Origin of the sequence: Selenomonas sp. KH1T6 (genome assembly GCF_900108415.1) — a bacterium.
Taxonomy (GTDB): Bacteria; Bacillota; Negativicutes; order Selenomonadales; family Selenomonadaceae; genus Selenomonas_B; species Selenomonas_B ruminantium_A.
Genome location: NZ_FNWN01000007.1, coordinates 1 through 57,671, shown reverse-complemented (window position 1 = coordinate 57,671; position 57,671 = coordinate 1). Strand labels below are relative to the sequence as shown.

Below are 57,671 nucleotides of genomic sequence, written 5' to 3'. Positions count from 1 at the left end.
CTTGCAGAGTTCTGCGTTCACCTCTGGTTTGCCGGAAGAATGCTGCTCCATCTTTCCTGCTCTGCTGCCAGAGCCCATACCGATGTTCTTGATGGCACCACCGAAACCAGTCATCTCATGGCCCTTGAAATGGGCCAGGCTGATGAAAACATCCGCATCCATGATGGCCCGGCCAATCTTGGCCTCCTTGACATACTCACCATTCTTGACAGGCACCTCAGCCTCATCCGTACCCCTGAGACCATCGGCGATGATGATCTGGCAGCCCGCCGTGAGAGGATTGAAGCCATTGATATTGGCGCAGTCCAAATGCTCCAGAGCATGCTTGCGGCTGCCGGGATAGAGGGTGTTGCAGTCCGTCAGGAAGGGGATTCCCCCTGCTTCCTTCACCATCTCTGCCACAGCCCTGGCATACTGTGGACGCAGATAAGCCATATTCCCCAGCTCACCGAAATGCATCTTGATGGCGGTGAACTTGCCCTGGAAGTCAATCTCCTTGGTCATGCCCGCCACCTTGCAGAGACGTTGCAGCTTCTGCATCAGGTTGGTCTGCAGGTCAGTGCGGAAATCCGTGAAATAAACCTTTGCCTTTGACATTTGGGACTCTCCTTTTACTATAAGCATACACTACACATTTAATTCAATTATAACACAAATGTTCTTATTTTTCCAAAGATAATATTTATTTCTCAAGGTTTATTTGCCTATCAAAATAGTAGATAAAAGAGTAGACATTTATCCCGTTTATATATATAATAGCAAGCAAGTCATTTATTTTTCATTTTCAACTCAATTATGCAATTATCCGTACACGTGAAAGGAGCATTCTTATGTCTGAAAAGAACAACCTGCGCGAACAGGCCCAAAACATCATTCAGACCAGCCGAAAGCAAGGCAATGGCAAAACCTTCCTGCTGTGGCTGGGAGCTTTGATCCTGGGTGCCATCCTGGGCTGGGTAGGCCCCGCCCCCTTGATTTCCTTCTTCGATTTCATCGCCACGGTGTTCACACGGCTCTTCCAGTTCATCGCCGTGCCCACCATCGCCCTGGCTGTCATCACCACCCTCTCCAGCCTGGGAGCACAGAAGGAGACCCGCAAGATCTTTGCCCGGGCCCTCTCCTACACCCTGCTGACTACGTTCGCGGCGGCAGCAGTGGGCCTGCTGCTCTACCTCTGGATTGAGCCTGGCAATCTGCCCGCCGAGGCCATCGGCGCAGGAGCCAGCGCCATTCCCATGGACAAGGTTGGCTCCCTCTCCTACTATGACCACTTCCTGAAGGTCATCCCCAACAATGTGCTCCAGCCCTTCCTGGCTGGCAATGTGCTCTCCGTGCTCTTTATCGCTGCCGCCGCAGGCCTGGGGCTGGCCTTCATGCCCAGGACCGAGAACCGGGAAGTGCTGCTGAAGGGCATTGCAGGCCTGCAGGAGCTTCTCTTCACCCTGATCCGCGGCCTGCTCTACATCCTGCCCTTCGGCATCCTGGCTTTCTCCGCCCAGCTCTCTGCCCAGATTGAGGCAGGCGTCATCGTAGGCGCCCTGGGCAAATACGTGGCAGTGGTCATGGGAGGCAACCTCATCCAGTTCTTCATCGTGCTGCCTCTGTTCCTGGCTCTCCGGGGACTCAACCCCCTCCAGGTCCTGAAAAAGATGTCCCCGGCCATTGCCGTGGCTCTCTTCACCAAGAGTTCCGCCGCCACCCTGCCGGTGACCCTGGCTACGGCCGAGGAAAACCTCAAGGTGAGTCCCAGGGTTTCCCGCTTCGTGCTGCCCATCTGCACCACCATCAACATGAACGGCTGTGCCGCCTTTATTCTTGTAACGTCACTTTTCGTCATGCAGAATGCCGGTTTTGAACTGACACTGCCCACCATGATTTCCTGGCTCTTCGTAGCAGTGCTGGCCGCCGTAGGCAACGCCGGCGTCCCCATGGGCTGCTACTTCCTGACTCTCTCCCTCATGTCCTCTCTGGGCGCTCCCCTGGGGCTCATGGGCATCATCCTGCCCATCTACGCCGTCATCGACATGATTGAGACAGCAGAAAACGTCTGGTCCGACTCCTGCGTCTGCGCCATGACCAACAACGACCTGAAGGACAGCCTGCCGGAGAGTGCACCGGCATCAAGTTCAATCTGAAATGACATTTGAGCTAACGGCTTCTCTGCCAAATTTGCGGAGAAGCCGTTTTGCTTCTAAAGTCCTATAGCCAAATACTTCCCAGTAAGTTATAATACAGATATATCTGAATTTTCTCTTCTGATAGGAGGGCCACTTATGAATCCGAAAGCCATGTTCAACATTTCCTATGGCCTATACGTCCTCACCGCCAATCTTGACGGCAAGGACAACGGGTGCATCATCAACACCGTCACCCAGGTCACCTCAGCCCCCAACCAGATCACCATTGCCGTGAACAAGAGCAACTACACCCGGGACATGATTGCGGCCAGCAAGAAATTCACTGCCTCCATCATCAGCCAGCAGGCGGACTTCGAGCTGTTCAAACGCTTCGGCTTCCAGTCCGGGAAGAATGTGGACAAATTCGCGGGCTTCACTGCCACCAAACGCCTGCCCAGCGGCGCCCTGCTCATAGACGAAGGCACCAATGCCTATATCTCCGGCTACGTCACCCAGGAAATCGACCTGGGCACACACAGCCTTTTCATCGCCAGCGTCACGGATATGGACGTGCTGAATGATACCCCCTCTGCCACCTACACCTACTACCACCAGAACATCAAGCCGAAACCCCAGGCAGCCCCCAAGAAAGATGGCAAGACCATCTGGCGCTGCACCATCTGCGGCTATGAGTACGAAGGCGATGAACTGCCCGCAGATTTCATCTGCCCCATCTGCAAGCACCCCGCTTCGGACTTTGAGAAGGTAAACTGATGACCGAAAAGAACCTTATTTCCCTGCTGACCAAGCTTGAACGGACACAAGACCTTAGCGATGAGGAATTTGCCTCTCTCCTGGAGGCAGATTCCTCTGCTTTTTGCGCGGAACTTGCCCTGCGGGCCAGAAACACCCGGGAAAGATACTATGGCAAGGACGTATATATCCGCGGGCTCATAGAGTTCACCAACTACTGCCGGAACAATTGCTATTACTGCGGCATCAGGCGCGGCAATGAAAGAGCCCAGCGCTACCGCCTGACCTACGAAGAAATCCTGGCCTGCTGCAAAGCAGGCTATCAGCTGGGCTTCCGCACCTTCGTGCTGCAGGGCGGCGAGGACAGCTATTTCACCGACGAGAGGCTGGCCGGGCTTATCCGCGCCATCAAAAAAAGCCATCCCGACTGCGCCGTCACCCTGTCTGTGGGTGAACGGGAGCGGGACAGCTATGAGAAACTCTTTGAGGCGGGGGCAGACCGCTGGCTACTGCGGCACGAAACAGCCGACAAAGCTCACTACGAAAGCCTGCACCCGGCAGAAATGTCCTGGGAGCACCGCCTGAAGTGTCTGCGCGACCTGAAATCCATCGGCTATCAAGTGGGCTGCGGCATGATGGTGGGCTCTCCGGGGCATACTACGGCTCACCTTGTCAAGGACTTGCGGCTGCTGCAGGAACTGCAGCCGGAAATGGTGGGCATCGGTCCCTTCATCCCCCAGCAGGACACTCCCTTTGCTGACCAACCAGCAGGCACAGCAGAGCTCACCCTGCGGCTGCTCTCCATAATCCGCCTGCTTCTGCCCCAGGTGCTGCTGCCTGCCACTACCGCTTTAGGCACCATCGACCCACAAGGACGGGAAAAGGGTCTGCTGGCCGGAGCCAATGTCCTCATGCCCAACCTGTCCCCTGTCTCAGTGCGGAAAAAATATGCCCTGTACGACAACAAGATCTGCACAGGCGAAGAAGCCGCCGAGTGTATCAGATGCCTTTCAGGACGAGTTGCCTCCACAGGCTTCCATATCGTAAAAGGCCGGGGCGACCACCCCGGCTTCAAAAGAAAAGAGGGACGCTGACGCCCCTCTTTTTGCATGCTGCCATATCTGCCAAAACTTACCCCAGCGCCACATCCAGCGCCATCATCAGCGTAAATCCAAGGGCAAAGGCCAGCACCCCTACATTGGAATGGTGGCCTGAGGACATCTCAGGAATAAGTTCTTCCACCACCACATAGAGCATGGCCCCTGCCGCAAAGGCCAGCAGATACGGAAGCACCGGGATTACAAAGCTGGCCGCCAGGATAGTCAGCAGCCCTCCTATAGGCTCCACCACACCTGAGAGCATGCCCCCCAGGAAAGCCTTATGGCGGCTCATGCCCGCTGCCCTCAAAGGCAGGGAGATGATGGCCCCCTCGGGAAAGTTCTGTATGGCAATACCCACAGACAGCGCCAAAGCTCCTCCCAGGGTAACATCGGCAGTCCCTGAGATCCACCCTGCCAGCACCACGCCTACCGCCATACCTTCCGGGATATTGTGCAGAGTCACCGCCAGCACCAGCATGGCAGATTTTGGCAGCGAGCAGCTGGGGCCCTCTGCCTCCTCCGAGTCCAGATGCAGATGGGGAATGAAATGGTCAAGGGCCAGCAAGAAAAGCGTCCCTGCCCAAAAGCCAATCACCGCAGGCAGGAAAGCCAGCTGCCCCAGCTGCCCCGAAGCCTCCATGGAGGGAATCAAAAGACTCCAGACTGAAGCCGCCACCATGACCCCCGCGGCAAAGCCCATAAGCCCCTTTTGCACAAGAGGATTGAGCTCATCCTTCAGCACATACACCCCTGCCGCCCCCAAGGCAGTGCCCATAAAAGGCAGCAGCAACCCCTGCAATACTTCCAAAGATAACATAAATGCCTCCAAAATCAGATGTCAGAGATAATTTCCTCATTACTATTTCCTCCCCGCAGGAGAAAAATCCTCCCTCCCCCTTAACCTTTGCCACCCAAATAACGATATAATTATATGGAGAAACGGACTTCTATGGCATCCAAAGGAGGAATGGGCCATGGCAAACTCAATCAACAATAATTTCCTGCTTCGCTATAAGAGTACAGAGCAGCTGGGCAAGAACATGTTTAAAGGCAACAAGGAAAAGGCCGCTGAGGCCAAAGATCCTCTGGCCCAGTTCGGCGGCAGCGCCTCCGTGGAGCTTTCCCAGGAAGGACTGGCCTTAGCCGTCCAGCAGAAAAATGCCAAAGATGACAGCGGCGAAGGTTCCGGGGGCGTGAAGTCCGGCGAGGAAGCCCTCTCCCCCAAGGCTCAGGATTTCCTGGCCAAGCTGCGGGAGAAATACGGGGACTATGATTTCTTCGTAGCCGATAATGTAGAAAATCCCCTGGACTTCGACGGCGCCGGCCATAGCAATAAGAGATACTACGTCATCCTCTCCAATGAGGAGCTTGAAAAGATGGCAGATGACGAAGAATACGCGAACAAAGTCATGGGCCAGGTGGAAAAGGCCATCGGCGTAGCAGACAAGCTGGAGAGCGAAGGCAAGCTGGGCGAGGGTGTCTCCTTCAGCAAGATTGCCATCACCATCGATGCCGAAGGCAACATGAAGCTCTTCGCCGAACTGGAGCGTGCCTCCCAGGAACAGCAGGAACGCCTGGAAAAGGCCCAGGAAAAGAAGGAAGAGGAAGCCGCCAAGGCTGACAAGGAAAAGGAAAAAGAAGCAGAAGAAGAACAGCCGCCTCTTTCCCTCCAGCACACGCGAATCGAAGCTGACTCCGAAGATGAATTCTGGGAAAAGATCCTGGGCATCGACTGGAGCAAGATTGCCTTTGACTGAACCATTCAGAAATTTAAAAGGCTTCTGTTGCCGACTATGGTAGCAGAAGCCTTTGTTTTCGTGGCAGGGAAGCTACTCCTCCAGCAACCCCACATATTTTTCCACCAGGACCTTGAGCTCCGCCAACGGAAGCGAGCATTCCCTGTCGGTAATGTCATTGATCACTTTCGCCCCGCCACCTGAGGCTTCCACCCTGAATACATTGCCGGCAAACTCAGCCGGAACAGATGCTTTTTCACAGTCTGACAGGAAAGAAAGCAGCTCTGCTCCGAAATTCTTGGCCTCTGCCAGCAGGAATTCCCCCAGCAGGGCATACTCCCTATCCTCAAAAGCAAAGACCGGCACAGCCTGCCTTCCTTCCCTTTTCACTTTGTATTTCAGCATGGCTACTCCTTCCTGTAGATGGGATAGGCGGTGATAATCTTCTTCTGGTCAGTAAGATACATGTCTATCTCCAAATCTCCGCTATAGCCAATCCACAAATCTCCGTGGGGATTGGACGTGTTCTCCAGGGCATCCTTGTAGGCTGTATTGATGGCATCCACCACTTCCTGGGGTGTCCATTCATCAGGATAGAAGGAACTGAAGCCGTTCTTCTGCACGCCATCCACTTCCACCCTGGCGGTGAAGACACCGTGCCTGTCCTCCTTGGAGCGTGTCCCCGGCAGGATTTTGCCCCTGCTGCCCTCCACCTTGTCATAGTGATACCCAGTGGCCTTGCCCTTCTTGTTGATGGTGCCGTCAAAGATATGCTCCAGTGCGCCCCTGGCAAAGACTTCCGTGTTCCTGAGCCTCTTGATATCCTGCATGGTATAACTTGCCGCACTGCTATCCTTGCCAGTCTCCTGTTTTCTCGCCTCTTCCCTGGCGATTTCCCGCATTCTCGCCGCTTCTCTGGCAGCAGCCTCCTGCTCCCTGGCCGCTGACTTTTCCTCAAGAAGCTTGCGCCCTGCCTCTGCCTGCTGTGACTGCACCTCAGCAGAACTGCTCACCGTGCTGCCGGCCTCCTCCTGCCCTCCGCAACCGGAAGCCAGCGCCAGCATAAGCGTGACAAATACCGCCAGCAGCACACTGCTGCACCATTTTTTCATGCCGTTTCCCCCTCGTATAATCATTTTCCAAGTAAGTATTTCACCCTGCTGCTTGAAAATCCTCCCTCCTGCCACAATAAGCCCTTTCCAACAGCTCTGAGACAAGGTACAATAAGACAGGATTGACTATACATACAAGAGGAAGGGATTATTTCATGGAACTCAAACATCTTCGGACCAACGGCGCAGCTCTGTGCCTTGCCTGCCTGCTTCTTTCCGGCTGTGGCGCCCAGGACACGAACACCAGCAGCCAGGCAGCTGATCCTGCCTCCAGCGCAGCAGCCCAGGCAGAAACTCCGGCAGCAGTACCTGCAGAGGAAAAGAAGGCTTATGTGGTGGTTGCCGATGATCTCAGCAACCTGTCGCTGGACAATGCCGAAACGCCGGTCTATGACCGCTATACCCTGGCCCAGCGCAGGGAGAAGGGCCTGACTACTGCCCTGCCTGCTATCACGCCTTACAAGCAGGGCAAAGTTGCCTACCTGACCTTCGATGACGGCCCCGATGAGAAAAACACGGCAGCGGTACTGGATATCCTGAAGCAGGAAGGGGTCAAGGCCACCTTCTATGTGACTGGCAGGAATGTCAGGAACTTTCCCGACACCGCCAGGCGCATCTTCGAGGAAGGGCATGCCCTGGGCAACCACAGCTATGACCACGACTACAACCGCCTCTACGCTTCTGTAGGCAACTATATCGAAGAAATGGAACAGGCAGATGAGGCCATCTATGAACTCCTGGGGGTACGCCCCCTGATCACCCGCGCTCCCAGCGGCCGCATGGGCAATTTCACCAAGGCCTATGAAGATGCTATCGCCGCCAATGGGTATGTGGAACACGACTGGAATGTCAGCTCCGCCGACACCGCCCCCGGGAACCCCACTGCCCAGGATTTCATCGACAACATTTCCGGTCAGGCTGTCACGGACTGCGTCATCATCCTCATGCACAGCTCCGGCGGCCATGAGGAAACCGTCAAGGCTGTGCCTGAGATCATCCGCATCCTGCGGGAAAGGGGCTACACCTTCGGCGTAGTGACGCCCATGACGCCCCAGCCCTGGTAACTCCTCGGCGCTCCCCATATACATAAAATAAGCACAAACAAGCAGGGCTGCTGCATAAGTGAAACTCTCACTCATGCAGCAGCCCATTTTCGCAAGTATGCCCTTGCCAGCTTCAGATATACACTTCGCAGTCGTCTTCCACGCGCTTGCAGTTGCTGCGGACATTTTCCATGACAGCCTGAACGTCCTGGCCCTCTTCAAATTCCACCTTCATCTTCAGTCCCATGAAATTGACCGTTGCATCTTTGACACCTGGCGTCTTCTTAGCAGCCTCCTCCATCAGATTCGCGCAGGCGGCACAGTCAACCTCGATTTTGTAAACCTTCTTCATACAGGCACATCCTTTCTATATATGAATGTTTATTCATTAGATAATCTAAGTATTGCTCCTCTTGCAGGGCAAACAATTTTCCCTGCTTATGAAATCCTTCAGGCTGCAGCCACATCTGAAAGGCTGCGGCTGTTTTCATTTGCCTGCAGGACAGACTTGGGGACAAACATGGCCCGCACAGCGTTCAGAACAGCCAGGACCATGACCCCCACATCGGCGAAGATAGCCGCCCACATATTGGCAAAGCCTATAGCCCCCAGCATCAGCACCAGCACCTTGACCCCGATGGAGAACCAGATATTCTGCCTGACAATCCGCAGGGTCTTGCGGGCAATGCGCTGGGCAACGGAAATCTTGAGAGGATCGTCATCCATCAGCACCACATCGGCGGCTTCAATGGCCGCATCGGAGCCCAGAGCCCCCATGGCTATGCCCACATCGGCACGGGCAAGCACCGGGGCATCGTTGATGCCATCCCCTACAAAGGCCAGCTTGCCGGTCTTTTTCTGCTGCAACAGCTCTTCCACCCTGGCTACCTTGTCCTGGGGCAGCAGCTGGCTGTATACCTCATCCAGCTGCAGATCCGCCGCCACCTTGTCAGCTGACTTGCAATTATCACCAGTGAGCATGACCGTCTTTTTGATGCCATTGCGCTTGAGAGCGCGGATAGCCTCATGGGCATGTTCCTTCACCACATCGGCAATGATGATATGGCCGGCGTATTCGCCCTCTACCGCCACATGGATCATGGTGCCAGCTTCATCGCATTCATGCCACCTGGCACCAAGGGAGTCCATCATCCTGGCATTGCCCACGCAGATGGTCTTGCCGTTGACTCGGGCACGGATGCCCTGACCGGCGATTTCCTCCACCTCTTCCACCTGGCAGCCATCAGCCTCATGGCCAAAGGCATTGCGCAGAGATTCGGCAATGGGGTGGGTAGAATAGCGCTCCACATGAGCAGCCAGGTGCAGAAGCTCCTCCCGATTCAATTTGTCAGTATGGATGGCATTGACCTGGAAAACGCCTTTGGTCAGGGTACCAGTCTTGTCAAAGACCACCGTATCCACCTCTGCCAGGGTTTCCAGATAATTGGAGCCCTTTACCAGCACTCCCTGACGGCTGGCGCCGCCAAGGCCGGCAAAGAAGCTGAGGGGAATGCTGACCACCAGGGCACAGGGACAACTGATAACCAGGAAGGTAAGGGCGCGGTAAATCCAGGTACCCCACTCGGGAGCCACCCCCATGCCCCAAAGACGTACCAGGGGCGGCAAAAAGGCCAGCGCCAGAGCAGCATATACCACGATGGGGGTATAAACCCGGGCGAAATTGCTGATGAAGTCCTCCGATTTGGACTTCCTGGAGCTGGCGTCTTCCACCATCTCCAAAATCTTTGAGGCCGTTGACTCATCAAATTCCTTGGTGGTCCTTATCTTCAGCAGGCCGTTGATATTGACGCAGCCGCTGATGACCTCATCCCCCTCCCCGGCTTCCCGGGGCAGGGCTTCACCAGTCAGTGCCACTGTGTTCAGGCTGGAAGCGCCCTCCACCACCACACCGTCCAGGGGAATCTTTTCACCGGGCTTGACCACAATGATGCTGCCGATTTCCACCTCATAGGGATCCACCTGCTCGAGGGAGCCATCTGCCTGCTGCAGATTCGCATAATCCGGGCGGATATCCATCAGCTCGCTGATATCCCGGCGGCTGCGGCCCACAGCATAGGCCTGGAACCACTCACCCACCTGATAGAACAGCATGACGGCAATGGCCTCGGTATAATCCCCATCCTCATAAACAGCCAGCGCCATGGCACCCAGGGTGGCAATGGCCATGAGCAGGCTTTCATCAAAAGCCCGCCGGTTCCTGAGGCCCTTGCCAGCCTTGTACAGGATATCATAACCAATGGTGAAATAAGGCACCAGGTAGGCCAGGAAGCGGGGAAGCCCCGCCAGCGGCGCATAGGCCAGGACAACCATCAGTACAGCAGCCACGATAATCCGCACAAGATTTTTCTTCTGCTTCTGATTCATAGACATTCCTCCCCAGGCTGGACATTACTATATGTGAACAATTATTCATTCGTTGAATGTATTATACCATTTGCTGGCCCGGAGAACAATAGCCAAACAAAAAATAGCCCGTCTGGAATAAAAATAAACCAGACGAGCCATTTCACTTAGTCCACCAATTCGTAGCCTGCCTCGGTGATGACCTGGGCGAACTCCTCCCGGGCAATCTCCCGTTCAGCTGTCACCTTGGCCGTACCGGCTTCCAGGTTAACCTCCACAGCGGTAACTCCCGCCATCCCGGCCAGCGCATCATTTACATGCTTCTGACAATGGGCGCACATCATGCCTTCAATCTTAAGTTCCTTTTCCATAGTCTTTTCCTCTTCCTTTCTGTCATTTGCTGTTTCTTCCAGTTTATCCTGATGAACTGCCGTCACTTCTGCCTCCTGCTCCGGCTTGAAATACCGCAGCCTCAGCGCGTTCATGACCACGCAGACACTGGACATGCTCATGGCTGCCGCCCCAATCATGGGGGAAAGCTTGATGCCAAAGGCAGGATACAGAAGCCCTGCAGCCAGTGGAATGCCGATGATATTGTAGATGAAAGCCCAAAACAAGTTTTCCTTGATATTGCGGATCACTGCCTGGGACAGCCTGATGGCACTCACTGCATCCAGCAGATTGCTGCGCATCAACACCGCATCGGCACTCTCCATGGCCACATCTGTACCGGCGCCGATGGCAATGCCCAAATCAGCCCGGGCCAGAGCCGGCGCATCATTGATGCCATCGCCAATCATGGCCACCTTGCGGCCCTCTGCCTGCAGCTTTGCAATATGCTGCTCCTTGTGGGCTGGCAGTACCCCGGCAATGAATTTCCTGAGGCCCAGCCGCTGGCTGACAGCACTGGCTGTGCGTACATTATCGCCGGTGAGCATGATGACTTCCAGCCCCATAGCCGTGAATTTGCGGATAGCCTCGATGCTGGAAGCCTTTTCCCTGTCCGCCACCGCCATGAGGCCCACCAGTTCTCCCCCACAGGCAAAGAACAGCAGGGACTTGCCTTCATCTGCCAATTTTGTCACCAGTCCACGCTGAGGCGAGATATCTATGCCCTGCTCAACCATGAAGGCTTCGTTGCCAGCCAGGCAGGGCTTGCCCTGCACCTGCCCTTTCAGACCCCGTCCAATGACGGCCTGGAAGTCCTGCACTGCTGCCGGGGAAATCTTCTTGCTCCCCGCATAGGCCAGCACGGCTTCGGCCAGCGGATGCTCGCTTTTCTGTTCCAGTCCTGCCGCCAGAGCCAAAAATTCCGTCTCCTCCATGGCGAAGACTGCCACATCTGTCACAGCAGGCTTGCCCTCAGTGATGGTACCGGTCTTGTCCATGACCACCGTATCCACGGCCTGGGCAATTTCCAAAGCTTCCCCGGACTTGATCAGTATGCCGTTTTCCGCCCCCTTGCCCGTGCCCACCATGATGGCCACAGGCGTTGCCAGTCCCAGCGCACAGGGACAGGAGATGACCAGAATGGATATAGCGATGGAAAAGGCAAATTCCACGCTCTCTCCCAGTGCCAGCCACGCGCCCCCTGCCGCCAGGGCAATGAGAATCACCACTGGCACGAACACCCCGGCAATGCGGTCAGCCAGCCTGGCCATGGGAGCCTTGCTGGCGCTGGCTTCATCCACCAGCCGGATGATCTGGCTGATGGTGGTATCGCTGCCCACCTTCTGGGCACGGAAATGTATCGCCCCCGCCTTGTTCAGCGTGGCAGAGGTCACCATATCCCCGGCCTGCTTGAAGACTGGCAGGCTTTCACCGGTCAGGGCCGACTCGTCCACGCTGGTCTGACCCTCAAGCACCACGCCATCGGCGGGTATCCTCTCCCCTGGCCGTACGATAATCTCGTCCCCCACCACCAGCTCCTCAATGGGCAGCAGGACTTCCCTGCCCCCTCGCAGCACAGCAGCCTGCTTCGGAGCCAGTTCCATGAGTCTGGCCAGGGCAGCACCTGTTTTTCCCTTGGCCCTGGCCTCCAGATACTTGCCCACGGTAATCAGCGTGACAATCATGCCCGCTGACTCAAAGTAGAGATTGCGGCTGTATTCTGTCACCAGAGCCCAATCCCCGTGTCCCAGCCCCCAGCCTATGCGGAACAGGGCGAAGGCACCAAAGACGGCTGCCGCCATAGAACCAATGGCCACCAGGCTGTCCATATTGGGCGCGCCTTGAAAGAGATTCCTGAAGCCATTGATATAGTATTTGCGATTCAAATACATGATGGGCAGCAGCAGCAGGAATTGGGCCAAGGAAAAGGTCAGGGCATTCTCCGCGCCGTCAAACAGCTCCCGCACCAGCGCCGGCACCGGCAGTCCCAGCCAGGCCGACAGCATCTGATGCATGGCAATATACATGATGGGAAAGAGGAACAGCACCGACCAAAGCAGCCGCTTTTTTATGTCTGCCGCCTCTTTTTCCAGCGGCGCCGCCTCTTCCTTTTGGGAAACAGACTCCTGCCCCTTCAGGCTGGCGCCGTAACCGGCCTTTTCCACTGCGGCAATGATTGTCCCTGCGTCCAATTTCCCTTCATCATAAGACAGCTGCATGGAGTTGGTCAGCAGGTTCACGCTCACCCCCTCTGTGCCCTCCAGTTTCGTCACAGCCTTTTCCACCCGTGCCGAACAGGCTGAACAGGTCATGCCGGTTATGGTGAATCGTTCTTTTTTCATCAGCCCCTCACCTCATCATCTTGCCCAGCAGCATCACCAGTTCATCCACCACCGCTTCGTCGCCATCACGGATATCGTGGACCACGCAGCTCTTGATATGCTGGGACAGCAGTTCCTTGTTGAAAGCCCCCAGGGCCGCTTGTATGGCGCTGACCTGGGTCATGATATCCACGCAATAGCGATCCTCTTCCACCATGCGGCGGATGCCCCGCACCTGTCCTTCAATGCGGTTGAGACGGGAGATCAGCCCTTTGTATTCCCCGCCCTCCTTGTCACGATACTTGTGCCTCACCTCGGCACAGCCACAGCATCCTTCATGCGCTTGCTCCATAACAGCCTCCCTGATAGTGCCATAAAATATACCCCTTATAGGTATATAGATTATACCCATAAGGGGTATATGTCAAGCACTTGCCCCAACAGAAAAGCCCTCACCCGCAGGTGAGGGACAATCCTATGCCTGTTTTCACTCAAACACTTCCAGCCACTCTTTTTCCTTGAAGCCCACCAGGACTTTGGCATTCCGCCCCTTCCCCACCAGGATAGGCCGCTTCACCAGCATGCCGTCTGTAGAGAGCAAGGCAAACTGCTCATCCTCGCTCATTTCCGCCAGTTTATCCTTCAGCCCCAGTTCCTTGTACTTGACACCGCTGGTGTTGAAGAAGCGCTTCAGGGGCAGGCCGCTTTTCTTATGCCACTGGCGCAATTCCTTCTCCGTAGGGTTATCCTCCTTGATATCCCTCACCTTCACCTCTATCCCCTTATCCTTCAGCCACTGCTCCGCCTTCTTGCAGGTGGTGCAGCGGGGATAGCAGACAAAAAGCAGTTCACTCATACTAACGCACTCCTCTCAAATAGCTTATGTGCCTAATCAGTACGTTCAGCCCTCATCTCTACTTTCCTTTTATACATGGCGCCATCTGCACGGCGGAATACATCTTCTACATTGGAATCCGTATTTTTATTAAAATAAGCAACTCCTACGGCAGCAGAAGGTGCTTCCCAAGGCTTGACGTCTTCCCTGGCAGAACGCCTGCTTAAGTTTTCCTCAAAGTTCGAAAACAGCTTATCTGCATTTGCCAGGTCCGTTTTCTGAAGGATAACTACAAATTCATCGCCGCCTATCCTGTAGACAGGAGAATGGACAAATACATCGCATACAACACCGCAGAAATTCTTGATAAGCATATCTCCATACTCATGACCATAGGTATCATTTATCTTCTTCAATAGATTAAGGTCCATCATGATGATGCCAAAATCATCCATGCTGCCGTTGGCTATCTTTTCATTGATGTCTTCCACTCTCTCATTATATGCAAATTTATTTTTCACACCAGTAAGAGAATCTGTATTTGCCAGGTATTTCATGTGAGCCGTCTCTTTTTCCGCAGAAATGAGCTGGAGCATGTAGTTCTTGATATTTTCTGTCATCTGACCGATGGTATTGCTTAAAGACTCCACCTCATTCTTTATATCAAGATTTGGTTTCTCAAAATCAAGCTGATCGGGGGAACTTACGCACCTGCTCTGCTCAATGTATCTGATGGCGCTTTTTTCCAGCAATTCGATAGGATCTGTGATATTCCTTGAAGTCCAGATAAGAAATACATAAATGAATACAGCACCAATAACAACGATAATCAAAAGAACATTCAGCGTTTTGTACAGGATATCACGATACATCTGTGTCAGGTCTATATCGACTCCCAAAATCGCATAGGGAGCTCCCAGGGAATCACGCAGAGCATATAAACCGCAATAGGAATGCCCCCAATAGCTTCTGCTCTCCATGAATACTATGTCTTTGGCGCTCATAGCCTTATGATATTCGTCTACTTCTTCCTTGGTATATTCATCCTCTGTTATATCGCCGAGATACAGGTTTCCCTCTGTATTTTCATAGCGGTCATAATTATTTTCTGCGCTCATGATGATCAGCACATGATTCCCGCCATCTTCCTTCAAGGGCTTGATGATGTAAAGGTACTGCGGATTGAAGTCTTCCTTAACATCATCCATGAAGGCCATCAGCTCTTTATATTTCCCGCTTTCTGCTTTCGTTTCAGCGCAATGTTTCAAGTCATCATTATCAATATGGCCAATTACATAAGTAATTATATTTCTTATATGGACTTCGCTCTGTTCAAAAAAGAACTCTCTGTAGCTGAAATATATACTGACACCAAGGCATAAGCACAGTACCAATACAAAGGAAATGCACCCTATTTTTACACTTCTTTTTAACGGTCTTGGGATTCTTTCACTTGCCATAATCTTCACCATTTCACCTAATGCGTGACACCAGAGGAAATCCCCTTCTCCGTCACCCTATGCCCCTCCAGCCTCAGCAAAGCAATCTTATTCATCATGCCGCCGCCATATCCTGTCAGCGTGCCCTTGGCGCCGATTACTCTGTGACAGGGAATGATCAGGCAGATGGGGTTCCAGCCCACAGCACCACCCACAGCCTGGGCTGACATTTTGGGCTTGCCCAGCCGGCGTGCCGCCTCCCGGGCTATGTCCCCGTAAGTTGTTACCTGCCCATAGGGGATATTCTCCACAAGGTTCAGCACCACCTGCCTGAAGGGTGTAACATTTTTCACCTGATAAGGGGGCACAAACTCAGGCTCCCTGCCCCCAAAATATATATCAAGCCAGTGGCATGTCTCTGCAAAAACAGGCAGACGCTGTTCCTTGCCTTTACTCCCCTGCCACTCATCATCTTGGCTCACAAAGTTCAAATCCGTAAGATATGTCCCATCACTGCCAAGTAGCAGATTGGAAAAGCCTTCAGGAGTATGGTAGAAATATTTATACGTAAAAATCCCTCCAAACAATCGCTAAGGCTTTATTCTCGACTGCTCCATTTGATTCCTGCCTGAGCAGCACATTGTTTCTAACTAATGTTCCTCATACCAAAATAATAGGCCAGCCTATAATTGGCCAGCCTCCCCAGAACACCTTGCCTACTACGGGTTATACGGTGTTTTTTTAATTCTCTTCATTAACCTAAGATGTTGCACCACTAGCTTTTATCAAACTCACATACCCAAAAGCTCATTGACCTGTCTGCCAATATCCCGTCCCTGTGCATCCTTGAGGGTGGCCATCAGGAACAGGCACTTTCCCTGGCTGGCTTCTGCCCATACATGGCCAACCATATCTTTTTCCTTGGAATCATCCGCTGTCACCAAATGACCGCCTTTGACCTCGATAGCCGCTACCCGGCCATCTGTCAGCTTGACCACAAAATCCGGGTAAAAGTTATCTTGGTGGGTTGGTAGCCAAAAAGAGTTAAGAGTATCACGTGGAATGTTCCTGACCCATGTTTCCACCATTGGATGTGCGTCAATATATTGGGCACATATCACTTCATCCTTTGAATCCATATCCCCTATGGAAGCATAGAAATGCTTTTGGAATTTCACCTTGCCACGGTAAAAACTCTTAGCAGGATAATGTCCCGGCCTAAAAGCCATTTGCACCTCCGGCGTCACTCTAGCTGCCTCACCTTCAAACAGAGTTTCCTGTACTCCCTGCTTGTAAGCCTCCTTGCGATTGATTTCTATCTGCTCCTTGAGTATTTTTGCCAGAACAAAACGAAAGCGCACCAAGTCTGCCATGGGCACTTTCTTGACCTGCACCTGATAGTCAACAGCCTTACGCAGATAGTTTACCAAGTCGCCAAAGTCTAAGTCTAAAGCTGTTATCCGTCTGGACAGCCAGATAACCAACTTCTTTTCATCCCAATCTGTAATGCGCTCCAGTCCCAAGGGCCCTTCCTCTGAGCTGGAAAACTGTTCTGTAATCTTGCCGTCCAAAATATCAAATTCATAAACATGGCGACTTTCATCCACCACAAAAGCGGGCAACTCCGCGGAAAAACTTGATAGTGACCAGCCATCTGCCAGGCAGGCCTCCCGATCCGCCAGTTCTGCCCCATCCCCAAAATCAAGACAAAGCTGGGGGACGGCAAAGGTTACACCCTTGTCTACCATCCCTTTAGGCGGGATGTAAACATTTGTCCTTGATACAGCATACAAGGCTTCCTGTTGGTCATGAGGATTTTTGAAACACTCCGTCACCTGTTCCTGCAAATCACGCAGATTATCCTTATCTGCTTCCTTGATGGTGACTTTGTACTTGCCTGTCTTCTCCTCCTTCACAACTTCGGTTAAAAGATTAAGTGCCATATTGCCAGAGAAATCCGGGGCTTCTGTTGTATAGAATTCCAACGTGGCATTCTGCACATATTCCTTTTTTTCATCCTCCAGCAAAGAAATCTGCGAGTTTGGCTGTACCGCCTCCTCTGTTTCTTCACGCTCGAACCCCATGTCTATAAGATTGTCTTTAAAGCTGCCCACGGCACTCATCCAACTGTCCACCGCCACATGGGCATAAGCCCGATTCAAGGCGTCATGCTGGCGCCGTTTGGCATAGGGCATCCTAAGCACGCGTCCAAGAAGCTGCTCAGCATCTTTGCTGGAGTGGACCTTCGCCACACTGCAGAATACATAGGCAAAGGAGCAATCCCAGCCTTCTTTCAAGGCTTGCACAGTAATGACGTAACGCACAGGGCAGGAAGGATCGAACAAATTTACCTCGTCGAGCTCCCTCTGCTCCCCCGTAGCCACTGCTACCTGTTCTGCCGGAATACCATGCTCCTTAATAAGATAATTCCTAACGACTTCAACCGTTACCTCTTTATCTTTGTTTTCCGCCTGTATTAGCATAATAGGCCGCAGATACTGGGGCTCATTTTCCGCAAGTTTTTCCAAACCATTACGCCGTTCAATACCACTGTCAATAGCGCCCTGCCAGCTTTGAGCTTCCTCAAGCATCACTGGCAACTTTATCATATCCTCAGCCTTTAGTTCCGAAGCAGTAACCTTATAGAGCACATTACTGTTAGCTGCCGGAGTAGCTGTCAATTCTACAATGGCCGAAGGGCGAAGCCTCCTCAGCACTTCTTCTGATAGCTTGCTGGCATGATTGTGTGCCTCATCAATGATGATAAGAGGCCGCATAAAGCTAAGCAGGTTAGCAAAGGAATGAAACATCTCCCCTGCCTCGTCCTTGTCAAAATAGTCCTGTGAAGGAATATCGCGGAAGCAGGCATCTAATGCCTCGTTAGTCTGGTAAACTTTACGTCCATCCTTGGACTTTACCCGAAAAGCTGCAAAAGTAGCTATGAAAACATTTGTCTTATCCCGCAAGTCCTGAGGCCGCAAGTGAGTAAAATCAGTAATGTCATAAACCCGCACATTGCCGCCAAACCTTTCATCCAGCACTCGACGGTTCTCTTTATGGGTACTTTGCAATACCTCCAAAGTTTGCTTGCGGATAATATCTGTAGGCACCAGCCATATTACCAGAGGATAATCCTGTTCCAAGTATTCCTCTGCCGCTACGCCAATGGCATAGGACCCCAAGAGAGTCTTGCCTCCCCCAGTGGGCAAGCGCAGGCAAATATAGGGGACATCTTCCAGCCCTTTGATACTCTTGTACTTTTCCCCATAGCCTTGAGCATCCTGCTCTTTTGCAAAAGCACGTACAATTTTTCCATCCAGCCTTGCCGAGCCGAGAAAGGCCGCCAACTTTTTTAAGGCCGCTTCCTGATAGTTCTTTAACTGCAACATGGCGCCGCCTCCTTAATAAACCTTGATTTCTGTGGGGATATGCTTGAAGGTAATCTGAAGCTGCTGCATCTTTGCTGCCCCAAAGAGAGTGCGCTCACCATAAATGACCTTGGGCCCATCATAAGGAGGCAGTATAGACATCACTTTCCTTGACAGCACATTGCCACTCTGGGGCTTTTTATCTCCCAAAATACCGTTATAAAGCAAATAGTATGCAGTACCATTATGAACGCCCAAAAGAGGGCTCTTACCATCACCACTGTAAGGTCGCTTTGTTTCTGTAAACCAGATATGCGCCGCCAATTCAAGGAAGTTTATATCAGGGCGAATAATCTCGTACTCGTCAAATAAAGTTTCACCCAAACGATAAAAGCGAAATCCGCCTCCCCCCTGCCAGTTCACAGCCTTGGAAATCCCGCCCTGCTCCCCGTCAATCACCTTCTGCAGGCGAGGCACGCAATGGGTCACTGCATGATCCCCCATTTCAATACCAATGTAACGGCGGTTCATCTTATGTGCCACGGCAGCAGTAGTGCCGGAGCCTAAGAAAGCGTCAAGAACCACGTCACTTTTTTGTGTAGACAGTTGCAAGATTCTTTGTAACAAGCGCTCTGGTTTAGGAGTAGCAAACACACTATCAGAATTAAATTCCCTAGACTCTCTCTTGGCTTCTTGATTATCCCCAACTTCTGTCCTATACCAAATAGTTTTTGCAACCATCCCCTGTTTGACTTCATTTAAGAATTTTTTTCTTGCAGGCACATTATTACCATTTTTACCAAACCATATCCTATTTTCCTTTACCAATGACAAATATTCATCATAACTTGACCCCCAACACCTGCCTTGTGGAGGATTTACAACTCGTCCACTTGGTAATGTTATTTGATAATCGTTGTCTTTATTATATGTTCTGACAGAAAAATCTGCAGGTTTCCATACACCACGTGGATCATTGTCTGGATTTTTGTAACGCTTATCCATTTCATCAGTGCGAGGCAACAAATTAGGACGCCACAACTCCTTATTTCTTGCGTATACTAACACATAATCGTGACTATCAGATAACCACTTTGCATCATTTTGCGGAGAATACTTTTTCTCCCAAACTACTGTAGCAACAAAATTATTCCTGCCAAAAATCTCATCACATATAACCTTTATATATTGTCCTTCATCATCATCAATAGAAATCCAGATACTCCCATCTTCCGACAAAAGTTCTCTCAGCAATTCAAGTCTAGGATACATCAAAGACAACCAAGTAGAATGTTCTACATTATCATCATAATGCTCAAAAGCAGAACCAGTATTATAGGGCGGGTCCGCGTATATACACTTAACGCGTTCCTTATAATATGGTAACAAGGATTTAAGTGCCGCCAGATTGTCCCCCTGTATCAGCATATTCTCCGAATCATCACCATAACCGAGGTTCCTATCCTCTTTAAGCAATCGGTAAGGCACCCTCCCTGCCGCCTTTACCGCCTCTTCCTTTCCATTCCACATAAGTTCCGGCATCTATGCTAAACCTCCATAATTTCTTAGGCAATACTCTATCTTTCCCCATCATATAAATATATCATATCATCACTCTTTTATCTATATGATTAATTAATACGTATATATTTTCTTAACATATCTACCATATCTTTTGAATTGCTTAACAACCTAAAGACATAGTCTATATAACTCTGTCGTTTCCAGCCAAATTCACTTGGCAATTTACTTTCATAGATAAGGCCCTTGTTATTGATAATCTTTAATGCCTTATTATAATCATTAGTGTCAATGACAGATTGAATCTCTCTTTTGTATTTATCAAATATTTTATCCACATCCATCAAGTTTGATATTGAATTAATTTGTTGTTTATATACACCTATCGTGTTACACGATTTATTAATCAGTCTATTTAATTCATTATTTATTTCTTGTTTCACAAACAACAGTGCTTGATTATCAATTTCCTTTCTTAAAAAGCTCAGCACATTTTCCTTTGTACTAGCTAAAATACATTCAAAATCGCCTTTTCTATAAAGTTTTTCTGCAACAATTTCAATAATTTCTGGTAATAAAAATAAATTTTCAACTTCTGCCACACCCAAACAATAGATAGAATCTTTGCTAAGTTCTTCAACTTCCTTATCTGAACGGCGATCCCTATCAATAATACCTTTCACACTAACATAATTTAATTTTTTCAATCTGTTATATGCCTTAGTACATTCTATTACCTTGTCACAACTTTCAACTGCAATAACATTATACTCTGGAAAAAGACGTTCATAAAATTTTTTATCAAGGCTTTCTGAATCCTTTCCCTCAACTAGTAAAACATTTTGTCTATTCCCCATTATTTCCATAGACAACGCATCTATCACATAACCCTCACCACTAATAAGTTCATATTCCCAATGTCCTATCTTGGGCATATCCTTAATCCATATAATTTGAGAATCAGTACGTGATTTAGCAAATTCCAAATCGTGGGTTATATATAAAAACATGCAATCAGGACGGGCAGCTTCTATTGCATTCCAAAGACGCACCAATATAGACTTATGTAAGTGGTTTTCTGGCTCATCAACAATTATTAAACTATCATCTAGAACACATAACACTTCACCGATAAAATAAAAAATAGCACGTTCCCCATCACTCATATCAGCACCATTATATGATGGATTTTCCGCATTCTTATTTAACACCTCAATCTTTCCAGCCTCTATTTCTAGTGTTTTGTTTGAAATTACATCTTCCCATATGCTCTTTAATATCTCAAGCTTAGTAGTATTATCAAAGGTATCATTACCATCCTTGCGTTTTTTACGAAACTCTAAACTTTTTTCATACTCTTCAGTTACCAACAAAGTCATCAAAGTAGAAAAATCATCTAACAAATGTGTTTCTGGGCTATTACCCCAACGATATGCTTTTTCCCATTTTGTTTTAACCACTCCTTATCATCATTATTTGAACCATATAAAAACGTCTCTTGAATTTGTTTTATTTCTGATGGCCTTGATAATCTTGGCATATTTAGAGATTTTTGTGCAGATATCCTATGTATGTTAATGCCTGCATTATTGTATTCTATCCATGTACTCATCCTCGTTTTTCCAGAGCCATTTGCACCAATTAAAACCATTGAAGTCTTATCTTTAATCGTTTTCATCTCTCCATTTAATGGCGGTATCTTTATCTCCATGTATATATTATCCTTTCATAAAAAAACAGCAGAGTGCGCAGATAGCTGGAACTATCAACGTCTCTGCTATTACCAAGTCATGCAGACTACATTGCTTCCGCCTTCTCGCGTCTCACCTTGATAGCCTCCCGAATTTCTTCTATAGAAGGCTCTGGACGTTCATATTTCTCCTTGGTATAATCACCATTATTATAATTGAAGAAGCCAAGGAACTCCAAAGCCCCCACCGGGCCAAGGGCTTTTTCGAGTGCTTCCATGCCAGCCCTATGAAGTTCCTTTCTATCTTTCAGATCCACCATGTTTATACCTCACAATATCTACCTGTCCCTATTATAACGCCATATCCTGTCAACACGCCATTATTACCGAAGTTTCTCCACCACTTGATAATATTACTCATAGCTATACAAATACAGTTCATCCGGGCATATATCTTGCCCATCTGGCCAGATAACAGTATAACCGTCCGTCTTTACCGCTTTAAAATATGCAATATTTCTCAATTGACCATACCAATCACCCTTGATGTATGGCTTGACATCAAACTTTTTTTCTTCACCATTATCAAACTTAACATAAATAATATAATCATCACTTGGCGTAACAGAAATCGCTGTTGGTCGAAGCATATCTATCTCTCCTTTTTATCTTAAAGGATCAATTTTAAAGTATCCCTCACCGGCAGAAAGCATTCTCCAATTCGCTGCAAGTTCGTCTTCATGGATTGCCATCCATCCCTCCAACATCTTCAATTGTTTTTTAGGAAACTCTCCCTCTAATATTTCTCCATCTAAAGCAATGACAATCTCAAAATCACCATAAAGAGCATGTATATGCGCTTTGTGATGTTTCCCTCCAAGTTCACATTGCATTCTAACAATTATTCCAAAAAACATTGACAAAGCAGGCATTATCTATCCATCTCCCTATGAGCAAGAACAAAAATATCTCTTTGCCTAAAGTTTAGCACAAAAAAATGAAATTTTCTATATAATTTCAAACCAGAATAACCTCTGTGCCTCCCTCTTTCAGTTCCTGCACCAGGCTGGGCTCGGCGCCGCTGTCGGTGACCACGGCTTCAATCTCTGGCAGCCTGGCCACAATCTCAAAGAAGTCGCCGCCAAGCTTGGCATGGTCTGCTGCCACAATCACATGGCGGGACTGGCGGATAAGCACCCGCTTGGTCTCCGCATCTGCATAGTCCGGCACAGTGAGGCCATGCTGGGCGTCTCAATGCCGTTGGCTCCCAGAAAAAGGTAATCTATGCGGAAGCGCTGGATAAAATCCGTGGTCAACAGGCCATTGAAGCCGCGAATATCCTCGTTGAACTCCCCGGGCACCATGATGAGCCTGATTCCCTTGGCAGTACTCAGGACCTGGGCTGTATCCAAGGAATTGGTCAGCACGGTGATGTTCTTCTTGCCCCGCAATGCCTCGGCAATGCGCTCAGCCGTGGAACCGCAGTCGATAAAAACCGCATTGCCTTCACTGACCATGGCAGCACACCTTTCAGCTATGCGCTGTTTTTCCAAGGGCAGCTGTGTCTGACGGAACTTCAGGCTGTGGATGACAGCCGTGCCGTGATTCAGGGCAGCTCCCCCGCGGATTAAGGTCACCAGTCCCTGGCTGGCCATGAATTCAAAATCCCGCCGGATAGTCATGGCAGATACATTCAGTTCCCGGCACAGATCTGCCGTGTAGCCTGTATGATTAGCTTCCAGATATTTGAGTATTTCTTCCCGCCTTGCAGACGCCTTCATGAAAGGCAGCCTCCCTTCTGACATATACGCCAGATTTTGTTATGTTTTATTGTTATTTTAACATATTTAACCTATAAAAATTAACAAAACTGCTCATTTTATCTTTAAAAGTAACAAAAACTGGTATTTTCAGCTTGTAACAGCACATAGACCTTGCTACAATACAGTCAAGAAAACGACAGCATCCGGATGCAGAAACTGAAAACAATCAATCGTTATACCGAAAGGAAGATTACCATGAAAACCATCCTTGTTTCCAACAGTTCTCTTGCAGCTGTCCTGAAAGAAGCCCTGGCAGAATACACCTGCCGTCCCACCTGCGAAGCCTTCTGCTTCAAGCATCCTGCCCACATGGAAACAGCAGAGAAATTGGCAGCTTATCTGAAGACCTGTGAGGAACAGAATCCCAATGAAACATATCTTGTCCTCGCCGACACCTTCGACTCTACTGCCTGCATCGAGACAGTACTTCTTCTTGAACAGCTTGGCCTCAAAGACCGTGCTGTCGTCTACACCGGCGCCAGTCTCCCCATGCTGCTGCAGCTCTATGACGAAGACGAGCTGGCAGAGGATATGGATGCCTGGAGAAAACTCCAGCCCCTCCTGCGCCATGCTGCATAAATATTACTATTTCCTTATATACGCAAAAATCCCTCACCCGCAGGTGAGGGATAATTTTTTGTCTGTATGACAATTAGCCCAGGATAACCAGGGAATCATGCACCTTGACGCTCTGGCCGGCGGTGACGTTGAAGGTCTTCACTACGCCGTCAGCATCAGCTGCGATCTCGTTCTGCATCTTCATGGCCTCAAGGATGAGGAGCACGTCGCCAGCCTTCACAGCCTGGCCCTCGGAAGCAACCAGCTTCACGATCTTGCCGGGCATGGGAGCATCGATGGAGTGCTCGCCAGCGCCTGCAGCCACAGCAGCCTTAGCAGGAGCTGCGGGAGCAGCCGGAGCCGGTGCAGGAGCTGCCTTAGGAGCCGGTGCAGCAGCCTTGGGAGCAGCGGCAGCCTGGCTCTTTACTTCCTCAACCTCAACCTCATAAGCGGTGCCATTGACGGTAATATTGAACTTTTTCATGCTTATTCCTCCAAACTTATCTCTTTACTTGCGGTTAGTGCGGGCAGACATGATCCAGGCGTTGCTGGGCTTGATGCGGACAGCGCGGACTTTGCCGCCGCCCATCATCTGCACGGCGGCTGAAATAGCTGCCACCACTTCCGGGCTGATTTCTTTGGAACTCATGGTGTATACCTCCCTGAATGAACGGGATACCGCCTCTTGAAATTAGAGGGGAATATTGCCGTGCTTCTTGGCAGGACCGGACTCACGCTTGCTGGCGAGAGCATTGAGGGCCGTGATGACATAGGGGCGAGTCTCGGAAGGCTCGATGACCTGGTCTACATAGCCGCGCTCTGCTGCCACATACGGAGTAGCGAAGTTCTCCACATACTCTGCCGTCTTGGCTTCCTTGTCCGGGTCCTTGCGGAAGATGATGTTGGCTGCGCCGGCAGGGCCCATAACCGCAATCTCGGAAGTAGGCCAGGCCATGACCTGATCAGCCCCCAGCTCGCGGCAGCACATGGCGATGTAGGAACCGCCATAAGCCTTGCGGGTGATGACCGTAACCTTGGGCACCGTAGCCTCGCTGTAGGCATAGAGCATCTTGGCGCCGTGGCGGATGATGCCGTTGTACTCCTGATCCACGCCCGGCAGGAAGCCCGGCACGTCAACCAGGTTCACCAGCGGAAGGTTGAAGGCATCGCAGAAGCGGATGAAGCGTGCAGCCTTGTCGGAAGCATCAACATCCAGGCAGCCTGCCATCACATTGGGCTGGTTGGCAATGATACCTACGCTGCGGCCGTCGAAGCGGGCAAAGCAGGTGATGATGTTGGTAGCAAAGTGCTGATGCACCTCATAGAATTCACCGTTATCGACAATGCCGCGAATAACGTCCTTCATATCATAAGGAGCATTCGGATTGTCAGGCACTACGCTGTTCAGAGCTTCGTCCTGACGGTCCGGATCATCACCAGTATCAACAATAGGAGCATCCTCCATGTTGTTGCTGGGCAGGAAGGAAAGGAGGTAACGGATCTGCTCGATGCAGTCGTCCTCGTTCTCAGCGGCAAAGTGAGCCACACCGCTGCGGCTGTTGTGGGTCATGGCGCCGCCCAGGGCTTCTGCCGTGACTTCCTCTGCGGTGACGGACTTGATGACCGCCGGACCGGTGATGAACATCTGGCTGGTGTTCTTCACCATATAGATGAAGTCCGTGATAGCCGGGCTGTATACAGCACCGCCTGCGCAGGGTCCCATGATGACGGAAATCTGGGGGATGACGCCGGAAGCTGCGGTGTTGCGGAAGAAGATGCCGCCGTAACCAGACAGAGCATCAACAGCCTCCTGGATGCGGGCGCCGCCGGAATCGTTGATGCCGATGCAGGGAGCCCCCATCTTCATGGCCAGGTCCATGACCTTCCAGATCTTGTGGGCGTGCTTCTCACCAAGAGAACCGCCCTCTACGGTGAAGTCCTGAGCGAAGGCATAGACCAGACGCCCATCCACCGTGCCATAACCGGTAACAACGCCCTCACCCGGCAGGTCCTTCTTGTCCTGGCCGAAGTTGGTGCAGCGATGCTTCATAAACATATCAAGCTCTACGAAAGAGTCAGGGTCGAAAAGCTTCTCAATGCGCTCCCGGGCAGTGTACTTGCCCTTGGCATGCTGCTTCTCGATGCGGGCAGCGCCGCCGCCCTGCATGATGTGCTCTTTCTTAGCTTTCATCAAATCAATTTTCTCTTGAACTGTAGCCATTATATCCCTCCTAGAGAATATCACGCTTCTCTTATTTTGCACTATCCGGCACAAAATTGCAAGCTTATTTATGACTAGGTATCAAATAACTGTGGCTTAGGAAGCCATAGGCAGCATCAATCGTGCTGGCAGAGTTCCAAGAGAATGCCGGAGGATTTCGGATGGATGAAGGCAATCATAGCGCCGCCTGCACCCTTGCGGGGCTTCTCATCGATGAGGCGCACACCCTTCTCCTTGAGGTCAGCCAGAGCCTGCTCAAGGTTGTCCACACGGATAGCTACATGCTGGATGCCGCAGCGGCCGCCGTTCTTCTCAAGGTACTTGGCAATGGGGCTGTCCTCGGAGGTAGCCTCCAGCAGCTCGAACTCAGCACCGTTGGGAGTGGGGAAGAAACCAGTGGTGACCTTCTGCTCCTCCACCGTCTCATCCTTGGTATGGGGCAGGCCCAGGATATCGCTCCAGAAAGTGCCGGCCTCAGCCAGGTTCGGAACAGCAACACCAATATGATCTACGCCAAGAATCTTAAACATAGTAATCCTCCTAACTAAAATACATCTATATCACTTGAGCATCTCGCTCATGATATCTGAAACAAGACTGTAAGGATCTGTCTCCCTCTTCTTCAGGCTTTCCACAAAGCCATCCATGCGGCCTTCCGTGTGCTCCTTGATGCGCTTCTCAATGCCAGCGCTCAGGATATCCAGCAGCTCATCTTTGGCCCGCTTGGTGCGGCGGCGGTTCAGTTCACCATTGCCTTCGATGTAAGCCCGATGCTTTGCCACATCTGCCAGCAAGAGGTCAATGCCCTCATTGCGGCTTGCCACCACCTTGGAAATGGGAGGACGCCAGTCAGTCATGAGGCTGTCCAGGTCAAGCATCATGTTGATTTCCTTGACCAATTTGTCCGCCCCGTCCAAATCTGACTTATTGACGGTGAAGAGGTCGCCGATTTCCAGGATGCCTGCCTTGATGGCCTGGATGTCATCACCCATGCCGGGAATGAGCACCACCACAGTGGTGTCCGCCGCTTTCACGATGTCCACCTCTGATTGGCCCACCCCCACTGTCTCCACAATGATGATGTCCTTGCCAAAGGCATCCAGGGCCTTCACCGCATCAGCGGTCTTATGGGAAAGGCCGCCCAGGCTGCCACGGGTGCCCATGCTGCGGATGAAGACACCTTCGTCCAGGGTCAGGGAATTCATGCGGATGCGGTCCCCCAGGATGGCGCCCCCCGTAAAGGGGCTGGTGGGGTCAACAGCTATGATGCCCACGGTCTTGCCCTGGTCACGGTAAGCCTTGGCAATCTTTTCCGTCATGGTGCTCTTGCCGGCTCCCGGAGGGCCGGTGATGCCCAGAACGTAGGCATGTCCCGTATGGGGATAAAGCTCACGCATGATTTCGGTAGCTTCGTCGTATTCATTCTCTATAGCCGTAATGGCTCTGGAAAGTGCCAGGCGGTTCCCCGCCAAAAGTTCTTTGGCTATATCCAAATCATGCACCTCCTTCGCTGTATCAGTAATAAGTATGCTAACGTAAGCGAGTGGCTGGCGTTGTGCCAAAAGCGGAACGTGTGAAAATTTGCGAAGCAAATTTTCAAGTGAAGCGTTGGCATAATGCCAGTCGTGAGCGCCCTAGCAATGAAAAAGGGATGACGGCAGCAGAACCGCTGCTGTCATCCCTCGCATGTTATCTTAGCTTCTTACAGCTTCACATTGTTCTTGATGAACTCCACCACATCGGCAGTGTTGGTGCCCGGGGTGAAGACCTCTGCCACGCCGGCTTCCTTGAGAGCGGGAATGTCGCCCTCGGGGATAACGCCGCCGCCGATGATGAGGGCATCGGTGAGGCCCTTCTCACGGACCAGCTCCACCACCTTCGGGAAGAGGTGCGGATGAGCACCGGACAAGATGCTCATGGCCACTACGTTGACATCCTCCTGGAGAGCTGCCTCAGCAATCTGCTCCGGGGTCTGCCTGAGGCCAGTGTAGATAACCTCGAAACCAGCATCGCGCAGGGCGCGGGCGATAACCTTTGCACCGCGGTCATGGCCGTCAAGGCCCGGCTTTGCAACTAATACTCTGATCTTCTTTTCCATCTCAATTACCTCCGTATCTTACAGGCTGATATGTGCTTCGTACTCGCCAAAGACTTCGCGCATCACGTTGCAGATTTCGCCGAGAGTTGCATAAGTCTTGACAGCGGCCAGGATATGAGGCATAAGGTTCTCATTCTCGTCCTGGCAGGCCTTCTTCAGGTCGGCAAGAGCTGCCTTAACGGCCTCGTTGTCACGCTTGGCCTTCATGTCATGCAGCTTCTTGACCTGCTTCTCGCCTACGGAAGCATCTACCCGCAGGAGGTTCTTGGGAGGCTCTTCCTCAATCTGGAACTTGTTCACGCCTACGATGGTGCGGGCACCGGACTCAACATCCATCTGCCACTTGTAAGCGCTGTCCTGGATTTCCTTCTGGATATAGCCCTTCTCGATAGCTGCCACAGCGCCGCCCATGTCGTCAATCTTCTGGATGTACTCCATGGCTTCCTTCTCGATGCGGTCAGTCATGGCCTCTACATAGTAGGAGCCAGCCAGCGGGTCGATGACATCGGCCAGGCCGCTCTCATAAGCCACGATCTGCTGGGTGCGCAGGGCGATCATTACGGACTCCTCGGTGGGCAGGGCCAGAGCCTCATCACGGGAATTGGTATGGAGGGACTGGGTGCCGCCCATGACAGCAGCTGCCGTCTGGAGGGCCACGCGGATGATGTTGTTGTTAGGCTGCTGAGCCGTCAGCATGGAGCCTGCAGTCTGGGTATGGAAACGGAGCATCATGGACTTGGGGCTCTTGGCGTGGAAACGCTCCTTCATTATCTTGGCCCAGATGCGGCGGGAAGCGCGGAACTTGGCGACTTCCTCCAGCACATTGTTGTGGGCGTTCCAGAAGAAGGAGAGACGGCCTGCGAAGGCATCAACGTCCAGACCAGCCTTGATGGCAGCCTCGACGTAAGCGATACCGTCGGCAATGGTGAAGGCGATTTCCTGGGAAGCAGTGGAGCCTGCCTCGCGGATATGGTAACCGGAGATGGAGATGGTGTTCCACTTCGGCACATTCTGAGAGCAATACTCAAAGATGTTGGTGATCAGGCGCATGGAAGGACGCGGCGGGAAGATGTAAGTGCCGCGGGCTGCATACTCCTTCAGGATATCATTCTGGATGGTACCCTTGAGCTGATCCGGAGCAACCCCCTGCTTCTCAGCCACGGCGATATACATAGCCAGCAGCACGGAAGCAGGAGCATTGATGGTCATGGAGGTGGAAACCTTGCCCAGGTCAATCTGGTCAAAGAGCACTTCCATATCTGCCAGGGAGTCGATAGCCACGCCAACCTTGCCGACCTCACCCTCGGAAATCGGATCATCGGAGTCGTAACCGATCTGGGTGGGCAGGTCAAAGGCGCAGGACAGGCCCGTAGCGCCGGACTCGATCAGATAGCGATAGCGCTTGTTGGACTCCTCAGCAGTGGAGAAGCCTGCATACATGCGCATGGTCCAGAAACGGCCGCGATACATAGTGGGCTGCACGCCGCGGGTGTAGGGATATACACCGGGGAAGCTGATTTCCTCTGCATAGTCATCACCCTTGATGTCAAGGGGAGTGTAGAGGCGCTGCTCCGGCAGGTGGTCACGCTCAGGGAAACGGGCAATGGCCTTCTCGACACTCGCTTTGTACTTGGCGAGCTCTTCCTGGATCTTTTCGTTGCTCATAGTGAATCCTCCCTATTAAGTTTCATTCAGTGGATTTGGCTGCTTTGAATGCCAGCCTCTATTTTAAGTTACGGGGTATCTTTTACTTCATGCAGCCCGTCTCAAGGAACTTCTCATGGAAAGAAAGAGCTTCCTCAAGGATATGGGGCGTATGTGCATGGTGGCACTTCTCCGTGGCCCTGTTGTAGTAGTCAAGGAGAATCGGACGATAGTCCGGATGTGCGCAGTTGTTGATGATTTCCAAAGCCCTCTCGCGGGGAGCCTTGCCGCGCAGGTCTGCAATGCCCTGCTCGGTGATGATGATGTCCACATCATGCTCCGTATGGTCGATATGGGAGCACATGGGCACCACAGAAGAAATCTTGCCATCCTTTGCCACAGACGGGGTGTAGAAGATGGTGAGGTAAGCGTTGCGGGCGAAGTCGCCGCTGCCGCCGATGCCGTTCATCATCTTGGTGCCGGTGATATGGGTGGAGTTGACATTGCCGTAGATATCCACCTCAATGGCGGTGTTCATGGCAATGACTCCCAGGCGATGCACAACCTCGGGAGAGTTGGAAATCTCCTCAGGACGCAGCAGCAGATACTTCTTGTACTTGGCCACATCCTTATAGAAACGGGCCATGCCCTCCGGAGACGGCGAGAAGGCCGTGCCGGAAGCAAAGTTGAGCTTGCCTGCATCAATGAGGTCAAGCATGCCGTCCTGGATAACCTCGGTGTAGACCGTGAGATCCTTGAGGTCGGAATCCACGAAGCCTGCAATGACAGCGTTAGCCACATTGCCTACGCCAGACTGCAGGGGCAGGAGGTTTTCCGGCATGCGGCCTGCTGCGATTTCCTTCTTGAGGAAGTCCAAAGTGAAAGCACTCATCTTCTTGGAATTCTCGTCAATGGGAGAAAGCGGACGAGTGTGGTCAGCAATGTCGCAGGGGACAATGTAGAGAATCTTGTCCGGGGTGCAGGGGATGTAGTTGGTGCCTACCCTGTCATCTGCCTTAACAATGGGAATTGGCAGACGATTGGGCGGGTCAAGGGGCACATACACATCGTGCATGCCCTCCAGCTCCAGAGGCTGGGTGGTGTTGATTTCCACGATGACCTTGTCAGCGCTCTGCACATAGGAAGCAGCGTTGCCCAGGGAGGTGGTGGGGATGAGATTGCCCTCTTCGGTGATGGCGCAGGCCTCCACCAAAGCCACATCTACTTTGCCCAAGTAGCCGCAACGGCTCAGCTGGGCGCTTTCAGAAAGATGAAGGTCGAGGTAATCCACCGAGCCATCATTGATTTCCTTCCTCAGCATAGTGTCCGTCTGATAGGGCAGACGCTTTTTGATGCCGTGTACCTGAGCCAGCACATCGTCCAGTTCCGGGCCGGTAGAAGCGCCAGTCCAGATGTTCACAGTGAACGGTTCTTTCTTCATGCGCTCTGCCAGGGCCATGGGCACTGCCTTGGGATAAGCCGAAGCAGTGAAGCCGCTGCATGCCACATTCATGCCCGGCTTGAAGAAAGCGGCGGCCTCTTCAGCCGTGACGATCTTCTCCTGCAGGGCCTTGTTGCGTACACGATCGAGAATATCAATCATTGAAAATCCTCCCCTTATCGGTGGCTATAACATCAAGTTATAAATATGATGAATCATAATTATAGATTATCATACCACCCAATACAAATTATGCTCCATGACTTAGGATAGCACGAAAAAAAAACGCCGTCAAGCCTTGACTTGACGGCGTTTATGGATTTTGTGACATTCTTCACGTTGATAACTTTGAGCGTGTAAGATAGTAGGACAAACTGCTGAGACCAATGGACAGATCCTCATTGACCAGAGGCACGCTTTCAGGCACATGCATCTTGATGGGAGCAAAGTTCCAGATGCCCTGGATCCCCGCCTCCACCAGCTCATCCGCCACTCCCTGGGCGAAGGCCGCAGGCACGGCGATGATGCCAATCTGGATATTCCTTTCCCGGACAATCTGCCTGAGATTCTTGCTGTCCTCCACCTTCACATGGTTCACCACTGTACCGATGACATGGGGATCCTGGTCGAAGAGGGCCACCAGATTGAAGCCCAGGGCCACGAAGTTCTGATAGTTGGCCAGAGCCACCCCCAGATGCCCTATGCCTACCACCGCGATGTTCAGATGATGGTCAAGGCCCAGGATGTGGCCTACATTGCGCTTGAGCTCGTTGACATAGTAGCCTACGCCCTTCTTGCCAAACTGGCCGAAGGAAGCAAGGTCCTTCCTGATCTGCTCCGGGGTGATGCCCAGGCGTTTGCCCAGCTCATCTGAGGAGATGATATCCAGTCCCTCGTCCTGCACCAGCCGCAGGGTGCGGAAGTACAGGGGCAGCCTGTCGATGGTGGCCCGGGAGATGCCCGGCACCTTAGTCTTTTCCTTCTTCATGACTGTCCTCGCCTTCCTTTCTGTCCTCCGGCTTCTTCATCTTCTCAAAGAGAGCCAGTTTTTCCTCCAGCTTTGCTTCAATTTCTTCCTCTTCGGACTTTGCCCCTTCAGTATCTTTCTCCTCAGTATCTTCCTTTTCAGGTTCTTCTTTTTTAGTTTCTTCTTGTTTGAGCTCTTCTGTTTCAGGCTCTTCGGCAGGAGTCTCCGCTTCCTGTGCTTTCTCCTCTGCGCCGTCTAACCTGACCTCATAGATCACCTGAGGTTTTTCTTCCCCGGCCTCTTCTTTTGCCTCTTCCACCTTTTCAGGTTCCTCCTGCATAAGGCTCACGGCTGCCATCAAAGCTGCCAGCAGCCAGAAAAACATAGAGGACGGGATATTGAAAAGCAGATGGTCAGTGAGGCCGTTCAAGGCGATGGAAATGAAGGCCAGCCCCAAACCCAGGGATAGGCCGGACAGAAGCCTCCATTCTTCCACATCAAAGACCTCATGCCAGAAGTGCCGGGCAGGCTGGGGCATGGAAGCCTCAATCGTAGCGGTGATATCAGCCAGTTCCTTGTCAGGCCCCTCGTCCTTCAAGGTGAAGGGGGTTATGACCAGATGTGGCTTGGGCATGGGGAATCTCGCCCTGAAGGCAAGATAGATGCTGCCGAAGAAGAACCAGAAGAACGCCAGAGCTCCCGGCAGGCCAATTTCCGCCGCATAGTTCAGATACATATTGTGGGCATGGACAATCAGGATGGGAGCCCCCTGCATGTAGAAATCATACTCAGGGTATACCAGATAGAAAGCTCCCCAGCCAATGCCCAGGAAGGGATGGTCCTGTATCATGGCCCAGGTGCTCTCCCAGAAGGCCAGGCGCATTTCCGTAGAAGTGTCCACCTTGGTAAAGACGGACAGCATGCGCTCGTAAAGCACCGGATCGAGAAGCAGTAATGCCCCCGCCACCCCCACACAGGCCAGCAGCACCCGCCAGTCCTTCAGCACACCATAGCCGGCAAGTATCACCGCCAGCACCAGGCAGGCGCCACGGGCATAAGTCATGGCCAGGCAGGCCACCGCCGCCAGCATGAAGACGCCGATGACTATGCGCCTGTCGCGATTGCCGCAGGTGACAAGCTGCCCCATGGCCAGGCAGGCCATGATATCAAGATACCCGGCCAGGATATTGGGGTTCTCCCAGGTGGAGAAAACCCTCTTCTTCAGCTCCGGGAAGGCCTCCCCGTCCACCCATTTCATGGCGGCAGTGTCGATGCCGAAAAGGAACTGGTAGAAGCCATAGAGGATAACCGCACAGGCGGCGGTGCCTATGACTGCCAGCAGCAGGCGCACCTGCCGGGCGTCCCTCACCACCTGCCCCGCCAGGAAGTAGGTCAGCAGGTACACACCTACCAGATTGTAATAGTTATAGAAACTGAAGCCCTTATCCGGGGACATGATGATGGAAGCTGCCCCCAGCAGGGCAAAGAGCACCACCGGCACATCCAGGGGCAGATGACGGAAACAGAAATCCTTCTCCATGCGAAACCGCACCAGCAGCAAAGCCACGCCAGCCAGTAGGGCAATGGTTGCCCCGGTTGGCCACAGAGCCAGCAAAAATGCCTCCGCATAGAGGGCATTTTCTGTCCAGCTCTTTAGGTAGGCAGCATAGCGAAGCCTGGCAGCTTCCTTCCGCAGTTCCACCATATCCTTATGCTCATCCATTTGCTTCACCCCGCTCTCTTCCCCTGCGTGCCAGCAAACTCTGGCGAAGCCCCCCTACCAGGTAAAGGGAGCCACAGAGAACCAGCAGGCGATTTTTCCCCGCCAGTTCCAAAGCCCGGTCAAGAGCTTCTTCGTTATCCTCATATGCTTCCACATGGCTTACACGGCCTGACACCCGTCTCACAAGTTCTGCCGCAGCTTCTGCCCTGTCAGACTTGGGCGGCGTAACCACCACCACGTCACTGGGCCGCAACAGGCTTTCCAGCATATGGCCTATATCCTTGTCATGCAAGATGCCCAACAGGAACACACGCTCTTTGGCCGGATAATAAAGATCGAGGCTCTCCCGCAGGACCTTGATGCCCGCAGGATTATGGGCACCGTCAATGACGATTTCCCGCCCCCCGCAATTCATCTGCTCGAACCGTGCTCCCCAGGAAACCATATTCAGCCCTTCACGAATGACATCACTGTCCACCTTGGGTTCCACATTGCGCAAAAGCTCCGCTGCCATAATAGCCAAGGAAGCATTCTGCACCTGATGAGTCCCTAAAAGCCTTACCTCAAAGTTTTCCTCAGAAATCCCCAGGAGAGCTGAGTTGAAGCTGAGGCCCTGGGTGTGCCTCTCCAGGTCAAAGCCCGTGGCAGCGGCTGCAAAATCCTCCCCTGCCACAAAAATATCCGTGTTCATTTCCTCCGCCTTCTGGCGAATGATTTCCAAAGGAATGCCCGTTGCCGCAGTCACCACCGGCACGCCATTTTTAATGATGCCTGCCTTATGCTCCGCCACACCTTCCAAAGTGCCGCCGCAGCGGTCGGCATGCTCCAGGGCCACATTGGTGATGACAGAGATTTCCGGCACTATCACATTGGTAGAGTCCAATAGACCTCCCAGCCCCACCTCTATGACCGCATAATCCACCTGCTTCATGGCAAAATAAAAGAAGGCCAGCGCCGTCAGAACCTCAAACTGAGTGGGGCACTCCTCCCCCTCCGCCATCATCTGCTCCACATAGGCCCTGATGGTGGAAAGGCAGTCTGCAAACTCCTGTTGGCTGATGGGCTGACCATTCACCTGCATGCGCTCCGTATATGAAGAAAGATGTGGAGATGTATAAAGTCCCACATGCAGTCCAGAACGCCTGATAATGCTTTCCAACATGGCAGATACAGAGCCCTTGCCGTTGGTGCCCGTCACATGAATGGTGCGATACCTCTCCTGGGGCAAGTCCAACAGTTCCAAAAGCCTGGTGATGCGGGAAAGCCCCAGCCTGATGCCAAAGACATTTAAGCCCTCCAGATAATCCAGAGCTTCCTGATAATTCATCCTCTCTGCTCCTATCCTAATTCTCTCAATTAACATCGTAAATTCTCTCTCTTTACGCCCTAAAAGTATAGCATTTTCCTCCCCTGCTGACAACCGCCGAAGGGATGCGCAGGCAATACAAAAGGCAGGTGAGACTCGAAAGCCTCTCCTGCCCTATATGGCGCAAACAAGACAGATGAATGAGTCAGGCCAGCATTCTCTTAAAGAAGCCAACCTGTGCCTTCCCCTCCAGGCAGCGTACGGGCATGACGTGATCCGGGGCGGTTTTGTAACGGAAGCGCAGCAAATCCCTGTAAAGAAGATGGGTCTGAGGCTGGTTCCAGGCCAGACGGCAGGGAGGCAGAGCATCCTGCCGTGCAGCGGCGTAGCCAGGATGGATTTTTTGCAGCTCCGCATCCAGAGCAGTTGTTAGCTTGACTGTTTCCTCCCCCAGCAGGGATTCTGTCAGAGCCAGTGAATCATCTGCCTCCAGCAGGATTTTGAGACATCCATCCTCCTGATAAAAGGCAAAATCTGCAATCTGCTGCCTGTATTTCCCTGCTGCCTCTTTAATGGCAGTGTAAATATCTTCACCCCTGAGAGAAAAATCCCCCATGCTCAGGCTCTGGCGGCTATTCCCCAGAGTCTTGAAGGTGAGACGGCCCTTCCCGGTCTTTTCCACCCGGATGATCTCTCCAGTGGCATAGCGGTATAGCCCTGCCTGGTTGGTGATGACAAGCTCATAGCACTGTCCCTCCTGTACCTGGCCCATCAGCAAAGGCTCTCCCCCTTCCAGGGGACGGAACTCATAGAAGCTCTCCCCCTCCGTCAGGCTAAAGGAATCCGTGCCCTTTATTCCCAAGCCTATCAGTCCTTCCGGAAGGACAAGATTGCCGTTATCCAGGGGAATATCCCCCATGTAAGCCTTCAGCCGGTCTGAATAGATGGCAAAATCCCCGCTGCCAAAGGCCAGAATACGGGAAAGTCTGGGCCAGATGCGCCTTGCCACCGGTGTCCCGAAGCCCTGCCGGAAAATTTGCCGCAGTTCCTCGGCTCTTTCCGGGTCTGCCTGCAGCAGAGCCTCCATTCCTTTCAGAGAAGCAGGGGGAACATCCAGATTGAAAGTGATACGGCCCTGCTCCAGATCATTGCAAAGCTCTTGCCAATGCCCCTTCAAAAAATCCATGGCCTCCAGGATACCCCAAGTATAGGGAGCCATTATCTGTTCCACTTGCCGCTCCTTTAGGGCAAACAGCAGCCTGAGATACAACGTGTCCACTGCCTCCGTAGGCAGCAGCAAGGAGGCCGGGGAGGTGAAATGAGCCTCCATGGCATTGAAGCTGTTGCGCTGCTTTTGCAGGAAATCTGCCAGCACCATGCCATTGACAGAATTCAGTACGGCTCCGTCGTTGCTGTGCTGCCTCATGGGCAGGCTTTCCACCAGCAGGAAGGTAGTCCTATCCTGCACCGCCTGGGTGAAGCTTTCCAGATAGGGCTTCATATGGCTTCTAGTGGCAGGAATCAGCCGGGGGGCCCCCTGGGGACTGTCAGAGAGCAGATAGCAGTAAATCGGCTCTGCCGAAAAAATGGCCGATTCTCCGATACGCATCTGCAAATTCACCAAAGGCTCATAAACAGCATACTCCGACAGTGGCACCCGCTTCCTGTAGCCCTCTGCGGTCCTCAGCACGGAAAAATGATAGCGTCTGCCATAGTTCGTAGCCTGATTTTTGTTCAGTATATCCAGGAGCAGGCCCTCACCGTTCCAGATATTTTGCATACGTTGCCCCTGAGCGAAATTTTCCGGATGGAGAATTACCTCCCGAGGCAGCTTGAACAGTAGCTGGGCCTCTTGTTCCGTGGTGACCTTGCTGGCAGGCAGCATAGGAATCATGTGGACATATGGCTCCAGAATGTTCTTGAGCTGCCGCCTGTCCCGGAGGGTGAGTTTTTCTGACCGGGCCATGACATCTGCCAGAGCGGTCAGTATACGAGCCATCAAATCGTCTATGTAGATGCCGTTTTCTTGCGCCCTGTCAAAGATAATCCTGTAGCCCTCAGCATAGGAAATAAGCTCCTCCCCGCTTTTCTCCACCATGCTCTGCACCATAGAGCCACCGTGGATAAGGTAGTGATAGCCGATAAACTGAGGCAGGTAGCAAACCCTGTCCACCCTGCCATATGCCTCTATGAGAAACAGGCAGTCTTCCAGATAAGGCACATTCTCATCAAAGATGATGCCATACTTATCCAAAAAAAGCCTGTCATAGAGCCTGGAGGTCACCATGCCCCATACCCCTACGAACATGCGCTCGTCATCCCAGTGCTCCCGGTCTACCACAATCTCTTCCCGGGTCTGATCCCAGAGGACGATTTCTGTCAGGGGCATGAGCCCCTCCCTGTCCATTTCAAACTCCCGGCGGAAAACCACCATCTGGGAGCTTGTACTCTTCATGCGGGAAATGGATGTCTCCAGGCATGCGGGAGTATAGCAGTCATCCCCGTCCAGAAAGCCCAAATAAGGTGCCGTGGCAAATTTCATGCCGTAATTCCTGGGGCTGGAAGGAGTGAGGTGCTGATTGTCCAGCCGTTTCAGCAGTACATTTTCCAGGCCCCCCAGCAGCTTTTGGACTTCCCTGTGGTATTTTTCCTCCGTATTGTGCAGCACCACAATCCACTGGATATTGTCAAAGCCCAGTGTCTGAGCCTGCAGGGAGGCAAAGCTCCTGCGGAAAAACTCAAGATCCACATTGTGGAAGGGTGTGATGACGGATACAAGATAATCCTTTGCCTTATCCATAATTTTTCCTCTCTTCAAATCCTTTGCAAACTTTCCAGCAGCACCTGATTGCACTGACGGTGCTCCAAGGGCCGCAGCTTTCCCTCAACGCCTATTTCCCTCAGCTCTCCCTGCATTTTCTCCATCAAGCCCGGTGAATCGAAGCGCTGGGAGGAAACGATGTTCAGTGTGCCTTGCCAGCTGGTGGCAGACAGACCGAGAATATTCGCCCCTCCCCGGACACCGATGAAAGGACGGGTGATGCGCTCCACCAAAGAACCGTAAGCGGGAGGCAGATCCAGGCTGCCGGGATAAGTGAGGGCAATGGTAAGTGGAAGCCTGACTTCCCTCGGAAGAGGTGCCCCCAGGCGCGCTGACATTTCCTCAACACCAGCCCCGGAGTTCTCAAAGCCCTGCATGGCCTGCAGCTTCTGCACAAGCAGCCCGTCGAAATGCTCCTTCGTCAGCTGCCCCTTCATCTCCTGACGCATGCGCCTGCCCTGCTCCTCCATGGGCAGGGCCGCTATGCTCTTGTCGTAAGTGAGGTAAGTGGCATCGGAAAAATTGGCCATGGTCCTGGCGCCATAGTATCTGCGCATATCCGCCGAAAGCATGGTGCGAATCGTCTCACCCCCGGTGTCATAGATACCGGTCATGGCACGGGATATAAGAAGGGCCAGGAAAGCCGCCGCCGAGGAACCATGAGCCTTGACCTGCCGCAGAAAAGGCTCCAGAGGGCAGTCCAGCGCATAGCCGAATACCCTGGGATCCTCCCAGGAATAAAAATTCTCCGGCAGGGCAAAGGAGGGAGACAGGCTTTCCCTGGGGGCTTCCCCTCCAGCAGGGGCAAATCTGCGGTATGGATCCAGCCGCTCCGCTTCATCCTCAGCCACCAAAGCCCGGGGGCTCTCCCGCACCCATTCATCAGCCTCTGCTTCCAGCCCCCGTCCTTGGGCATAATAATAGAGAATGGTGCGGAAAAAGCTCCAGATACCGTGAAAATCCGTGAGGCCGTGGAAGTAAGAAAAGCAAAAGCCCCGCTCCCGGCAATGAAAGGCAAAGAGATAGCCATTCGTGTCTTCGGTGCCGTAGAGCAGGCCGGGCTTGCCGCCCTCCTCCAGCAGGGGCGGCTCGGCCTCATTTTCGATTGCCCAGACAGTGCCCTCCCGCAGCACGGGAGTGACGGCAAATTCTGGGAAATTCGCCAGAGCCTGCCGAACAGCGCTTTTCAGCAGTTCCCTGTCCAACCGCTCCTTGAAGTCAAAGGAGAAATGTATATCAAAGGCTGCGTTCCTGCTCCCGCTCATATAGTAAAAAAAGCGGTTGGAAACGCCCAAGGGAATGAGCTTCATGGCTCTGCCTCCTTCAAAAACGCATGATCAGATAGTTAAGCCCCAGGGTTCTGGTGTAGCGCACTTCTTCCGCCTGCTGCCAGAGGTCAGCAAGTTCCTCTGCCTCTTCCGTCAGCTTTTTCCCATAGTCCAGAGGCGGGCAGTTGTCCCTGAAACGCAAAGTGAAGCCCTCTTCCTTCACCAGGCCCACATCAATACGGCAATCCGATTTAGAACCACGCCCCAGGATTGCTGCTCCTGTTGCTTCAATGATACGTGCCAGAAGAGAAGCCCGCTCCTCCCCTGCCCCCTCTGCCAGAAGGAAGGTACGTGCCCTGCCTGCGGCAACTGTCAGTTCCTCCCGTGAGGAAGCAGATGCAGCAAAGACCTGCAGGGCCGTGCTTCCGAGAGCTTCCGGCAGGCAAAGAAAGTCCTGTCCTTCCGGCAGCCCCCTTTTTTGCCAGGCCAGAAACAGCCACAGGGAAAAGGTAGTCAGAGCCTCTGCCGCCACAAAAGACCACCACACCCCCTCAGCCCCAAAGAAATACCCCAGCAGAGCAGACAGGAGGCAGATGAAAATGAGATTGTCCAGGGCGGAGGTCAGATATGTCATCCTCATGGCATTTACCCCTAGGTAATACTTCTGCAGCACATTGTTACAGGCATACAGGGGCAGATACAGAATATAGATGCGCAAAGCATGGACGGCTGTCCCGTGAGCCTCTCCTCCCGCCGGGGCAAAGAGGCCGATGAAGAGGGGTGCCCCCAAAAACACCAAAAGAGCCACTGACCCTGCCAGCAGCAGGGTCTCCCTCAGGGACACCTGCAACAGCCCCGCCAGTGACAGCCTGTCCCGCTCCCCTGCAAAAACCCCCGCCATAGTGAGGGTTGCGGTGCTGAGTCCCATGACCAGAGGATTGAAGATATTGTTGAGGGCGTTGATATCCGCAAAGGCAGCCATGGCGACGGGAGGCGCTGCCAACAGCAGCACCCGGTTCACCACATACATCTGCACCGTCTTGTAAAATCTGTCCACGGCAGATGGCAGTCCCACATAAAAAATGTCCAGGAACTTCCTCACCTGCAGTCCCCGAGAACAGAAACGGATCTGACCCTGACTGAAACCTAAGGAAACTGCCCCCAGTCCCATCAGGGACGAGAGGGACATCACCAGCCCCATGCCGTAGATGCCGCCCCCCAGGAAAAGCACATTGGCAAAGGCTCCAAGGATATTTGTACCCGTCTGGGCCGCCACCGCCCGCATGGCCCATTTAGCCCTTCCCTCCAAAAACAGCAGGGCTATCTGCATGGGGAGAAAGAAAAGGGGCGGCACTCCCAGTGCAAAGCCTCTTAGGTAATCTGCCGTATCCTGCTGCAGGATGGCAGCTTCCCCCGCTGCCCCAAGGAGGGCCGCTATGGAATCTGCCTCAAAATATACCAAGGCTCCCAGGCACAGAGAAAGAGGCAGGCAAAGGAGCACCGCTAGGGAATAGTATTCCCCGGCCTCCCCTCCCCGGCCTGCCCCCATGGACTTGGCGCAGTTGTTCTGCACCCCGATGGAAATCACCTGGCTCAGCATCATCACAACGAAAAACAGGGGCAATGTCAGCTGGTAGGCCGCCATGGAATCTGTGCCCAGATAGCGGCTGATGACAATGCCATTCACCACGGCTCCACAGAAAATCACCAGGTTGTTTAAAATCATCTTCACCGCAAAGGCTTTAAAGGCCCCCCGGAGCAAATCATTATTCATGTACCCTCACATCCGCTCCAAAAAGGGAGCATATTTCTGCATGGCTTCCTCCGCCCCGGGGAAGAAGCCTTCCCGGGCAGAGGCCACCAGCCTCCGGCGTTCTTCCTCCGGGATGCCGGTGACAATATTCAGGAAGGTAAGCTGCCTCAAGGGAGCATACGTCTCCATCAGGGACGACAGTTCATCCATTTGCTGCCGGCTGCAGCCGGAGAAATAATTTTCTGAAAACACCTGCCACACCCGCTGCACTACAGTAGGCTCCCAGCCTATAACGGCTTTTACAGCCTGAGGTGGCATAGCCATCACCAAGCCCACTCCCAATGTGTAGACCCCCAGCACATCATAGAAGGGATGCCCCCAGGCGCAGTCTGCCATATCAATAAGGCACAGCTTCCCATCCTCCACCAGCAAGTTTCCCCGGTGGAAATCACCGTGGAGGAAGGCATGGCGCCGGGGGATGGCATCTATCATGCGGTGGAGAAGGCTTATTTCCTCCCCCGTCAGATATTCCCCCAGCCCTTCTGCCCTCTCATGGTAGACTTCTGCCATGGAAGGAAAGTCCCCCAGAGCCGCCTCCCTGCTGTGGATTTCTTTCAGCAGACTGGCCGCCTGGGGCACCAAAACCTCAATCTGCTCCGGCTCCCCTGCGATTACCTCCCGCAGGCTCCTGCCCACGGCCTTATCAAAGACAAGCCCCAGTCCGCCACCGCAACGCACCAGCTCATAAACTGCCGGTGTTGGCACGCCAAGCCCCCGGGCGGCTCTGGCATTTTGCAGTTCCCTGCAGGCAGATGCATAGGTCTCCGGCGGGCAGAGCTTGACAATCTTCCCCTGGCCTATATCATAAACCTGGCCATTTCGCCCCTTGCCTATGGGCCTTGCCCCCTCCAGGCTGATTTCTCTCAAAGTGTCCCATGGGACTTCTGCCATGCGGCTCACTCCCCCTCAAAGAATGCCCTGTAGTTGCCCATTTCCCGCTTGATGACAATCTCGTTGGGGTAAGTATCCTTGATGAGGGGCATCCTGGGGTCATACTGATTGTACTCCACCATGATGGCAAAGGAATCACTCAGGAACCAGGTGGCATTGGCCATGCCCTTCTTCACCTGGGGACGGCCAAAGTTATAGGAAAAATTCTTCTCCGCCCGCATATACATCTCATCTGCCGTGGTGCTATCCTTGGCATAGAAACGGATGCGGTAATTGCCCACAAGGTTCTTGTCCTTGCCATGGGGATGCAGGGCGATGAGCTGCATATAATCCGTCTTCTTCTTCACCATTATCACTACATTGTCTTTATCCTTCCTTTGCCAGCCCTTCTTGGCAAGATCATCCACCACTGTCTGGATGGGCTTGCCCACATAGATGCCAAAAGCAATGGTATCATCCCGGGTGGCCTCGTCTATATCCTCCAGCCAGTCAGGCTCCACATAATCTGCGGCCAGGGCCGTGTTTGTCACCAAAAACGGCTCCTCCCCGCCTGTGTATGCCGCAGTTGTCTGCAACAGTAAAAAAGTCCCCAGCAAAGCACAGATTTTCTTGCTCATTTTCATATGTTTATCCTCCTTGCACAGCCTACCTCATATATACTGACGAACCGCAGCATATGCCATACCCCCACCACCGCTTTCGCGGTTCCACGCCCCCAGGGGGCGGACCTGTTGAACCGGCATAATCTGCTGTGTGCCAGTATAACATATTTTCTGCGATAAGCTGTATTCATTCGCCATTTCCGCCTCTAATCCTCTTTTCTGCCAATTTTTTTCTGGCACGTTGGAGAATATGCTGCCATTTGAGTGTGGCAAATCTTGCTTCGTACCCTCTCATCTTTCCAGCAAATCATCCAGAGTCATGGGCCTGAGCCTTTCTGTCTGCTTCAGCTCTTCCTCGGTAAAAAGCTCCTCCTGGCTCCTGTCCTTTACCCCCTGCATATCCTGCTGAACTTCCAGAGCGGCAGTCATGCCCTTGTCCGGGGCATTTGCTTTCCTTTCCTCTGTACGCTCCCGGCCTTCTTCCATAGCCTTTTGCACCACATCCTCAGGCTTTGCCTCGCGGGTGACATTTCTCTCCCCCTGCTCAGCTATCTGCTGCTCGGTGCGGACTGCCACGGAAAGTTCGCTGCTCCGCTGGTCAAGGACTGCGTTCAGGTCTTTGGCCCGGCTTTTGGCCAGGGCAATATCTCCCCGCTCCTTGATGATTTCCTGGGTATAGAACTCCTTTTGAGCACCTTCCGCCCCCATTTCGCTTTCTGCAACGGCCAGCTTCATGGTGATGAGTCTCATCTCATCAAGCATCAAGTCCTGTTCCTCCGCTGTGTAATCAGGGGACTTCATCTTTTCCTGCAAGGCGTGTTTCCGGCCATAAAGCTCATGCATCTTATCCTCGGGGCTCATGCCCTTTTCCTTGAGGGTGTCCGCCTCTTCCTGCATGCGGGCTTTCTCCTCTGCCGTAAGGCTGGTGTCCGTATCTATGCGTTCCTGGAGCTTTTCCGCCTGTTTCTTGTAATCCTCTCTGGCAGCAATGGTATCATTGAGTTCCTGCAGTTTCTTCTCCCCCTCGGTCATGAAGTCCGTCTGGCCCATTTTCCTCAAGGGGTCAAGGGCTTCCTCCGAGAGTCGCCTTCCTGCCTGGCTGATCTGCACTTCGGCCGCCTTGCCTACCACAGTCTCCCCATCGTTTTCCCCATCACCCTGCTGGAGCCGCTGGAAAATATTTTCCGCCACTGCCCCGGCAGGCTTCTGCATTTTCTGGTAAATATTTTCCCTTTGGAGAATGTTTGTCTTTTCCTCTCCTATCCTGCCTATCATGGACACAAAAATCCCTCCTTTGCCGACAATCCTCTACGGTTTATCGACATCAGGAGGGATTTTGTTAAACATTTTTTACTTCAGCTTAGCCAGGTCAGCGATACGTGCTTCCACAGACTTCATCTTTTCCTCATAGCCGGCGAGCTTTTCCTTCTCCCCTGCTACTACCTGCTCAGGAGCCTTGGAGAGGAACCCCGGGTTGGACAGCTTGCCGCTAAGGCGCTTGATCTCCTTCTGCAGTTTCTCCTGTTCCTTCTGGAGACGGGCGGTTTCCTTCTCCACATCAATCAGGCCCTTCAGCGGCAGGAAAATCTCCACGCCGCTTACCACACCTGCCATGGCGTTCTCGGGCTTTTCAGCTCCGGCAGGCAGGATGGTGATGGGCTCGGAGGAGGCCAGCTTGTCAAGGTAAGCCTGGTTCTCCGTAAAGACAGCACGCAAAGCCTCGTCACCCACCAGGAGAATCAGTTCGCTCTTCTTGCTGGGAGCAGCCCCTACTTCTGCCCGCATATTGCGGACAGTCTTGATGGTCTCCATGATGGCGGTCATGCGGTCTTCAATGTCGCCACTGATATAGGCTTCGTCACCTTCCGGCCACTGGGCCACCATGATGCTCTGCAGCTCATCGCTGTGGGGCACCTTCTGCCAGATTTCCTCGGTAATGAAGGGCATGAAGGGATGCAGGAGGCGCAGGGTGCCCTCAAGCACATGACTCAGCACATAGAGGGCGGTATTCCTGGCCCGGACATTTTCCTTGTCATAGAGGCGGGCCTTGGTGAGCTCGATATACCAGTCACAGAACTCACTCCAGATGAACTCGTAAATCATGCGGCCTGCTTCGCCCAGCTCAAACTTGTCCAGATTCTCCGTCACATCGCGGACCGTACGGGCATAGCGGGAGAGAATCCAGCGGTCAGCCAGGGTGTAGTCAGTCTCCTCAGGCTTGAAGCTCCTGTCGAAGCCCTCCAAGTTCATGAGCATGTAACGGGAAGCGTTCCAAAGCTTGTTGGCAAAGTTGCGGGCAGATTCCACACGCTCATCGTAGAAGCGCATATCATTGCCCGGGGTATTGCCGGTAATCAGCATGAAGCGCAGGGAATCGGCGCCGTATTTCTCAATGACCTCCATGGGATCAATGCCATTGCCCAGGGACTTGCTCATCTTGCGGCCCTGGCTGTCACGCACCAGACCGTGGATGAACACATGGCGGAAGGGAATGTCCTTGCCGAACTCCAGACCCATCATGATCATGCGTGCCACCCAGAAGAAGATGATGTCATAGCCCGTGACAAGGGTTGCCGTGGGATAGAAATGCTTCAAGTCCTCGGTTTCTTCCGGCCAGCCAAAGGTCTCAAAGGGCCAGAGGCCGGAGCTGAACCAGGTGTCCAGCACATCCTCATCCTGGGTGATATTCTTGCTGTGGCAGTGGGGACACTCCGTAAGGTCAGTGCGGGAAACATGGGTCTTGCCGCAGTCTGCACAGTACCAGGCGGGAATGCGGTGGCCCCACCAAAGCTGGCGGGAAATGCACCAATCACGGATATTCTCCAGCCAGTTCTCATAGATTTTCGTGAAGCGGGCAGGCACGAACTCGATGCGGCCGTCACGTACAGCCTCGATTGCCGGCTTGGCCAGAGACTCCATCTTCACGAACCACTGCTTGGAAACCAGGGGCTCGATGGTGGAATGGCAGCGGGAGCAATGGCCTACTGCATGCTCATGCTCCTCCACGGAAACCAGCACGCCGGTTTCCTCCAGCTCCTTCACCAGAGCCTTGCGGCACTCATAGCGGTCCATACCGTTGTACTTGCCGGCACCTTCCAGCATGTGGCCGTCATTGCCGATGACCTTCACCTGCTCCAGGTTGTGGCGCAGGCCCATCTCAAAGTCGTTGGGGTCATGGGCAGGGGTCACCTTCACGGCGCCGGTACCGAACTCCTTGTCCACGTATTCATCGGCAAAGAGGGGGATGCGGCGGTTCACGATGGGCAGGATCAAGGTCTTGCCAATCAGGTGCTTGTAACGCTCATCCTCGGGATGCACAGCCACGCCGGTATCGCCGAACATGGTCTCGGGACGGGTGGTGGCAATCTCCACATATTCCTCCGTGCCCTCTACCTGATAGCGCAGGTGCCAGAGGTGGCCATTCTCCGTCTCATGCTCCACCTCGATATCGGAAATGGCGGTGTTGCAGGAGGGACACCAGTTGGTGATGCGGGTACCCTGATAGATAAGGCCCTTCTCGTAAAGGCTTACAAAGACCTCACGCACAGCCCTGGAGCAGCCCTCGTCCATGGTGAAGCGCTCACGGTCCCAGTCAAGGGAGGAACCCAGGGAGCGCAGCTGGGACATGATGCGGCTGCCAAACTTTTCCTTCCAGTCCCAGACCCGCTCCAGGAACTTCTCACGCCCCAGGTCATAGCGGCTCAGGCCCTCCTCACGGAGCGCCCCCTCCACCTTGGCCTGGGTTGCAATGCCTGCATGGTCGCAGCCAGGCATCCAAACAGTGTTGAAGCCCTGCATGCGATGGTAGCGGATAAGGATATCCTGCAGGGTGTTGTCCAGGGCATGGCCCATGTGCAGCTGGCCCGTGACATTCGGAGGCGGGATCACCATGCTGTAAGGCTTCTTGCTCTTGTCCACCTCAGCGTGGAAGAACTTATTCTCCTCCCAGAACTGATACCATTTCTTCTCAAAGGACTGGGGGTCATAAACCTTGGGAATGTTGTTTTCCTGCTCCAAAACTTCGCTCATCTTTATCCTCCTACTCGCGGAACTATCCGCCACAAACTAAAAAAGCGCCCCCGCCCCAAAGGACGAAAGCGCGCACTTTCGTGGTACCACCAATGTTCCCGGGGAATCCCCGGCTCAAAGCCTTAACGCAGCCATACGTCCGCACTTACTCAAAGTTCAGCCCGGAAGCTCGGAAGCGACCTTCAAGCCCGCCGCACAGAAACTTCCACCAGCCGTTTCCTCTCTATAGTGCGAAGAGAGCCCTACTCCTCTCCGTCATCGCCTTGCTATTCATTTGACATGGCATTGATTCTATCACAAAATCCCCGCCTTGACAATGATTTTTAGGACCTCACACACCTGTCTCCTCCAAAACTCCCAGCTTTTCCAGCTCTTCCTTGATGGCCTCCAGCGCCTCTTCGTCCGGCACTCTCACCGTGTGCACATGGATTCCTCCGGTGACTATGGAAATAGGAGCCGCCTCACACTTCTGCATCTTCGTGAGGAAGTTCTTCACATCGCGCCTGCTGGTAAGAAGCAAGTCTGCCTTCAAGGGACCATAGACAGGATGCTCCACAATCACATCCAGCACCTCGCCCCCGTTATCCACGAAGGCCAACAGTTCCTGCTCCATCTCGTCCCTGTTGTGGCGGCAGATAAAGCTGACCAGAAGCCCCTCTGTCCCCTCACTTTCGGGTACAAAATATCCTCTGGGCGTGGCGTAGATTTTCTCCCCCTCTGCCCGGAGGATGCTGATATCCCCCACGATAATCTGGCGGCTAACCCCAAATTCCCGCGCCAGCTTCGTGCCGGAAAGAGGAGACTTGGCGTTCTTCAACCGCGCCAAAACCGCCGCCCTGCGTTCCTCTGTAGTCACATTCCATCCCCTGCCTAATCTGTTATTTACATAAATTATATACACATACAAACAGGCAGGCAAGCCCTAAGCTCACCTGCCCGTATTGGATAGGTCAGCCTGTCGCTCATCTCACTGCATGATTCCAGATTTCCCCCAAATATTTTTTTAGCTTTAGCAGGATTTCAGGCAGATATATAGAAAAAATATTATGTGAGTATTGTGACATTTTAGAAGGAGGTATTTTCTATGAAGTCACTCACTTTAAGGCTCCTGGCTGTGATGGCGCTGGCACTAATCTGGGCCATCGCGCTTCCCCAGGGAGCAGAAGCAAAACCACAGATCAAATTCACCATCGAACATGTCTATCTGCACACCGCGGGAGAGGCGGAGATTGTCGGTTACTTTGAGAACTCCGGGGATCAGGGAGCTTACGTCAAATGGACGGATCTCGACCTCACGCTCACTGCCGACAACGGACAGGAGATGTGGTCTGATTATGGCATTCGCCATTATGTGGAAGACATTTACGTTCCCGCAGGCGAATACATAGCGTACACCTACTACGTGCAGCATCCGGATATCCCTGAATATCACGGGAAATATCGTTATCGCTACCACACCAACACCCATTGGGAAAAAGCTGCCGGCTAAGGGAAAGGAATGCAGAAGATGAAAAAGACATTTTCAGGCAAAAAATTCCTCCTGGCCCTGGCCTTGGGCACAACCTGCCTGCTAGGCGGGAATCTGGCTGAAGCTGGTGCGAATGCGCCTTCTGTCCCCGCTTCTGTGCAGGAGGTCAATTCCCAAAGCCTCGACTCGGCTTTCCTGCAGGGCATTTATGGCAAATGGCAGGAAGAAGGAGTGCTTGATGCCCGCACCCTTATCATAAATGCCGATGGCACCTATGAGCTGGCCTATCGGGGCGGCGGCGTAAGCCATGGGACGGTGAAGGTATCCATGGATGAGCACCCCGATGGCTCGAAATCCTGCTGGTACAATTTTTATGAAGAAGATGGCACCCTGTGGATGGGGGCCGAAAGAGATGGCGAATATCCGGTGCAAACTGACTTGTATTCCGGGCATGATGGTGCCATGCACTTTGTCCGGCAGGAAAATGGCTGCCACGATACAGGCACAGGAGTGCACCCGGAGGACTATTCAGGCATATGGGCTTGCGGCAGGTGCAGTATGACCATCACGCCTGAGGGAAACGGCTACCTGGCAGAAATACAGTGGGCCAGCAGCGCTGCCGAAGGCTCGCGCTGGATCTTCCCCTGTACCTATGACAGCTACAGCGCCCAGCTTTTCTGCAACGGCAGGGGCAAGCGCATTGACTATGTGTGCGATGAGACTGGCACATGCAAGAATAAGATCATCTATCAGAACGGAAGCAGCACCTTTACCATGCGTGAGGGCGTGCTGTTCTGGCAGTCACCAGAGGAACCCAACTACACAGATATAGAGTTCAGACGGTAAACAGAGCAAGCGGAGCTGCTGCGCACATGATGCGCGGCAGCTCTTTTGACTGTGACTTACTTTGTGACTTACTTCCCCCAAAAGTCCCCTCCCACCTACGTCCCGAAACACCAAAAAACGGCCGCATGAGCAGTACGGCCGCCTTTTGGCTGTGTATTGTATTTAGGAGAGCTTAACGAAAGCCTATAGATAATATAGCATAGATGATAATCATTTTCAATACCTAAATGAAAAATATTTTCAAATGAGCATATTCACTGTCATATTGCTCTGTTCCGCAGGCGTGGGTGCCCTGTCCGGCAGCTTAGCCATACGCTCTTTAGCCAGCTCTAAAAGCTTCTTTGCCTTCGCCACCTCAGCCTCGTCACACATATTCTGCTTCAGTCCGTCCTCCACCTGCTGCAGATCTTCCTCCAGCAGGGCAATCACAGATTGCATATCCTCCTTTGTAGCGGCTGCTGCAATCTGGCGACGGCGTTTATCCTCGTTTATGGAGACGGTGCTCTTGGTGGACTCCAATGTCACTTCCCCATTTTCGTCAATGGTAATCTGCATTCCCTGGAAGCCCACCTCATCCTTGCGCTTGGCATAGCTTTCGCCTGCCGCTTTCAGTATATCGAACAATCTGTTCCTGCTTTCTTCATCTGTCAGACACTTCTGCAAGAACTTGCCGGAGATGCTGGCCATGCCGCCCTTGACGATGTCATAGTTTCCCTGCAAATACTTATACAATTCGTCCTTGTTGGCAAAACCGGAGCTATTATCAGCTTTTGCACTCTGCACCACCTTGTCCCTGACATCGCTCCCCTGCCTTTGCAAAGCCGCTAGCAGCCCCTTCGGCTCCTCGTCCGCCTTGGCAACTTGCTCCTTGCTCTTCTCCAATAGTTCCTGCCTGACCTTAGCCAAGGATTTTTTCTTCTGCTTTGGCTTACCCAGCATTTCCTCCCACCAGTTCTTCTTCTCTGAGCGTTTGAGGTGCGACTGATGGCGCTGGCTGCCATCGTTGCTTTCAGAAATACCCCAGCCGCGCAGACCGCCGTTGTCATCAATGATGAAGCCGTGGGATTTCATCTTCCTGCCCGGCATAATCCCGCTGTTGACGTCCGTATGGGCCACATCATAGATCAGGGCTTCATACTCCATACGCTTCTCCGGGTCCTGCTCCATCTGCTTGAGGATTTTGGGTGAGATGGACAGGTTGTTTGTCCCCGTGCCAGAGAACGGCCCTGTCCCCACGGTGATATTGAGACCGGGATATTTTTCCTTCAGCTCTTTCAGTCCCCCCTTCTCCTCCTTGTCTTCCTCTTTCTCCGCCCTGCGCGCCTTGGCAAATTCGTACGCCGCCTCAGACACATAGCTAGCTCCTACTTTCACAGGCATTTTCCTTACCTCCTTGTGCTGACGAACTCCTCTTTCCCTGTATATCGACCTGCAAACGCTGTTCTTAATAGGATTGGCGCGAACGGTTATATTTGCGGTGCGAACAGCATTGGAAGCAAGGAAGCTATGTGCTATGCTATAGCAAAGCGAGGTCTTAGCTATGACGAAACAAAACCTGCAATACTTCCTGCCTCCCCTCATCCTTATTATCCTGCTCTTTGCCATTGACATATCCTATCTCAGCCCCATAAACCCACAACCAGCTGCATCGTTCCCCCCTTTCCACACCAAAGACTTGAACGGGCAGGAGTTTGACGAAAGCATTTTCCACGGTCACCTCACCCTTGTATGCCTTTGGGTAACCAAAGACAATTCCTCTGCTAAAATTCTTGAAGCCCTGGCAGAATGGCAACGACCAGAAGGAAATTCTATTCAACTCCTCGGAATTGCAGGGGACCTCAAGGACGATGCCCCTGTCGAAAAGATTGTGCAAGCCAGGAGCATAACTCGCAGCCTGCCCTCAAACTTTCCCCAGCTTTTAACCAATGACAGCCTGTTCCCCTTCCTCTCTACCATTACCAAAGCCCCCACCTTCATATTTGTAAACGAGCAGGGGCAAATCACAGGCCAACCCATTGCTGGCTGGGAAATGGACCTTATAAAAAAAGAAGCCCGCCGAATCTTGTCGGCAGACTCCCCAGAAACCCAACAGAAAAATCATTTGCAATCTCAGTTGTTGCACTGACTAAATGTAACCATAACATACTGAGGACATAAGTAAAGTTAGACAATTTCTACTTGTACATCATCGTAATACACAAACATTTTATCATGTGTCAAAAAGCACATCCCCTCTGCCTTAGCTTGTGCAAGTAAAATTCTGTCAAAGGGATCTTTATGACGTGGTGCATCGTCCGCACGGTGCAAACCTTCCATAGCCACAATGTGATTATTTTGCAAAGGCAGGTTACGCACTGGTGATTTTTCCAAATACCCCAATATATCATTTGCATCATTGGGTATGACATCTGGGTGCAGTTTATGTTTGATTGCAATTTCCCAAAGAGAAACCGTACTATAATAAAGCACATGATTATCGTTTTCTATAATCTCTCTTGCTCTCGCAGTCAGCTCTCTTTGATTCATCAGTGCCCAAAGTATAATATGTGTATCTAGCAAATATCTCATAACGACTCACCATAAAATAAATGTTCAATCTCATCATTGCAAAAATCAATGTCTGCAGGGCAATTTAGTTTCCCCTCTGCCAATCCAATAAGTGGCTGCTTTTCGCCAAAAACAGCAGATGTTTCCGATGCTTCATATGGCACTAACTCTGCAATAGGTTTCCCTTTACGCGATATAAGTATATTTTTCCCAGAAATACGCAACATGTCCAGCAGTTCCGGCAAACTGGACATTTCATCTATAATTATGGCATGACCAGACATTCCTGCTACCTCCATTCCTCAACGACCTCTTGCTTCGTTTCTAAAACATAATTTCGCCACCACACAGCATAAGTCCTTTTAAATTCTCAATTGTACTTATGATAGAGCATGACGGTGAGGCAAAACTTCTGCCTGCCGTCTTTTTCGCTTGTCTCAATATCCACGGTGCCCTGGTACTTCCCAGCACAACGGGCGATATTGGCAAGGCCAAGCCCATGATTTTGCCTGTCCTCCTTGCTGGTGGAAGGAAGTTCGCCTCCCTCCTGCCATTGCAGGCTGCCTGCGTAATCGTTAATAACCTCAAGGAAATACAAATTGCCCCGCAGGTATGAGCGCACATCTATCGCGCCGCCAGAAACTTTTTCACAGGCCTCAATGGCGTTTTGCAAGGCATTGTTCAGCATGACGCTTATATCGTAAACGTCAAAGCTGCCTTCCCTGGGATAATGGAAATCAGCAGAGAAGCCTATGCCCCTTTTCTCCGCCTGTTGCCTGGCCTGATGGAGAATGATATCCGTCAGGGCGTGGCCTGTCTTGTCTGCAAAATCCAGCCTCGCCACGGTGCTGGCCATGCCTGAAAGATATGGCTCCAATTCCCTGCCGCCCTCCGGCAAATGGCGTTCCACATAGTCAGCCAGGTTTGCAATATGCCCCCGCAGGTCATGGCGCAGGCCACGGATATCTCCGTAGATTTCCTCCAGCTCATGCACCTGCCTGTGTACGTCTGCCACGCCTTTTTCCAATAGCAGCCGCTTCTGCTCCTCTTCTTTGGACTGCACCAGTCCCCGGAAAAGAATCACCGCCGATACCACCAAGCCCAGAAGCAGCAGGCTCACCACCGGCAATAACACGAGGATTTCCGGCGCCCTGTCGTAAATCAGCATGAGTGCGCTGTTATCCACAGAAAAGGCCATGACCCGCAAAGTCAGGTCTATCACCAATGCTGTGGCGCAGGGAATCAGCAGGAAGAAACTCTCCTGGCCTTTCAGCTTATAATCCATAGGGACATTCCCCACAATAAGCCGCAGGTACAGGGCCAGCAGCCCCAGCTGCACCAGACGGCAGAACGTGAGTAGCACAAAGACCGACACCCGGTTCAGCATGGCCAGATTTGCCACTAGCCAATCAGCAGGCACAATCCCCCGGTTCAGGCTTTCTTCCACCAGATACAGCCACAGGGGATTCCACCAGTCGAAAAGCACATGAGCCAAAGGACTGACGGTAAAGCGCAGTATACCCCAGCCCGCCCAGAAGCTGGCCAAGACAAAGATCTGCCTGGTCATGTCCTTCTCAAAGAAACACCTCTGCAGAAGGACCATAAGCAAGGTCCCTGCCAAAAGCCCCAGCATGCTGCCGTAAATGCCCTGCTGCAGTTCCGGCAAGGCAAATTCCATGCCCCTGGATGCAAGCTGCTGTCCCAGGACGAAAACTGCCAGCCAAAGGCCCATGGCCCGCCCCCGCCTGTCGGCCTGCAAAGGCAGGAATTTTTCCGTATAGCGGAACGCCAAAAAGCCGGAGACCAGGCTGACCATGACCTCCAGCAGATAATCCTCAAACACTCACCATTCCCCCTCCCCTGGCATAGCGGAGATACTCCTTCACAAAAGCCCCGTACCGCTTGTGGGCCAGCATGACCGCCTCTCTCCCTGCCACCTGGATTTCCCTCTGGTTGTAAGCAGTGATTTTGGCCATGTTCACGATGAAGCAGCGATGGCAGCGGTAAAAGCCCGTCCCCAGCCTTTCCTCAAACTCCTCCATGGTGCCCTGAGCCGAAAAGGCGCCTCCCTCCGTGTGGAAAATGACATTCTTGTTATTGCTCTCCACAAAGCGGATATCCCGCAAGAGCACCTTGCGGCTCTCCATTTCCCCCTCCCGGTCCCGCACCTTCAGCAGCACGTAGTCTTCCCCCTGCTGATGCAGGAATTCCGCTTCCCGGCAGGCTTTTTCCAACACTTGCGCAAATTTTTCTCTGTCGATGGGCTTCACGAGATAATGGAGAGCCTGCACATCAAAGGCCGCCTCCATATAATCCCTGTAACCCGTGACAAAGATTATGATATGGCGCCGCCCCTGCTCCTGTACCCGCAGACGGCGAGCCAGTTCCATGCCTCCGACGCCCTTGATGTCCAGGAAATATATATCAAAATCCTCGCACAAGGCCAATAGTTCCTCTGCCGAGGCAAAGGTCTGTACCCTTGTCCCGGGCTTTTGCCTGATAATCAGGTCTTTCAGGCAGTCCCCTGACTCCCTGCTGCTGTCGCAAACGGCTATCTTTATGTTCACATTCAAGTCTCCCTTGCCTATTATGCCAATTTACATTTTAGTCACAAAGGAAGATAAGATTCAATAGGCAGGGAGCCAACAACCCCATTTGAGGTGCGAATGGCAAATCACTTCTGCATACAAGAAAAAAGCCACCCGAAGGTGGCTTGTGCATTCAATGGTGACCCACCACGGAATCGAACCGTGAACCTACTGATTAAGAGTCAGTTGCTCTGCCAGTTGAGCTAGTGAGTCGATATGGTGACGCCAATGGGATTCGAACCCATGAACCCGCCGTGAAAGGGCGGTGTCTTAACCGCTTGACGATGGCGCCATTGGCTCCTCGAGCAGGATTCGAACCTGCGACAGCCTGATTAACAGTCAGGTGCTCTACCGGCTGAGCTATCGAGGAATGTCATGGCGTCGCGCTTTTGTTTTTGCGCTGTGCCTTAACAACATAGATTATTATACACAGGTCTTCCCCATTCGTCAACACCTTTTTGAAACTTTTTTTGAAAAAATTTCAAAGGGGCTCTTCAGTCCTGCTCGTTGAGCTTCTTATCCGCATACTGCAAGAGGATATGGCCACTCTTCCTGTTGGTCGCCAGAGGGATATTGTGCACATCGCAGAGCCTGAGCAGCGCATTGATATCCGGTTCATGAGGCTGAGAGGTCAAAGGATCCCTCATGAAAATCACATAATGCACCTTCTCCGTAGCCACCAAAGCGCCAATCTGCTGGTCGCCTCCCAGAGGACCGGACATCATGGTTTCCACCTCCAGCCCCAGCTTCTCCTTGAGCAGCGTCCCCGTGGTGCGGGTAGCCACCAGATGGAACTTGGACAGAAGTTCCCGATGATTGGAAGCAAAGTCCAGCATTTCTTCCTTCTTCTTGTCATGGGCAATCAAAGCAATGGTTTCCATAGGCTCGACCTCTTTCCATTATTCAGGTGAATTTCCTTACCTTCCCCATTATAAGGCCATTGTTCCAGTTTTGTCGATAGACCAACAGTCCTACAGCTGGCGCAGGACTTCTCAGCCACAGTGCCTGCCCAGGCAGCAGCGTTATTGTCATATAAGGAAATTTATGGTAGATTGATTGTAAGATATTTTTTCAAACCACTATTGCCACAACTCTATGAGCAGGGAGGAATCAGCATGAAACTGGCCTTTATCGGAACGGGAAAGATTATACATGATGCTCTGGGCGCCGTGAAAGACGAAGCGCAGATAGAAAAGGCCGCTATCTTCGCCCGGCCCCACAGCCTGGAGAAAGCCCAGACCCTTGCCAAGGAGCATGGCATCGCAGAGGTGTGGACGGACTATGATGAGCTGCTGGAAAAGACCCAGGCAGACACGGTCTACATCGGCCTCATCAACAGCGCCCATTATCCCTATGCCAAGAAAGCTCTCCAGCAGGGCAAGCATGTCATTCTGGAAAAGCCCTTCACACCCTTCCTGGAGGAAGCCGAGGAGCTGCTGCGCCTTGCCGAGGAAAAGGACCTCTGCATCTTCGAGGCCATCACGGTACTGCACAGCGACATGATCAGGGAGATGGAGAAAAACCTGCCCAAACTGGGCAAGCTCCGCATGGCTCTCTGCAACTACTCCCAGTATTCCAGCCGCTACGACGATTACCGCCAGGGCAAGGCCGCCCACGCCTTCGACCCTGCATACTACGGCGGCGCCCTTTACGACATCAATGTGTATAACCTTCACTACTGCGCCACACTCCTGGGCAGCCCCAAGGAAGTATCCTACCATGCCAATCTGGGCTTCAACGGCATTGACACCTCCGGCACCCTCGTCCTCACCTACCCCGGCTTCTGCGCCGTCTGCACGGGCGCAAAGGACTCAGACAGCCCCTGCTATATCCAGATTCAAGGCGAAGATGGCTGGATGCGCCTGGAGGGCAAACCAAATTCCCCCAACAAGCTGGTGACGGTCTATGTGAATAAAGAAGACAGCACCCTCACCAAAGATGCCTCAGGAGCCATGGTGCGCTCCACCCTCACCGAAACCTACGAACCCCAGCCCGTCCCCCACAGGATGACCCCGGAGTTCCGTGACTTTGCCGCCATCATAGACGGAAAGACCCCCAAGCACCGCAAGGAGTACAAAAAACTGAGCGAAGAAACTCTAGAAGTAGTCCGCGTCCTGGAACTGGCCAGGAAAAGCGCCGGCATAAAGTTCCCGGAGACTCCGGCAGACTGATAAAACAACAAAAAGCAAAAATAGCCCGCCAGGCTCAATACCTGACGGGCTGCTTCTTTTTTCACACATACTCAATGGCTATAGGCAGCAGTTCTCTCATATCAACTATTATTTTTAATCCACTCGTCCAAAAACCGCATCTGTTCTTCCGTATGAAACCAATGCTCTCCATCTTCCATGACGGTCAGCTCCGCATTATGAGCATCTATGAATTCCTGCATCGTCTTTAACGATGTCAAATTATCCTTCTGACCGTATAATACCTTTGTCGGCACCTCCCATTTTAGGGGATGGTTTCTGACATAAGCAAGATAGTGCCATGACAGGTCTTCACCAAATTCCGTATGTATAGTCCCCTTCTCGTTCAGTTCCTCCTCAGTGACGCCTGACCATGCCATCATATCCAATATCAGCTTTTCCATATCCACAATGGGCGAAATGAAATATGCCCTTTGAATCAGTTCATCAATCTTAGCATTCATGCTGAAAAATGCACCTATACTGTTGGCAATCAACCAGACATGGCTTGACCTCTCCCTCAGGCCTTCTATAGCAGCCTTGATTTCCTTTCCCGTTTCCCAGGGAGAGCATGTCTGGTAATCCAAGCCAATGACTTCATCAGCAGGAAACAGTCTTTGATAGTGCTCAGCTTCCTGAGCAGTACCTCCCTTTCCATGGACATATAATATTTTGGCTCAGTAAATTTTCTTGTGGGATTTAATACCTCACAGAGCTTGCCTTTAGGATATTCCTCTGCCCATTGCGGCTCATGTCCAGCAGCTTGAGGAAGAAATATTCATCATCTGGAAGCCCGTAGCACATACGACGCAGAGTCTTAATCTTGTTGTTTATGCCCTCCATCTTGCCAGAGGCTATGGGAATGCTGGCATGTGAGATAATTCCCTCGATGTGGCTGTCAAGCAGTTTAGCAAACCATAGTAAATGGCTGTTCCTGGTGTGCTTGCAGTAATTGCTCATTCGTTCCACCACCTCCCTCATGGCGTTTTCATCCCGTTGTATGTAGGCATCATCCAGCATATCCCGCACAATCTCCACG

General features: G+C 52.3%; 56 protein-coding genes, 3 tRNA genes, 1 pseudogene and 1 other annotated feature (1 of these 61 running past the window's edge). Of the genes and pseudogenes, 10 read left to right on the top strand and 50 right to left on the bottom strand.

Annotated elements, in window-relative coordinates; translation table 11 throughout:
- Positions 1-597, bottom strand: partial view of a DUF362 domain-containing protein gene (locus BLW59_RS06570; RefSeq protein WP_029540619.1) — the 5' portion only. Its footprint begins 531 nt before the window's first position; the window shows 597 of its 1,128 coding nt (coding positions 1-597); it begins with the start codon at positions 595-597; its stop codon lies beyond the left edge, outside the window.
- 233 nt (positions 598-830) lie between these two features.
- Here BLW59_RS06570 and BLW59_RS06565 point away from each other — a divergent pair, with 233 nt between their 5' ends.
- From BLW59_RS06565 to hydE, 3 genes are all read left to right on the top strand, one after another.
- On the top strand, positions 831-2,135 hold the full coding sequence (locus tag BLW59_RS06565; RefSeq protein ID WP_029540620.1) for a dicarboxylate/amino acid:cation symporter: 1,305 nt from the start codon (positions 831-833) through the stop codon (positions 2,133-2,135).
- Positions 2,136-2,273: 138 nt separating this feature from the next.
- Positions 2,274-2,891 carry a flavin reductase gene (locus BLW59_RS06560; protein WP_074697142.1) on the top strand — a complete coding sequence of 206 codons (618 nt, stop codon included), beginning with the start codon at positions 2,274-2,276 and terminating at the stop codon, positions 2,889-2,891.
- Positions 2,891-3,964, top strand: coding sequence for a [FeFe] hydrogenase H-cluster radical SAM maturase HydE (gene hydE, locus BLW59_RS06555; protein WP_074697141.1), 1,074 nt, complete (start codon positions 2,891-2,893; stop codon positions 3,962-3,964). Before BLW59_RS06560 ends, hydE begins: the two co-directional genes overlap by 1 nt.
- Before the next feature lie 37 nt (positions 3,965-4,001).
- On the opposite strand, the gene BLW59_RS06550 is transcribed toward hydE, so the two are convergent.
- The gene (locus BLW59_RS06550) at positions 4,002-4,787 is read right to left on the bottom strand and encodes a ZIP family metal transporter (RefSeq protein ID WP_029540623.1); all 786 of its coding nucleotides are present in this window, start codon (positions 4,785-4,787) and stop codon (positions 4,002-4,004) included.
- Positions 4,788-4,944: 157 nt separating this feature from the next.
- Between BLW59_RS06550 and BLW59_RS06545 the strand changes: the two genes are divergently transcribed.
- Complete coding sequence (locus tag BLW59_RS06545) at positions 4,945-5,727, top strand: DUF6033 family protein (RefSeq protein ID WP_074697140.1); 783 nt, start codon at positions 4,945-4,947, stop codon at positions 5,725-5,727.
- 72 nt (positions 5,728-5,799) lie between these two features.
- Here BLW59_RS06545 and BLW59_RS06540 read toward each other — a convergent pair whose 3' ends face one another.
- Together BLW59_RS06540 and BLW59_RS06535 are read right to left on the bottom strand one after the other, a co-directional pair.
- Positions 5,800-6,111, bottom strand: coding sequence for a hypothetical protein (locus BLW59_RS06540; protein ID WP_074697139.1), 312 nt, complete (start codon positions 6,109-6,111; stop codon positions 5,800-5,802).
- 2 nt (positions 6,112-6,113) lie between these two features.
- The gene (locus BLW59_RS06535; RefSeq protein WP_074697138.1) at positions 6,114-6,818 is read right to left on the bottom strand and encodes an EndoU domain-containing protein; all 705 of its coding nucleotides are present in this window, start codon (positions 6,816-6,818) and stop codon (positions 6,114-6,116) included.
- A gap of 155 nt (positions 6,819-6,973) precedes the next feature.
- Between BLW59_RS06535 and BLW59_RS06530 the strand changes: the two genes are divergently transcribed.
- Positions 6,974-7,882, top strand: coding sequence for a polysaccharide deacetylase family protein (locus BLW59_RS06530; RefSeq protein ID WP_074697137.1), 909 nt, complete (start codon positions 6,974-6,976; stop codon positions 7,880-7,882).
- 112 nt (positions 7,883-7,994) lie between these two features.
- On the opposite strand, the gene BLW59_RS06525 is transcribed toward BLW59_RS06530, so the two are convergent.
- The 16 genes from BLW59_RS06525 to BLW59_RS06455 form a co-directional block, all read right to left on the bottom strand.
- A complete protein-coding gene (locus tag BLW59_RS06525; protein ID WP_029540630.1) occupies positions 7,995-8,213 on the bottom strand; it encodes a cation transporter in 219 nt (72 codons plus the stop codon).
- A gap of 98 nt (positions 8,214-8,311) precedes the next feature.
- The gene (locus BLW59_RS06520) at positions 8,312-10,246 is read right to left on the bottom strand and encodes a heavy metal translocating P-type ATPase (RefSeq protein WP_074697136.1); all 1,935 of its coding nucleotides are present in this window, start codon (positions 10,244-10,246) and stop codon (positions 8,312-8,314) included.
- A 146-nt stretch (positions 10,247-10,392) separates the two neighbouring features.
- Complete coding sequence (locus BLW59_RS06515) at positions 10,393-12,957, bottom strand: heavy metal translocating P-type ATPase (protein WP_074697135.1); 2,565 nt, start codon at positions 12,955-12,957, stop codon at positions 10,393-10,395.
- Positions 12,958-12,964: 7 nt separating this feature from the next.
- Positions 12,965-13,288, bottom strand: coding sequence for a metal-sensing transcriptional repressor (locus BLW59_RS06510; protein ID WP_029540633.1), 324 nt, complete (start codon positions 13,286-13,288; stop codon positions 12,965-12,967).
- A 135-nt stretch (positions 13,289-13,423) separates the two neighbouring features.
- Positions 13,424-13,792: an arsenate reductase family protein gene (locus tag BLW59_RS06505; RefSeq protein WP_175463370.1), complete on the bottom strand. Its 369-nt coding sequence runs from the start codon at positions 13,790-13,792 to the stop codon at positions 13,424-13,426.
- A gap of 32 nt (positions 13,793-13,824) precedes the next feature.
- Positions 13,825-15,231, bottom strand: coding sequence for a GGDEF domain-containing protein (locus BLW59_RS06500; RefSeq protein ID WP_318258386.1), 1,407 nt, complete (start codon positions 15,229-15,231; stop codon positions 13,825-13,827).
- Positions 15,232-15,248: 17 nt separating this feature from the next.
- On the bottom strand, positions 15,249-15,692 hold the full coding sequence (locus BLW59_RS06495; RefSeq protein ID WP_318258385.1) for a methylated-DNA--[protein]-cysteine S-methyltransferase: 444 nt from the start codon (positions 15,690-15,692) through the stop codon (positions 15,249-15,251).
- A 309-nt stretch (positions 15,693-16,001) separates the two neighbouring features.
- Positions 16,002-18,599 (bottom strand): DEAD/DEAH box helicase, encoded by a 2,598-nt coding sequence (locus tag BLW59_RS06490; protein WP_074697133.1) that lies wholly within the window; start codon positions 18,597-18,599, stop codon positions 16,002-16,004.
- A gap of 12 nt (positions 18,600-18,611) precedes the next feature.
- Positions 18,612-20,120 (bottom strand): site-specific DNA-methyltransferase, encoded by a 1,509-nt coding sequence (locus BLW59_RS06485; protein ID WP_074697132.1) that lies wholly within the window; start codon positions 20,118-20,120, stop codon positions 18,612-18,614.
- Between the two features lie 89 nt (positions 20,121-20,209).
- Positions 20,210-21,559 (bottom strand): DUF4435 domain-containing protein, encoded by a 1,350-nt coding sequence (locus BLW59_RS06480; RefSeq protein ID WP_139283573.1) that lies wholly within the window; start codon positions 21,557-21,559, stop codon positions 20,210-20,212.
- On the bottom strand, positions 21,496-21,810 hold the full coding sequence (locus tag BLW59_RS06475) for a hypothetical protein (protein WP_074697130.1): 315 nt from the start codon (positions 21,808-21,810) through the stop codon (positions 21,496-21,498). Before BLW59_RS06475 ends, BLW59_RS06480 begins: the two co-directional genes overlap by 64 nt.
- Positions 21,811-21,896: 86 nt before the next feature.
- On the bottom strand, positions 21,897-22,109 hold the full coding sequence (locus tag BLW59_RS06470) for a hypothetical protein (RefSeq protein ID WP_074697129.1): 213 nt from the start codon (positions 22,107-22,109) through the stop codon (positions 21,897-21,899).
- 93 nt (positions 22,110-22,202) lie between these two features.
- Entirely contained in the window at positions 22,203-22,439 is a 237-nt protein-coding gene (locus BLW59_RS06465; RefSeq protein ID WP_029540653.1) for a DUF2442 domain-containing protein, read from the bottom strand.
- A 15-nt stretch (positions 22,440-22,454) separates the two neighbouring features.
- Entirely contained in the window at positions 22,455-22,721 is a 267-nt protein-coding gene (locus BLW59_RS06460; protein WP_029540654.1) for a DUF4160 domain-containing protein, read from the bottom strand.
- Positions 22,722-22,806: 85 nt separating this feature from the next.
- On the bottom strand, positions 22,807-23,019 hold the full coding sequence (locus tag BLW59_RS17075) for a DeoR/GlpR family DNA-binding transcription regulator (RefSeq protein ID WP_081348420.1): 213 nt from the start codon (positions 23,017-23,019) through the stop codon (positions 22,807-22,809).
- Positions 22,959-23,570, bottom strand: coding sequence for a DeoR/GlpR family DNA-binding transcription regulator (locus BLW59_RS06455; protein ID WP_175463369.1), 612 nt, complete (start codon positions 23,568-23,570; stop codon positions 22,959-22,961). Before BLW59_RS06455 ends, BLW59_RS17075 begins: the two co-directional genes overlap by 61 nt.
- A 237-nt stretch (positions 23,571-23,807) precedes the next feature.
- Here BLW59_RS06455 and BLW59_RS06450 point away from each other — a divergent pair, with 237 nt between their 5' ends.
- Positions 23,808-24,191, top strand: coding sequence for a hypothetical protein (locus tag BLW59_RS06450; RefSeq protein ID WP_029540656.1), 384 nt, complete (start codon positions 23,808-23,810; stop codon positions 24,189-24,191).
- A 73-nt stretch (positions 24,192-24,264) separates the two neighbouring features.
- Here BLW59_RS06450 and BLW59_RS06445 read toward each other — a convergent pair whose 3' ends face one another.
- The 19 genes and pseudogenes from BLW59_RS06445 to BLW59_RS06360 all read right to left on the bottom strand — a co-directional run bounded on the left by BLW59_RS06445 (position 24,265) and on the right by BLW59_RS06360 (position 47,850).
- Positions 24,265-24,654 carry a biotin/lipoyl-containing protein gene (locus tag BLW59_RS06445; protein ID WP_029540658.1) on the bottom strand — a complete coding sequence of 130 codons (390 nt, stop codon included), beginning with the start codon at positions 24,652-24,654 and terminating at the stop codon, positions 24,265-24,267.
- A gap of 24 nt (positions 24,655-24,678) precedes the next feature.
- A complete protein-coding gene (locus BLW59_RS17710; protein ID WP_029540659.1) occupies positions 24,679-24,819 on the bottom strand; it encodes a hypothetical protein in 141 nt (46 codons plus the stop codon).
- A 42-nt stretch (positions 24,820-24,861) separates the two neighbouring features.
- Complete coding sequence (mmdA, locus tag BLW59_RS06440) at positions 24,862-26,391, bottom strand: methylmalonyl-CoA decarboxylase subunit alpha (protein WP_029540660.1); 1,530 nt, start codon at positions 26,389-26,391, stop codon at positions 24,862-24,864.
- A 116-nt stretch (positions 26,392-26,507) separates the two neighbouring features.
- Positions 26,508-26,921, bottom strand: coding sequence for a methylmalonyl-CoA epimerase (gene mce / locus BLW59_RS06435; protein ID WP_029540661.1), 414 nt, complete (start codon positions 26,919-26,921; stop codon positions 26,508-26,510).
- A gap of 30 nt (positions 26,922-26,951) precedes the next feature.
- Positions 26,952-27,884 carry a methylmalonyl Co-A mutase-associated GTPase MeaB gene (gene meaB / locus BLW59_RS06430; RefSeq protein ID WP_029540662.1) on the bottom strand — a complete coding sequence of 311 codons (933 nt, stop codon included), beginning with the start codon at positions 27,882-27,884 and terminating at the stop codon, positions 26,952-26,954.
- A gap of 209 nt (positions 27,885-28,093) precedes the next feature.
- Positions 28,094-28,489 carry a cobalamin B12-binding domain-containing protein gene (locus BLW59_RS06425; RefSeq protein WP_029540664.1) on the bottom strand — a complete coding sequence of 132 codons (396 nt, stop codon included), beginning with the start codon at positions 28,487-28,489 and terminating at the stop codon, positions 28,094-28,096.
- Between the two features lie 18 nt (positions 28,490-28,507).
- Positions 28,508-30,154 carry an acyl-CoA mutase large subunit family protein gene (locus tag BLW59_RS06420; RefSeq protein WP_074697128.1) on the bottom strand — a complete coding sequence of 549 codons (1,647 nt, stop codon included), beginning with the start codon at positions 30,152-30,154 and terminating at the stop codon, positions 28,508-28,510.
- An 82-nt stretch (positions 30,155-30,236) separates the two neighbouring features.
- On the bottom strand, positions 30,237-31,736 hold the full coding sequence (locus BLW59_RS06415) for an acetyl-CoA hydrolase/transferase family protein (RefSeq protein ID WP_029540666.1): 1,500 nt from the start codon (positions 31,734-31,736) through the stop codon (positions 30,237-30,239).
- A 172-nt stretch (positions 31,737-31,908) separates the two neighbouring features.
- Complete coding sequence (locus BLW59_RS06410; RefSeq protein WP_029540668.1) at positions 31,909-32,562, bottom strand: redox-sensing transcriptional repressor Rex; 654 nt, start codon at positions 32,560-32,562, stop codon at positions 31,909-31,911.
- 307 nt (positions 32,563-32,869) lie between these two features.
- Positions 32,870-34,246, bottom strand: a pseudogene (locus tag BLW59_RS06405) (O-antigen ligase family protein); the annotation flags it as partial.
- A gap of 10 nt (positions 34,247-34,256) precedes the next feature.
- Positions 34,257-35,591, bottom strand: coding sequence for a bifunctional folylpolyglutamate synthase/dihydrofolate synthase (locus BLW59_RS06400; RefSeq protein WP_074697126.1), 1,335 nt, complete (start codon positions 35,589-35,591; stop codon positions 34,257-34,259).
- Between the two features lie 184 nt (positions 35,592-35,775).
- Entirely contained in the window at positions 35,776-38,370 is a 2,595-nt protein-coding gene (locus BLW59_RS06395) for a GH3 family domain-containing protein (RefSeq protein ID WP_074697124.1), read from the bottom strand.
- 14 nt (positions 38,371-38,384) lie between these two features.
- The gene (locus BLW59_RS06390) at positions 38,385-39,701 is read right to left on the bottom strand and encodes a hypothetical protein (RefSeq protein WP_074697123.1); all 1,317 of its coding nucleotides are present in this window, start codon (positions 39,699-39,701) and stop codon (positions 38,385-38,387) included.
- Positions 39,702-39,714: 13 nt separating this feature from the next.
- Positions 39,715-41,433 carry an MATE family efflux transporter gene (locus tag BLW59_RS06385; protein ID WP_074697121.1) on the bottom strand — a complete coding sequence of 573 codons (1,719 nt, stop codon included), beginning with the start codon at positions 41,431-41,433 and terminating at the stop codon, positions 39,715-39,717.
- 6 nt (positions 41,434-41,439) lie between these two features.
- The gene (locus BLW59_RS06380; protein ID WP_074697119.1) at positions 41,440-42,363 is read right to left on the bottom strand and encodes a phosphotransferase; all 924 of its coding nucleotides are present in this window, start codon (positions 42,361-42,363) and stop codon (positions 41,440-41,442) included.
- A gap of 5 nt (positions 42,364-42,368) precedes the next feature.
- Complete coding sequence (locus BLW59_RS06375; RefSeq protein ID WP_074697117.1) at positions 42,369-42,986, bottom strand: hypothetical protein; 618 nt, start codon at positions 42,984-42,986, stop codon at positions 42,369-42,371.
- Between the two features lie 270 nt (positions 42,987-43,256).
- Positions 43,257-44,246 carry a hypothetical protein gene (locus tag BLW59_RS06370; protein ID WP_074697115.1) on the bottom strand — a complete coding sequence of 330 codons (990 nt, stop codon included), beginning with the start codon at positions 44,244-44,246 and terminating at the stop codon, positions 43,257-43,259.
- A 69-nt stretch (positions 44,247-44,315) separates the two neighbouring features.
- Positions 44,316-46,994, bottom strand: coding sequence for a valine--tRNA ligase (locus tag BLW59_RS06365; protein ID WP_074697113.1), 2,679 nt, complete (start codon positions 46,992-46,994; stop codon positions 44,316-44,318).
- Between the two features lie 55 nt (positions 46,995-47,049).
- Positions 47,050-47,262 (bottom strand) — a binding site (T-box leader).
- 63 nt (positions 47,263-47,325) lie between these two features.
- Complete coding sequence (locus BLW59_RS06360; protein WP_074697111.1) at positions 47,326-47,850, bottom strand: transcription repressor NadR; 525 nt, start codon at positions 47,848-47,850, stop codon at positions 47,326-47,328.
- 228 nt (positions 47,851-48,078) lie between these two features.
- Between BLW59_RS06360 and BLW59_RS06355 the strand changes: the two genes are divergently transcribed.
- The gene (locus tag BLW59_RS06355) at positions 48,079-48,483 is read left to right on the top strand and encodes a hypothetical protein (protein WP_074697109.1); all 405 of its coding nucleotides are present in this window, start codon (positions 48,079-48,081) and stop codon (positions 48,481-48,483) included.
- An 18-nt stretch (positions 48,484-48,501) separates the two neighbouring features.
- Complete coding sequence (locus BLW59_RS06350) at positions 48,502-49,308, top strand: hypothetical protein (protein ID WP_074697107.1); 807 nt, start codon at positions 48,502-48,504, stop codon at positions 49,306-49,308.
- 240 nt (positions 49,309-49,548) lie between these two features.
- On the opposite strand, the gene BLW59_RS06345 is transcribed toward BLW59_RS06350, so the two are convergent.
- Positions 49,549-50,688 carry a DUF6033 family protein gene (locus BLW59_RS06345; protein WP_074697105.1) on the bottom strand — a complete coding sequence of 380 codons (1,140 nt, stop codon included), beginning with the start codon at positions 50,686-50,688 and terminating at the stop codon, positions 49,549-49,551.
- 160 nt (positions 50,689-50,848) lie between these two features.
- Here BLW59_RS06345 and BLW59_RS06340 point away from each other — a divergent pair, with 160 nt between their 5' ends.
- Positions 50,849-51,433: a TlpA family protein disulfide reductase gene (locus tag BLW59_RS06340; protein WP_074697103.1), complete on the top strand. Its 585-nt coding sequence runs from the start codon at positions 50,849-50,851 to the stop codon at positions 51,431-51,433.
- Positions 51,434-51,471: 38 nt separating this feature from the next.
- Here the strand turns inward: BLW59_RS06340 and BLW59_RS06335 are convergent, their stop codons facing one another.
- From BLW59_RS06335 to BLW59_RS06300, 8 genes are all read right to left on the bottom strand, one after another.
- Complete coding sequence (locus BLW59_RS06335) at positions 51,472-51,876, bottom strand: type II toxin-antitoxin system VapC family toxin (protein WP_074697101.1); 405 nt, start codon at positions 51,874-51,876, stop codon at positions 51,472-51,474.
- Positions 51,873-52,154 carry a hypothetical protein gene (locus BLW59_RS06330; protein ID WP_139283572.1) on the bottom strand — a complete coding sequence of 94 codons (282 nt, stop codon included), beginning with the start codon at positions 52,152-52,154 and terminating at the stop codon, positions 51,873-51,875. Before BLW59_RS06330 ends, BLW59_RS06335 begins: the two co-directional genes overlap by 4 nt.
- A gap of 71 nt (positions 52,155-52,225) precedes the next feature.
- Positions 52,226-53,698: a GHKL domain-containing protein gene (locus BLW59_RS06325; protein ID WP_074697097.1), complete on the bottom strand. Its 1,473-nt coding sequence runs from the start codon at positions 53,696-53,698 to the stop codon at positions 52,226-52,228.
- Positions 53,691-54,422: a LytR/AlgR family response regulator transcription factor gene (locus tag BLW59_RS06320; RefSeq protein WP_139283571.1), complete on the bottom strand. Its 732-nt coding sequence runs from the start codon at positions 54,420-54,422 to the stop codon at positions 53,691-53,693. The genes BLW59_RS06325 and BLW59_RS06320 overlap by 8 nt, the downstream gene beginning before the upstream one ends.
- A 158-nt stretch (positions 54,423-54,580) precedes the next feature.
- Positions 54,581-54,656: transfer RNA gene (locus BLW59_RS06315), tRNA-Lys, on the bottom strand.
- Positions 54,657-54,660: 4 nt separating this feature from the next.
- A tRNA-Glu gene (locus tag BLW59_RS06310) sits at positions 54,661-54,735 on the bottom strand.
- 2 nt (positions 54,736-54,737) lie between these two features.
- Positions 54,738-54,813, bottom strand: a tRNA-Asn gene (locus BLW59_RS06305).
- 124 nt (positions 54,814-54,937) lie between these two features.
- Positions 54,938-55,324 (bottom strand): methylglyoxal synthase, encoded by a 387-nt coding sequence (locus tag BLW59_RS06300; RefSeq protein ID WP_074697095.1) that lies wholly within the window; start codon positions 55,322-55,324, stop codon positions 54,938-54,940.
- A 234-nt stretch (positions 55,325-55,558) separates the two neighbouring features.
- On the opposite strand from BLW59_RS06300, the gene BLW59_RS06295 reads away from it, so the two are divergent.
- Positions 55,559-56,614: a Gfo/Idh/MocA family protein gene (locus tag BLW59_RS06295; RefSeq protein ID WP_074697093.1), complete on the top strand. Its 1,056-nt coding sequence runs from the start codon at positions 55,559-55,561 to the stop codon at positions 56,612-56,614.
- Positions 56,615-56,715: 101 nt separating this feature from the next.
- Here the strand turns inward: BLW59_RS06295 and BLW59_RS06290 are convergent, their stop codons facing one another.
- Both BLW59_RS06290 and BLW59_RS06285 read right to left on the bottom strand, forming a co-directional pair.
- Positions 56,716-57,219 (bottom strand): alpha/beta hydrolase, encoded by a 504-nt coding sequence (locus tag BLW59_RS06290; RefSeq protein ID WP_318258379.1) that lies wholly within the window; start codon positions 57,217-57,219, stop codon positions 56,716-56,718.
- A gap of 112 nt (positions 57,220-57,331) precedes the next feature.
- On the bottom strand, positions 57,332-57,671 hold a 340-nt coding region (locus BLW59_RS06285; protein ID WP_175463368.1), incomplete at its 5' end, for a transposase.

Coding starts and splice junctions, on each gene's coding strand:
- BLW59_RS06565 (WP_029540620.1), top strand. CDS start 831: ATGTCTGAAAAGAACAACCTGCGCGAACAGGCCCAAAACATCATTCAG.
- BLW59_RS06560 (WP_074697142.1), top strand. CDS start 2,274: ATGAATCCGAAAGCCATGTTCAACATTTCCTATGGCCTATACGTCCTC.
- hydE (WP_074697141.1), top strand. CDS start 2,891: ATGACCGAAAAGAACCTTATTTCCCTGCTGACCAAGCTTGAACGGACA.
- BLW59_RS06550 (WP_029540623.1), bottom strand. CDS start 4,787: ATGTTATCTTTGGAAGTATTGCAGGGGTTGCTGCTGCCTTTTATGGGC.
- BLW59_RS06545 (WP_074697140.1), top strand. CDS start 4,945: ATGGCAAACTCAATCAACAATAATTTCCTGCTTCGCTATAAGAGTACA.
- BLW59_RS06540 (WP_074697139.1), bottom strand. CDS start 6,111: ATGCTGAAATACAAAGTGAAAAGGGAAGGAAGGCAGGCTGTGCCGGTC.
- BLW59_RS06535 (WP_074697138.1), bottom strand. CDS start 6,818: ATGAAAAAATGGTGCAGCAGTGTGCTGCTGGCGGTATTTGTCACGCTT.
- BLW59_RS06530 (WP_074697137.1), top strand. CDS start 6,974: ATGGAACTCAAACATCTTCGGACCAACGGCGCAGCTCTGTGCCTTGCC.
- BLW59_RS06525 (WP_029540630.1), bottom strand. CDS start 8,213: ATGAAGAAGGTTTACAAAATCGAGGTTGACTGTGCCGCCTGCGCGAAT.
- BLW59_RS06520 (WP_074697136.1), bottom strand. CDS start 10,246: ATGAATCAGAAGCAGAAGAAAAATCTTGTGCGGATTATCGTGGCTGCT.
- BLW59_RS06515 (WP_074697135.1), bottom strand. CDS start 12,957: ATGAAAAAAGAACGATTCACCATAACCGGCATGACCTGTTCAGCCTGT.
- BLW59_RS06510 (WP_029540633.1), bottom strand. CDS start 13,288: ATGGAGCAAGCGCATGAAGGATGCTGTGGCTGTGCCGAGGTGAGGCAC.
- BLW59_RS06505 (WP_175463370.1), bottom strand. CDS start 13,792: ATGAGTGAACTGCTTTTTGTCTGCTATCCCCGCTGCACCACCTGCAAG.
- BLW59_RS06500 (WP_318258386.1), bottom strand. CDS start 15,231: ATGGCAAGTGAAAGAATCCCAAGACCGTTAAAAAGAAGTGTAAAAATA.
- BLW59_RS06490 (WP_074697133.1), bottom strand. CDS start 18,599: ATGTTGCAGTTAAAGAACTATCAGGAAGCGGCCTTAAAAAAGTTGGCG.
- BLW59_RS06485 (WP_074697132.1), bottom strand. CDS start 20,120: ATGCCGGAACTTATGTGGAATGGAAAGGAAGAGGCGGTAAAGGCGGCA.
- BLW59_RS06475 (WP_074697130.1), bottom strand. CDS start 21,810: ATGGAGATAAAGATACCGCCATTAAATGGAGAGATGAAAACGATTAAA.
- BLW59_RS06470 (WP_074697129.1), bottom strand. CDS start 22,109: ATGGTGGATCTGAAAGATAGAAAGGAACTTCATAGGGCTGGCATGGAA.
- BLW59_RS06465 (WP_029540653.1), bottom strand. CDS start 22,439: ATGCTTCGACCAACAGCGATTTCTGTTACGCCAAGTGATGATTATATT.
- BLW59_RS06460 (WP_029540654.1), bottom strand. CDS start 22,721: ATGCCTGCTTTGTCAATGTTTTTTGGAATAATTGTTAGAATGCAATGT.
- BLW59_RS06455 (WP_175463369.1), bottom strand. CDS start 23,570: ATGAAGGCGTCTGCAAGGCGGGAAGAAATACTCAAATATCTGGAAGCT.
- BLW59_RS06450 (WP_029540656.1), top strand. CDS start 23,808: ATGAAAACCATCCTTGTTTCCAACAGTTCTCTTGCAGCTGTCCTGAAA.
- BLW59_RS06445 (WP_029540658.1), bottom strand. CDS start 24,654: ATGAAAAAGTTCAATATTACCGTCAATGGCACCGCTTATGAGGTTGAG.
- BLW59_RS17710 (WP_029540659.1), bottom strand. CDS start 24,819: ATGAGTTCCAAAGAAATCAGCCCGGAAGTGGTGGCAGCTATTTCAGCC.
- mmdA (WP_029540660.1), bottom strand. CDS start 26,391: ATGGCTACAGTTCAAGAGAAAATTGATTTGATGAAAGCTAAGAAAGAG.
- mce (WP_029540661.1), bottom strand. CDS start 26,921: ATGTTTAAGATTCTTGGCGTAGATCATATTGGTGTTGCTGTTCCGAAC.
- BLW59_RS06425 (WP_029540664.1), bottom strand. CDS start 28,489: ATGGAAAAGAAGATCAGAGTATTAGTTGCAAAGCCGGGCCTTGACGGC.
- BLW59_RS06420 (WP_074697128.1), bottom strand. CDS start 30,154: ATGAGCAACGAAAAGATCCAGGAAGAGCTCGCCAAGTACAAAGCGAGT.
- BLW59_RS06415 (WP_029540666.1), bottom strand. CDS start 31,736: ATGATTGATATTCTCGATCGTGTACGCAACAAGGCCCTGCAGGAGAAG.
- BLW59_RS06410 (WP_029540668.1), bottom strand. CDS start 32,562: ATGAAGAAGGAAAAGACTAAGGTGCCGGGCATCTCCCGGGCCACCATC.
- BLW59_RS06400 (WP_074697126.1), bottom strand. CDS start 35,591: ATGAATTATCAGGAAGCTCTGGATTATCTGGAGGGCTTAAATGTCTTT.
- BLW59_RS06395 (WP_074697124.1), bottom strand. CDS start 38,370: ATGGATAAGGCAAAGGATTATCTTGTATCCGTCATCACACCCTTCCAC.
- BLW59_RS06390 (WP_074697123.1), bottom strand. CDS start 39,701: ATGAAGCTCATTCCCTTGGGCGTTTCCAACCGCTTTTTTTACTATATG.
- BLW59_RS06385 (WP_074697121.1), bottom strand. CDS start 41,433: ATGAATAATGATTTGCTCCGGGGGGCCTTTAAAGCCTTTGCGGTGAAG.
- BLW59_RS06380 (WP_074697119.1), bottom strand. CDS start 42,363: ATGGCAGAAGTCCCATGGGACACTTTGAGAGAAATCAGCCTGGAGGGG.
- BLW59_RS06375 (WP_074697117.1), bottom strand. CDS start 42,986: ATGAAAATGAGCAAGAAAATCTGTGCTTTGCTGGGGACTTTTTTACTG.
- BLW59_RS06365 (WP_074697113.1), bottom strand. CDS start 46,994: ATGAGCGAAGTTTTGGAGCAGGAAAACAACATTCCCAAGGTTTATGAC.
- BLW59_RS06355 (WP_074697109.1), top strand. CDS start 48,079: ATGAAGTCACTCACTTTAAGGCTCCTGGCTGTGATGGCGCTGGCACTA.
- BLW59_RS06350 (WP_074697107.1), top strand. CDS start 48,502: ATGAAAAAGACATTTTCAGGCAAAAAATTCCTCCTGGCCCTGGCCTTG.
- BLW59_RS06345 (WP_074697105.1), bottom strand. CDS start 50,688: ATGCCTGTGAAAGTAGGAGCTAGCTATGTGTCTGAGGCGGCGTACGAA.
- BLW59_RS06340 (WP_074697103.1), top strand. CDS start 50,849: ATGACGAAACAAAACCTGCAATACTTCCTGCCTCCCCTCATCCTTATT.
- BLW59_RS06335 (WP_074697101.1), bottom strand. CDS start 51,876: ATGAGATATTTGCTAGATACACATATTATACTTTGGGCACTGATGAAT.
- BLW59_RS06330 (WP_139283572.1), bottom strand. CDS start 52,154: ATGGAGGTAGCAGGAATGTCTGGTCATGCCATAATTATAGATGAAATG.
- BLW59_RS06300 (WP_074697095.1), bottom strand. CDS start 55,324: ATGGAAACCATTGCTTTGATTGCCCATGACAAGAAGAAGGAAGAAATG.
- BLW59_RS06295 (WP_074697093.1), top strand. CDS start 55,559: ATGAAACTGGCCTTTATCGGAACGGGAAAGATTATACATGATGCTCTG.